Origin of the sequence: Micromonospora halophytica (assembly GCF_900090245.1) — a bacterium.
GTDB classification, from domain to species: Bacteria; Actinomycetota; Actinomycetes; order Mycobacteriales; family Micromonosporaceae; genus Micromonospora; species Micromonospora halophytica.
The window spans coordinates 262,767-319,851 of the sequence record NZ_FMDN01000001.1; the positions used below are offsets into that span (position 1 = coordinate 262,767).

General features: G+C 72.6%; 49 protein-coding genes and 1 pseudogene (2 of these 50 only partly in view). 21 read left to right on the forward strand and 29 right to left on the reverse strand.

Going from position 1 to position 57,085, the window contains the following annotated elements; genetic code table 11:
• Positions 1-1,527, reverse strand: partial view of a DNA helicase PcrA gene (gene pcrA / locus GA0070560_RS01190; RefSeq protein WP_091290156.1) — the 5' portion only. The gene continues 915 nt to the left of window position 1, outside the view; the window shows 1,527 of its 2,442 coding nt (coding positions 1-1,527); its start codon is at positions 1,525-1,527; its stop codon lies beyond the left edge, outside the window.
• 184 nt (positions 1,528-1,711) lie between these two features.
• On the opposite strand from pcrA, the gene GA0070560_RS01195 reads away from it, so the two are divergent.
• Both GA0070560_RS01195 and GA0070560_RS01200 read left to right on the forward strand, forming a co-directional pair.
• Positions 1,712-3,565, forward strand: coding sequence for a bifunctional metallophosphatase/5'-nucleotidase (locus GA0070560_RS01195; RefSeq protein ID WP_091290158.1), 1,854 nt, complete (start codon positions 1,712-1,714; stop codon positions 3,563-3,565).
• A gap of 259 nt (positions 3,566-3,824) precedes the next feature.
• Complete coding sequence (locus GA0070560_RS01200) at positions 3,825-4,169, forward strand: chorismate mutase (protein WP_091290161.1); 345 nt, start codon at positions 3,825-3,827, stop codon at positions 4,167-4,169.
• A 157-nt stretch (positions 4,170-4,326) separates the two neighbouring features.
• Here GA0070560_RS01200 and GA0070560_RS01205 read toward each other — a convergent pair whose 3' ends face one another.
• The 8 genes from GA0070560_RS01205 to GA0070560_RS01240 form a co-directional block, all read right to left on the reverse strand.
• A complete protein-coding gene (locus GA0070560_RS01205; RefSeq protein ID WP_091290164.1) occupies positions 4,327-5,340 on the reverse strand; it encodes an ABC transporter ATP-binding protein in 1,014 nt (337 codons plus the stop codon).
• Positions 5,333-6,361 (reverse strand): ABC transporter ATP-binding protein, encoded by a 1,029-nt coding sequence (locus GA0070560_RS01210; protein WP_091290166.1) that lies wholly within the window; start codon positions 6,359-6,361, stop codon positions 5,333-5,335. Before GA0070560_RS01210 ends, GA0070560_RS01205 begins: the two co-directional genes overlap by 8 nt.
• 26 nt (positions 6,362-6,387) lie before the next feature.
• Complete coding sequence (locus GA0070560_RS01215) at positions 6,388-7,359, reverse strand: ABC transporter permease (RefSeq protein ID WP_091290169.1); 972 nt, start codon at positions 7,357-7,359, stop codon at positions 6,388-6,390.
• A 72-nt stretch (positions 7,360-7,431) separates the two neighbouring features.
• A complete protein-coding gene (locus GA0070560_RS01220; protein WP_091290171.1) occupies positions 7,432-8,358 on the reverse strand; it encodes an ABC transporter permease in 927 nt (308 codons plus the stop codon).
• 146 nt (positions 8,359-8,504) lie between these two features.
• The gene (locus GA0070560_RS01225; protein ID WP_091290172.1) at positions 8,505-10,145 is read right to left on the reverse strand and encodes a peptide ABC transporter substrate-binding protein; all 1,641 of its coding nucleotides are present in this window, start codon (positions 10,143-10,145) and stop codon (positions 8,505-8,507) included.
• A 681-nt stretch (positions 10,146-10,826) separates the two neighbouring features.
• Positions 10,827-11,993 carry a thioester domain-containing protein gene (locus GA0070560_RS01230; RefSeq protein ID WP_091290173.1) on the reverse strand — a complete coding sequence of 389 codons (1,167 nt, stop codon included), beginning with the start codon at positions 11,991-11,993 and terminating at the stop codon, positions 10,827-10,829.
• Positions 11,994-12,178: 185 nt separating this feature from the next.
• A complete protein-coding gene (locus GA0070560_RS01235) occupies positions 12,179-12,865 on the reverse strand; it encodes a response regulator (RefSeq protein ID WP_091290174.1) in 687 nt (228 codons plus the stop codon).
• Positions 12,865-14,130 carry an ATP-binding protein gene (locus GA0070560_RS01240; protein ID WP_091290175.1) on the reverse strand — a complete coding sequence of 422 codons (1,266 nt, stop codon included), beginning with the start codon at positions 14,128-14,130 and terminating at the stop codon, positions 12,865-12,867. Before GA0070560_RS01240 ends, GA0070560_RS01235 begins: the two co-directional genes overlap by 1 nt.
• A gap of 169 nt (positions 14,131-14,299) precedes the next feature.
• Between GA0070560_RS01240 and GA0070560_RS01245 the strand changes: the two genes are divergently transcribed.
• The 3 genes and pseudogenes from GA0070560_RS01245 (at position 14,300) to GA0070560_RS01255 (ending at position 17,953) form a co-directional block, all read left to right on the forward strand.
• Positions 14,300-15,844 carry a PspC domain-containing protein gene (locus GA0070560_RS01245; RefSeq protein WP_091290176.1) on the forward strand — a complete coding sequence of 515 codons (1,545 nt, stop codon included), beginning with the start codon at positions 14,300-14,302 and terminating at the stop codon, positions 15,842-15,844.
• Positions 15,841-16,023, forward strand: a pseudogene (locus tag GA0070560_RS29995) (hypothetical protein); the annotation flags it as partial. The gene GA0070560_RS01245 and the pseudogene GA0070560_RS29995, both read left to right, overlap by 4 nt.
• 682 nt (positions 16,024-16,705) lie before the next feature.
• Positions 16,706-17,953, forward strand: coding sequence for a phosphatidylserine decarboxylase (locus tag GA0070560_RS01255; protein WP_091290178.1), 1,248 nt, complete (start codon positions 16,706-16,708; stop codon positions 17,951-17,953).
• A gap of 61 nt (positions 17,954-18,014) precedes the next feature.
• On the opposite strand, the gene GA0070560_RS01260 is transcribed toward GA0070560_RS01255, so the two are convergent.
• The 3 genes from GA0070560_RS01260 to GA0070560_RS01270 form a co-directional block, all read right to left on the reverse strand.
• Complete coding sequence (locus tag GA0070560_RS01260; protein WP_091290179.1) at positions 18,015-18,932, reverse strand: CDP-alcohol phosphatidyltransferase family protein; 918 nt, start codon at positions 18,930-18,932, stop codon at positions 18,015-18,017.
• A 344-nt stretch (positions 18,933-19,276) separates the two neighbouring features.
• Complete coding sequence (locus GA0070560_RS01265) at positions 19,277-20,191, reverse strand: NUDIX hydrolase (protein WP_091290180.1); 915 nt, start codon at positions 20,189-20,191, stop codon at positions 19,277-19,279.
• Between the two features lie 134 nt (positions 20,192-20,325).
• Complete coding sequence (locus GA0070560_RS01270) at positions 20,326-21,273, reverse strand: NUDIX hydrolase (RefSeq protein WP_091290181.1); 948 nt, start codon at positions 21,271-21,273, stop codon at positions 20,326-20,328.
• 145 nt (positions 21,274-21,418) lie between these two features.
• Between GA0070560_RS01270 and GA0070560_RS01275 the strand changes: the two genes are divergently transcribed.
• Positions 21,419-21,790, forward strand: coding sequence for a PspC domain-containing protein (locus tag GA0070560_RS01275; RefSeq protein ID WP_091290182.1), 372 nt, complete (start codon positions 21,419-21,421; stop codon positions 21,788-21,790).
• A 7-nt stretch (positions 21,791-21,797) separates the two neighbouring features.
• Here GA0070560_RS01275 and guaA read toward each other — a convergent pair whose 3' ends face one another.
• Positions 21,798-23,351 (reverse strand): glutamine-hydrolyzing GMP synthase, encoded by a 1,554-nt coding sequence (gene guaA / locus GA0070560_RS01280; protein ID WP_091290183.1) that lies wholly within the window; start codon positions 23,349-23,351, stop codon positions 21,798-21,800.
• Positions 23,352-23,362: 11 nt separating this feature from the next.
• Entirely contained in the window at positions 23,363-24,241 is an 879-nt protein-coding gene (locus GA0070560_RS01285; RefSeq protein WP_091290184.1) for a bacteriorhodopsin, read from the reverse strand.
• 177 nt (positions 24,242-24,418) lie between these two features.
• Here GA0070560_RS01285 and GA0070560_RS01290 point away from each other — a divergent pair, with 177 nt between their 5' ends.
• Entirely contained in the window at positions 24,419-25,117 is a 699-nt protein-coding gene (locus GA0070560_RS01290; protein ID WP_091290185.1) for a bacteriorhodopsin, read from the forward strand.
• Positions 25,118-25,227: 110 nt separating this feature from the next.
• A complete protein-coding gene (locus GA0070560_RS01295; protein ID WP_170839235.1) occupies positions 25,228-26,163 on the forward strand; it encodes a Brp/Blh family beta-carotene 15,15'-dioxygenase in 936 nt (311 codons plus the stop codon).
• A gap of 16 nt (positions 26,164-26,179) precedes the next feature.
• Here the strand turns inward: GA0070560_RS01295 and GA0070560_RS01300 are convergent, their stop codons facing one another.
• Complete coding sequence (locus GA0070560_RS01300) at positions 26,180-27,874, reverse strand: FAD-dependent oxidoreductase (RefSeq protein ID WP_091290187.1); 1,695 nt, start codon at positions 27,872-27,874, stop codon at positions 26,180-26,182.
• A 139-nt stretch (positions 27,875-28,013) separates the two neighbouring features.
• Between GA0070560_RS01300 and GA0070560_RS01305 the strand changes: the two genes are divergently transcribed.
• The gene (locus tag GA0070560_RS01305; RefSeq protein ID WP_091290188.1) at positions 28,014-29,129 is read left to right on the forward strand and encodes an LCP family protein; all 1,116 of its coding nucleotides are present in this window, start codon (positions 28,014-28,016) and stop codon (positions 29,127-29,129) included.
• A gap of 117 nt (positions 29,130-29,246) precedes the next feature.
• Here GA0070560_RS01305 and GA0070560_RS01310 read toward each other — a convergent pair whose 3' ends face one another.
• The 5 genes from GA0070560_RS01310 to guaB form a co-directional block, all read right to left on the reverse strand.
• Positions 29,247-30,182, reverse strand: coding sequence for a peptidoglycan-binding protein (locus tag GA0070560_RS01310; protein WP_091290189.1), 936 nt, complete (start codon positions 30,180-30,182; stop codon positions 29,247-29,249).
• A gap of 304 nt (positions 30,183-30,486) precedes the next feature.
• The gene (locus tag GA0070560_RS01315) at positions 30,487-31,938 is read right to left on the reverse strand and encodes a M1 family metallopeptidase (protein WP_425412588.1); all 1,452 of its coding nucleotides are present in this window, start codon (positions 31,936-31,938) and stop codon (positions 30,487-30,489) included.
• Between the two features lie 54 nt (positions 31,939-31,992).
• Entirely contained in the window at positions 31,993-33,405 is a 1,413-nt protein-coding gene (locus GA0070560_RS01320) for a M1 family metallopeptidase (RefSeq protein ID WP_091290190.1), read from the reverse strand.
• A gap of 50 nt (positions 33,406-33,455) precedes the next feature.
• Positions 33,456-34,574 (reverse strand): GuaB3 family IMP dehydrogenase-related protein, encoded by a 1,119-nt coding sequence (locus GA0070560_RS01325; protein WP_091290191.1) that lies wholly within the window; start codon positions 34,572-34,574, stop codon positions 33,456-33,458.
• 27 nt (positions 34,575-34,601) lie between these two features.
• Entirely contained in the window at positions 34,602-36,164 is a 1,563-nt protein-coding gene (gene guaB / locus GA0070560_RS01330) for an IMP dehydrogenase (protein WP_091290192.1), read from the reverse strand.
• Between the two features lie 196 nt (positions 36,165-36,360).
• On the opposite strand from guaB, the gene GA0070560_RS01335 reads away from it, so the two are divergent.
• Entirely contained in the window at positions 36,361-36,771 is a 411-nt protein-coding gene (locus GA0070560_RS01335) for a DUF5319 domain-containing protein (RefSeq protein WP_091290193.1), read from the forward strand.
• 27 nt (positions 36,772-36,798) lie between these two features.
• Here GA0070560_RS01335 and GA0070560_RS01340 read toward each other — a convergent pair whose 3' ends face one another.
• Positions 36,799-37,620: a helix-turn-helix transcriptional regulator gene (locus GA0070560_RS01340; protein ID WP_091290194.1), complete on the reverse strand. Its 822-nt coding sequence runs from the start codon at positions 37,618-37,620 to the stop codon at positions 36,799-36,801.
• Between the two features lie 255 nt (positions 37,621-37,875).
• On the opposite strand from GA0070560_RS01340, the gene GA0070560_RS01345 reads away from it, so the two are divergent.
• On the forward strand, positions 37,876-38,259 hold the full coding sequence (locus GA0070560_RS01345) for a WhiB family transcriptional regulator (RefSeq protein ID WP_091290851.1): 384 nt from the start codon (positions 37,876-37,878) through the stop codon (positions 38,257-38,259).
• Positions 38,260-38,406: 147 nt separating this feature from the next.
• Here the strand turns inward: GA0070560_RS01345 and GA0070560_RS01350 are convergent, their stop codons facing one another.
• From GA0070560_RS01350 to groES, 3 genes are all read right to left on the reverse strand, one after another.
• Positions 38,407-40,125 (reverse strand): molybdopterin-dependent oxidoreductase, encoded by a 1,719-nt coding sequence (locus GA0070560_RS01350; RefSeq protein WP_091290195.1) that lies wholly within the window; start codon positions 40,123-40,125, stop codon positions 38,407-38,409.
• A 405-nt stretch (positions 40,126-40,530) separates the two neighbouring features.
• Positions 40,531-42,171, reverse strand: a complete 1,641-nt coding sequence (groL, locus tag GA0070560_RS01355) for a chaperonin GroEL (protein WP_091290196.1) — start codon at positions 42,169-42,171, stop codon at positions 40,531-40,533.
• Positions 42,172-42,241: 70 nt separating this feature from the next.
• Complete coding sequence (gene groES, locus GA0070560_RS01360; protein WP_088998427.1) at positions 42,242-42,556, reverse strand: co-chaperone GroES; 315 nt, start codon at positions 42,554-42,556, stop codon at positions 42,242-42,244.
• A 380-nt stretch (positions 42,557-42,936) separates the two neighbouring features.
• Here groES and GA0070560_RS01365 point away from each other — a divergent pair, with 380 nt between their 5' ends.
• The 10 genes from GA0070560_RS01365 (at position 42,937) to GA0070560_RS01410 (ending at position 53,655) form a co-directional block, all read left to right on the forward strand.
• On the forward strand, positions 42,937-44,730 hold the full coding sequence (locus tag GA0070560_RS01365) for a sensor histidine kinase (protein ID WP_091290197.1): 1,794 nt from the start codon (positions 42,937-42,939) through the stop codon (positions 44,728-44,730).
• A complete protein-coding gene (locus GA0070560_RS01370; RefSeq protein WP_091290198.1) occupies positions 44,721-45,398 on the forward strand; it encodes a response regulator transcription factor in 678 nt (225 codons plus the stop codon). The genes GA0070560_RS01365 and GA0070560_RS01370 overlap by 10 nt, the downstream gene beginning before the upstream one ends.
• A gap of 130 nt (positions 45,399-45,528) precedes the next feature.
• Positions 45,529-46,035, forward strand: coding sequence for a hypothetical protein (locus GA0070560_RS01375; RefSeq protein ID WP_091290199.1), 507 nt, complete (start codon positions 45,529-45,531; stop codon positions 46,033-46,035).
• 105 nt (positions 46,036-46,140) lie between these two features.
• Complete coding sequence (locus GA0070560_RS01380; protein WP_091290200.1) at positions 46,141-47,331, forward strand: THUMP-like domain-containing protein; 1,191 nt, start codon at positions 46,141-46,143, stop codon at positions 47,329-47,331.
• A 126-nt stretch (positions 47,332-47,457) separates the two neighbouring features.
• Positions 47,458-47,940: a Cys-tRNA(Pro) deacylase gene (gene ybaK / locus GA0070560_RS01385; RefSeq protein ID WP_091290202.1), complete on the forward strand. Its 483-nt coding sequence runs from the start codon at positions 47,458-47,460 to the stop codon at positions 47,938-47,940.
• A gap of 307 nt (positions 47,941-48,247) precedes the next feature.
• Positions 48,248-49,345: a sugar ABC transporter substrate-binding protein gene (locus tag GA0070560_RS01390; RefSeq protein ID WP_091290203.1), complete on the forward strand. Its 1,098-nt coding sequence runs from the start codon at positions 48,248-48,250 to the stop codon at positions 49,343-49,345.
• Positions 49,346-49,459: 114 nt separating this feature from the next.
• Positions 49,460-50,281 carry an ATP-binding cassette domain-containing protein gene (locus tag GA0070560_RS01395; RefSeq protein ID WP_091290204.1) on the forward strand — a complete coding sequence of 274 codons (822 nt, stop codon included), beginning with the start codon at positions 49,460-49,462 and terminating at the stop codon, positions 50,279-50,281.
• Positions 50,278-51,537, forward strand: coding sequence for a sugar ABC transporter permease (locus GA0070560_RS01400; RefSeq protein WP_091290206.1), 1,260 nt, complete (start codon positions 50,278-50,280; stop codon positions 51,535-51,537). Before GA0070560_RS01395 ends, GA0070560_RS01400 begins: the two co-directional genes overlap by 4 nt.
• Positions 51,538-51,581: 44 nt before the next feature.
• Positions 51,582-52,757 (forward strand): ROK family protein, encoded by a 1,176-nt coding sequence (locus tag GA0070560_RS01405; RefSeq protein ID WP_091290209.1) that lies wholly within the window; start codon positions 51,582-51,584, stop codon positions 52,755-52,757.
• A 157-nt stretch (positions 52,758-52,914) separates the two neighbouring features.
• On the forward strand, positions 52,915-53,655 hold the full coding sequence (locus GA0070560_RS01410; RefSeq protein ID WP_091290211.1) for a DUF4142 domain-containing protein: 741 nt from the start codon (positions 52,915-52,917) through the stop codon (positions 53,653-53,655).
• A 61-nt stretch (positions 53,656-53,716) separates the two neighbouring features.
• Here GA0070560_RS01410 and GA0070560_RS01415 read toward each other — a convergent pair whose 3' ends face one another.
• The 5 genes from GA0070560_RS01415 to GA0070560_RS01435 all read right to left on the reverse strand — a co-directional run.
• Positions 53,717-53,971, reverse strand: coding sequence for a hypothetical protein (locus GA0070560_RS01415; RefSeq protein WP_091290854.1), 255 nt, complete (start codon positions 53,969-53,971; stop codon positions 53,717-53,719).
• Between the two features lie 16 nt (positions 53,972-53,987).
• Complete coding sequence (tsaD, locus tag GA0070560_RS01420) at positions 53,988-55,034, reverse strand: tRNA (adenosine(37)-N6)-threonylcarbamoyltransferase complex transferase subunit TsaD (RefSeq protein ID WP_091290213.1); 1,047 nt, start codon at positions 55,032-55,034, stop codon at positions 53,988-53,990.
• Positions 55,034-55,510 (reverse strand): ribosomal protein S18-alanine N-acetyltransferase, encoded by a 477-nt coding sequence (gene rimI / locus GA0070560_RS01425; protein ID WP_091290215.1) that lies wholly within the window; start codon positions 55,508-55,510, stop codon positions 55,034-55,036. Before rimI ends, tsaD begins: the two co-directional genes overlap by 1 nt.
• A gap of 55 nt (positions 55,511-55,565) precedes the next feature.
• A complete protein-coding gene (gene tsaB, locus GA0070560_RS01430) occupies positions 55,566-56,243 on the reverse strand; it encodes a tRNA (adenosine(37)-N6)-threonylcarbamoyltransferase complex dimerization subunit type 1 TsaB (RefSeq protein ID WP_091290217.1) in 678 nt (225 codons plus the stop codon).
• Between the two features lie 234 nt (positions 56,244-56,477).
• On the reverse strand, positions 56,478-57,085 hold the 3' portion of the coding sequence (locus GA0070560_RS01435) for a maleylpyruvate isomerase family mycothiol-dependent enzyme (protein ID WP_245675306.1). It continues 244 nt past the right edge of the window; only the last 608 of its 852 coding nucleotides appear in the window; its start codon lies off the right edge, out of view; it ends in the stop codon at positions 56,478-56,480.

Sequence of the window (57,085 nt, forward strand, 5' to 3'; positions counted from 1 at the left end):
GGCCAGCTCCCGGGCGCCGTCGAGCAGCGCGACGAACTCGGCGATGCCGTTGGCCGCCCGGGTGGAGATGCCCGGCGCGTCCTTCGCCCGGCGCAGCGCGGCGCCGAAGGAGATGCGGTCCCGGCTGGAGAGCGCCTCCACGCAGGCCTCGGCCCGCTCGCCGATGCCCCGGCGGGGCGTGTTCAGGATCCGGCGCAGGCTCACCGTGTCGTCGTCGTTGACCACCGCCCGCAGGTAGGCCAGCGCGTCGCGGACCTCCTTGCGCTCGTAGAAGCGCACCCCGCCGACCACCTTGTACGGCAGGCCGACCCGGATGAAGACCTCTTCGAAGACCCGGGACTGGGCGTTGGTGCGGTAGAAGACGGCGACGTCGCCGGGGCGAGTGTCGCCGGAGTCGACCAGCCGGTCGATCTCCCGGGCCACCCAGTCCGCCTCGGCGTGCTCGGTGTCGGCGACGTAGCCGACGATCAGCTCACCCGCGCCCGCGTCGCTCCACAGCCGCTTCGGCTTGCGGGAGGTGTTCCGGTCGATCACCGCGTTGGCCGCGTTGAGGATGGTCTGGGTGGACCGGTAGTTCTGCTCCAGCAGGATCGTCCGGGCGTCGGTGAAGTCCCGCTCGAACTCCAGGATGTTGCGGATCGTCGCGCCACGGAACGCGTAGATCGACTGGTCGGCGTCACCGACCACGCAGAGCTCCGCCGGCTCGATCCCCTCGGTGCCGGAGACCAGCTCCTTGATCAGCACGTACTGGGCGTGGTTGGTGTCCTGGTACTCGTCGACCAGCACGTGCCGGAACCGGCGGCGGTAGCTCTCCGCGACGTGCGGGTGCGACTGGAGCAGGTGGACCGTCGTCATGATCAGGTCGTCGAAGTCCAGCGCGTGCGCCTCGCGCAGCCGCCGCTGGTAGAGCGTGTACGCCTCGGCGAGAGCCCGCTCGTTGGGACCCTTGGCCCGGCCGGCGAACTCCTCCGGGTCGACCAGCTCGTTCTTCAGGTTGGAGACCTGGGCGGCCAGCCCCCGCGCCGGGTAGCGCTTCGGGTCGAGGTCCAGCTCCCGGGCGACCATCTGCATCAGCCGGCGGGAGTCGTCCGCGTCGTAGATGGAGAAGGTGGACTTGAGCCCGGCGTGCTCGTGCTCGGCGCGCAGGATGCGTACGCAGGCGGAGTGGAAGGTGGAGACCCACATCAGCCGGGCGCGCGGGCCGACCAGGTTGGCCACCCGCTCCTTCATCTCCCCCGCGGCCTTGTTGGTGAAGGTGATCGCGATGATCTCGCCCGGATGCACGTCCCGCGCCGCGAGCAGGTAGGCGATCCGGTGGGTGAGCACCCGGGTCTTGCCGGAGCCGGCGCCGGCCACGATCAGCAACGGTGAGCCGGCGTGGGTGACCGCGTCCCGCTGGGGGCCGTTCAACCCCTCGACGAGCTGCTGCGGATCGAGGTGCGCGACGGCGGAACCCGGCCGGCGCGGCGGGGTCCGGGCCGGCACGGGCGCGGGCGGGGACACGGGGATGTCGAAGAGAGGATGCATCGCACGGCGAGTCTATGCCGCCGGCCGGACACTTCCCGCCCGCGCACGCCCCGCCGCGGCACCGTCACGCGGCGGACTGAGACGAACCCGTCACGGTGTCGCCCCTGGCGCGTTCGTGCCCGACCCGGGACGATGACGCGGAAACCCCCGATTACTCCCCCGTACACGACCTGGGAGAACAACCATGAGTCAACCGCGCTCGCGCGGTCGGGCCCTGCTGCGTCACCTCGCCGCGCCGGCCCTCGCGCTGGCCGTCGTGGCCAGCCTGCCCGCCACCGGACGGCCCGGACCGCAACCGGCCGCCACCGACGACACCGCCGGTCTCGTCCCGGTCGCCGTCTCCTACGCCGCGCCCCGCGGCGGTGAGATCAAGGGCCAGTTCCTCAGCTACAACGACTTCCACGGCGCCATCGACCCGCCCGGTGGCAGCGGCGCCGCGGTCAACGGCACCCCGGCCGGCGGCGTGGAGTACCTCGCCACCTGGCTGAGGAAGCTGCGCGCCGAGGCGAAGGCCGAGGGACGGGGCACCACCACCGTCGGCGCCGGCGACCTGATCGGCGGCACCCCGCTGGTCAGCGCCGCCTTCCACGACGAGCCGACGATCGAGCTGATGGACGAGGTCGGGCTGGACATCAGCTCGGTCGGCAACCACGAGTTCGACGAGGGCGTCGACGAGCTGATCCGGATCAACAAGGGCGGCTGCCACCCGGTCGACGGCTGCGCCGACGGCGACGGGTTCGCCGGCGCCGGATTCACCTACCTGGCCGCCAACACCATCAGCAAGAAGACCAAGCTGCCGATCCTGCCGCCGGTCGACGTCCGCTTCGTCGGCGGCGTGCCGGTCGGCTTCGTCGGCGTCACCCTGGAGGGCACGCCGGGCATCGTCAACCCGGCCGGCATCTCCGACGTCACCTTCACCGACGAGGTCCAGACCGCCAACCGGTGGGGCGGGCTGCTGAAGCTCTTCGGCGTCAAGGCGATGGTGCTGCTGGTGCACGAGGGCGGGGCCCAGAGCCCGCCGCCGAGCGCCCCGGGCGTCTCCGACTGCGCCAACTTCTCCGGCCCCATCGTGGACATCGTGCGCGGCCTGCGGCCCGAGTTCGGCGTCGTGGTCTCCGGGCACACCCACCGCTTCTACTCCTGCTCGCTGCCGAACTCCTCCGGCGCGCAGAGCGTGGTCACCAGCGCCGGCAGCAACGGCCAGCTGATCACCGACATCGACTACTCGCTGGACCGACGCACCGGCCGGTTCACCAGCATCACCGCGAAGAACGTGATCGTGGAGAACGGCGTCCGCAACGCCGACGGCACCTGGCAGCAGAGCGCCCCCGGCGTCTACGCCCGCAACCCGGACCTGGTCGACCCGGGCGCGAAGGCGCTGGCCGACAAGTACCGGGCGGCGGTCGCCCCGATCGCCAACCGGGTGGTCGGCAGGATCAGCGCGGACATCGTCCGCGACGCCCGCCCGAACGGGGAGAGCCCACTCGGTGACGTGATCGCCGACGCGCAGCTCGCGTACACCAGGGGCGACGGGGCGCAGCTCGCGCTGATGAACCCGGGCGGGGTCCGGGCCTCCCTGTCGTACGCGGCGTCGGCCGGGGGCGAGGCCCCGGGCGAGGTGACGTACGGCGAGGCGTTCACCACCCAGCCGTTCAACAACCTCGTGGTCACCCAGACGCTGACCGGCGCGCAGCTCAGGAACGTGCTGGAGCAGCAGTTCGTCGGCTTCAACGGGCAGACCACCCAGCGGATCCTCCAGCCCTCCGCCGGGCTGACCTACTCCTACGACACCACCGCCCCGGTTGGCTCCCGGGTCAGCGCGCTGGCGCTGGACGGCGTCCCGGTCGACCCGGCGACCAGCTACCGGGTCACCACGAACGACTTCCTCGCCAACGGCGGGGACGGGTTCACCGAACTGAAGGCGGGCACCGGTCGCACCACCGCTCCCGGCTTCGACGTGGACGCGCTGATCGCGTACCTGGGCGCCGGCGTGCCGGTGGCGCCGGGTCCGGCCGACCGGATCACCCGGCTGGGCTGAGCGGACGTGGCACGGCCCGGGCACCAGGGCCGTGCCACGTCCCACGTGTTGGCGGTTTCCTTGCGCGGCCGCCCCGGCGGTCGGCATACTCGACCCGTGTTCGGTCAGCGCATCTTCTTTTACTACGGCACCGGGAGTCCGGCAGCCGTGGGTCGCGCCTGATCGACAGACCTACGAGAAAGCCCCGGGCTCCTGGAGCCCGGGGCTTTCTCCGTTCCGGGATCCCGACACCGGGCACGACGTCAGGAAGGTACGACCGATGATGACAGACGTGGCGGAACAGAGCGGCGAGACGACGGGCGCACGGGCGGGCGGGGCCGGCGGCGACACCACGGCCCGCTTCGGCACCGACGAGCCGGGGGCGGCAGCGCGGATCGCCGCCATCCGGGAGCGCATCGACGAGATCGACCGGACGATGATCGCGCTCTGGCAGGAACGCGCCGAGCTGTCCCGGGAGGTCGGCACCACCCGGATGGCCTCCGGCGGCACCCGCCTCGTGCTCTCCCGGGAGCGGGAGATCCTGGAACGCTTCCGGCACGCGCTCGGCGCGGACGGCACCCAGCTCGCCCTGCTGCTGCTGCGGGCCGGCCGCGGGCCGCTGTGACGACTGGTCGTGCCACCGGCAGCCGGGCGGGACGCCCGGCCCGCCGTGGCACGGCGTACCCCTGAAGGTCCTGACCGCCCCGCCGGGTCGGCGTGGCCCCGGAAACGACGAACCGCCTGCCGGCCTCACACGGAGGCCGGCAGGCGGTTCGGTCGGATCACACCTCGTGGGTGGCGACGATCTCCCGCTTCTCCGCGAAGTGGCAGGCGCTCGGGTGGTCCGAGCCCTGCCGGATCTCCAGCAGCGGCGGCTGCTCGGCGCAGATGTCCTGCGCCTTCCAGCACCGGGTCCGGAACCGGCAGCCCGAGGGCGGGCTGATCGGGGAGGGGACGTCACCGCTGAGCCGGATGATCGTCTTGTTCTCCCGCAGCGTCGGGTCCGGCACCGGCACCGCCGACAGCAGCGCCTGGGTGTACGGGTGGGTCGGCCGCTCGTAGATCTCGTCCTCGGTGCCGATCTCGACGATCTTGCCGAGGTACATCACCGCGACCCGGTCGGAGAGGTGCCGCACCACCGACAGGTCGTGGGCGATGAAGACGTACGACAGGCCGAACTCGCGCTGGAGCTTCTCCAGCAGGTTCATCACCTGCGCCTGGATCGACACGTCCAGGGCCGAGACCGGCTCGTCGCAGATGATGACCTCGGGCCGCAGGGCGAGCGCCCGGGCGATGCCGATGCGCTGCCGCTGGCCGCCGGAGAACTGGTGCGGGTACCGGTTGATGTGCTCCGGGTTGAGGCCGACCAGGTCGAGCAGTTCCTTGACCTTGTCCCGGCGGCTGCCCTTCGGCGCCACCTCCGAGTGGATCTCGAACGGCTCGCCGACCAGGTCACCGACCGTCATCCGCGGGTTGAGCGAGGTGTACGGGTCCTGCATGACCAGCTGGATCTGGCGACGCAGCCGGCGCAGCGCGCCGCCGGACAGCTTGGAGATGTCCTGGCCCTTGAAGGCCACGGAGCCGGCGGTCGGCTTCTCCAGGTTCATCAGAACCCGGCTCAACGTCGACTTGCCGCAACCCGACTCGCCCACCACGCCCAGCGTCTCGCCGGCCTTCAGGTCGAAGGAGACGCCGTCGACGGCCTTGACGTGACCGATGGTCTTCTTGAACACCACACCCCGGGTCACCGGGTAGTGCTTGACCAGGTCACGTACCTCGAGGATGTTCTCAGTCACGGTTCACCAGCTCCTCGGCGAAGTGGCAGGCGCTGGCCCGACCGGCGCCGATCTGCAGCAACGGGGGGAGCTTCTCGCGGCACACCGGCTGCGCCATGGCGCAGCGCGGGTTGAACGGGCAGCCCGGCGGGATGTTCATCAGGTTCGGCGGGAGGCCCTTGATGGTGCGGAGCTGCTGCCCCTTCTCGTCCAGTCGCGGGATCGAGTCGAGCAGGCCGAGGGTGTACGGGTGCGCCGGCTTGGCGTACAGGTCGTAGACATCGGCTTCCTCGACGATCCGGCCGGCGTACATGACCGCGATCCGGTCCGCGACGTCGGCGACCACGCCGAGGTCGTGGGTGATCAGGATCATGCCCATCCGCCGCTCCCGCTGGAGCTCGCCGAGCAGGTCCATGATCTGGGCCTGCACGGTCACGTCCAGCGCGGTGGTCGGCTCGTCCGCGATCAGCACCTCCGGGTCGAGGGCCAGCGACATCGCGATCATCGCGCGCTGCCGCATGCCACCGGAGAACTGGTGCGGGAAGTTGTTGAACCGACCCTTGGCGTTCGGGATCTTGACCTGGTCGAGCATCTCGATCGCGCGCTTCTTGGCGTCCGCGCGGCTCATGCCGCGACGGATCCGGAACTGCTCGGCGATCTGGAACCCGACGGTGAAGACCGGGTTCAGCGCGGAGAGCGAGTCCTGGAAGATCATCGCGATGCCCTCGCCACGGATGCGGCGGCGCTCCTCGGCGGACATCTTGAGCATGTCCTTGCCGTGGAAGCGGACCTGGCCGCCGGTGACGAAGCCGGGCGGCATGTCGAGGATGCCCATGATGGTCTGCGCGGTGACGCTCTTGCCGGAGCCGGATTCGCCGAGCACGGCGAGGGTCTCCCCCGCGTCGACGTGGTACGTGACCCCGTTGATGACCTTGGCGACGCCGTCCCGGGTGCGGAACTCCACCCGCAGGTCGTCGACCTCGAGCAGCCGGCCGGAGGGGCGGCCGGATCCGTCGGCGCCCGGCGCGGACTGCTCGGACACGAGAATGTCGGACAACTCAGTCTCCCCTATCGGAGCTTCGGGTCGAGGGCCTCGCGGACAGCCTCACCGAGCATGACGAAGCTCAGCACGGCGGTGACGAGGAACGCGGAGGGGAAGAAGAGCAGGAACGGCGACGGCCGCAGGTAGTTCTGCGCTTCGTTGATCATGATTCCCCACGAGACCACCGGGCTCTTCAGGCCGATGCCCAGGAAGGAGAGCGTGGCCTCCGCGCCGATGAACGAGCCGACCATGATCGTGCCGTACACCAGCAGCGGCGCCAGGCAGTTCGGCAGCAGGTGCTTGATGATGATCCGGCTGGTGCTGGCGCCCATGGCCCGCGCCGCGACGATGTAGTCGGCCTCCTTGTTGGCCAGCACCGAGGAGCGCATCAGCCGCATGACCACCGGCCAGCCCAGCAGGACCAGGGACGCGATGACCAGGCCCTTGATCTCCCATGCGCTGTTGTCGCTGCCGGCACCGTTGAAGGTGGTCAGGATGACGATGGCGCCGAGCACGAAGGGCAGGCCGAAGAAGATGTCGGCGATCCGGGAGAGCAGGGCGTCGACCCAGCCGCCCCGGTAGCCGGCGATGATGCCCATCGTCCCGCCGATCAGCATGACGCCGGTCACCGAGAGCAGCGACACCACGATCGACGCGTTGGCGCCGTGGATCACCCGGGCGAACACGTCACGACCCTGCACGTCGTAGCCGAACCAGGCGTCGCCCGAGGGCTCCACCCGGCTGCGGGACAGCGAGCCGTTGTACGGGTCACTGGAGGTGAAGAGCGACGGGAAGACCGCCATCACCACGAAGATCAGGATGAACGTGGCGGAGATCCAGAACAGCGGCTTGCGCCGCAGGTCCCGCCAGGCGTCGCCGAGCAGGCCGCGGGGCTTCTCCTTGCTCGCCTCCGGCTGGCCCGGGGTCGCCGGCGCCATCTCGGTCGGGTTCTCCGGTCGGGGGGTGCTGACGACGGAAGCGGCACTCGGGTCACTCATGCCTGCACCTCGCTACGGTCGGCACGGGCAGGGGTCCCCGCGCACGCGGAAATGATCATTCGTTCGCTTCGCTCACTCATAGCGAATCCTCGGGTCCAGAGCGGCGTAGAGCAGGTCGACCAGCAGGTTCATCAGCAGGTAGACGAGCACCAGGACCACGACGATCGAGACAACCGTAGCGCTCTCCTTGGTGACGATCGCCCGGAGGACCTGGCGGCCGATGCCGTTGACGCCGAAGATGCCCTCGGTGATGATCGCGCCGCCCATCAGGGCACCGAGGTCGGTGCCGAGCAGGGTCACCACCGGGATCAGGGAGTTGCGCAGCAGGTGGATGCCGACCACCCGGCGCATGGGCAGGCCCTTGGCGATCGCGGTGCGCACGTAGTCGGCGCGACGGTTCTCCGCGATGCTGGTGCGCGCCACCCGGGCGACGTACGCCATCGACGCGCTGCCGAGCACGAAGCCCGGGAGAATCAGTTCTGTGAAGCGCATCTCACTGGACACCGTCGGCTTGACGATCTCCCACTGCACGCCGAAGAGCCACTGGAGCACGAAGCCGACGACGAAGACCGGCAGCGCGATGAGGAACAGGGTGCTGATCAGGACCAGGTTGTCCAGGAAGCCGTTACGCCGCAGACCGGTGAGCACACCGGCGGTGAGGCCGATGACGGCCTCGATGAGCAGGGCGACCGCGGCCAGCTTCAACGTGTTGGGGTACGACGTCGCGATGATGTCGTTCACGGAGCGGCCGGACCAGGTCGAACCGAAGTCCCCCATGAAGAGGTTCTTCATGTAGATGGCGTACTGCACGAAGAACGGCTCGTCCAGGTGGTACTTCTCGGTCATCGCGGCTACGTAGTTCTCCGGGCAGGCACGGTCACCGCACTTGCCGGCGAACGGGTCTCCCGGAACCGCCCAGACGAGCGAGTAGATCATCAATGTCGTCCCGATGAAGACCGGCACGAGTTGGAGCAGCCGTCTCAACAGATAACGGCCCATGGGGTGGTCCTCCAGACAGGGGGCGCGTCGGACGGCCGACACGGATGGCGACAACGTGGCGAGGAAGTGTTGTGACACCCCTCGCGGAACGGCCCCGGGTCGGGCTCACCGGTAGGCGAGCCCGACCCGGGGTCAGACCGTTCGGATCAGAGCTCGACCGAGGTGATGTCGAGCTCGCCGACGTTGGACAGCTCCATCTTCTTGATCTTCTCCGAGTGGCCGGACTGCTGACCACCGAAGTAGACCGGGATCGACGGGACGTCGTTGTCGATCTTGGCCACGGCCTGCGCGAACAGGTCGTGCGAGGCCTCCAGGCTCGGGGCGGCGCCGGCCTGCTTGGCCAGGGCGTCAACCTCCGGGTTGCTGTACAGACCGTCGTTCGAGGAACCACCGGTCACGTAGAGCGGGTTGACCCAGTTCTCCACGTCCGGGTAGTCCTGCTGCCAGCCGGCGCGGTACATGCCGTCCATCTTGTGGGCGTTGATGTTCTGGCGGAAGACCGCGAAGGTCGGCACACCGGTGGCGACGGCGTCGATGCCCAGCGTGGTCTTGATCTGCTGCGCGACGGCCTCCATCCACTCCTTGTGGCTGGCGTCAGCGTTGTAGTACAGCTTCAGCTGGCCCTTGAAGCCACCGGACTTGGCGTACAGCGCCTTGGCCTGCTCCGGGTCGTACTTGCAGGAGGTGCAGTTGCCCGGCTTGGCGCCCGGGGTGAGCGGGTTGGCCCAGCTGTCGGCCGGCTTGCGGTTGCCGAAGAAGATCTTGTCGCTGATCTCCTGGCGGTTGATCGACAGCGAGATCGCCTTACGCAGGTCCGCGTTCTTGAAGCGGGCGTCGTAGATCGGGAAGGCGATGATGCCGGTCACCGGGGTGGTGGAGGGGATGGCCCGGTCGCCCAGGTCGTTCTTCCAGTTGTCACCCGCGAGCGAGGAGACCGGGACCTGCTGCATGAAGTCAAGGTTGCCGGAGACCAGGTCGCTGTAGGCGGCCGTGTCGTCCTGGTACATCTTGACGGTGACGTCCTTGATCTTCATCTTGTCGCGCAGGGAGTAGTCGTCGAACCGCGTCAGCTTGATCGCGACGTTGGGCTCCCAGGACACGAACTTGACCGGGCCGTTACCGATCGGGTTCTTGCCGAAGTCCTCCGCCTTGCCGGCGAAGAAGGCGTCCGGCAGCGGCATGAAGGTGCTGTAGCCGAGCTTGGTCGGGAACACGGCGGTCGGCGCGGCGAGCGTGACCTCGAAGGTCCAGTCGTCGACGACCTTGAGGCCGGACATCTCCTTGGCGGTCGGCTCCGGGGCCTTCTTCGGGCCGTCGCCGTCCGGGTCGGAGGTGTTGACGTCCGCGAAGCCCGCGATGTCGGCGAAGAAGCTGGCGTTCTGCGCGCCGTTCGGCGAGTACGCGCCCCAGTTCCAGGCGTCCACGAAGTTCTTGGCCTTGACGACGGTGCCGTCGTGGAACTTCGTGTTCTGCTTGATCTTGATCTTGTAGACCTTGGAGTCGGTCGTCTCGATCGACTCGGCCAGCGCGTTCTGCGGCGCGCCACCGTTGTTCGGGTACTCGACCAGGCCGGTGAAGATCCAGTCGATGACCTTGCCGCCACCGGTCTCGGTGGTGTTCGCCGGAACCAGGGGGTTCTCCGGCTCGTGGCCGTCGACGATGATGCTGCCGTCGGTGGTCTTGGTGGCGTCGCCGCCCTCGTCGCTGCTGCTGGAGCAGCCGGACGCGATGAGCGCGAATGCCGCGCCCGCGGCGATCGCGCCGCTCGCCCGCTTCGAGACTCTCATTCCGAGGGGCCTCCTCTTTCTAACCTGGTTCCGTCGTGGGTTTCACGCACGCATGGGGGGTGACACCGCCGGCGACCTCATGTTCAGGCCACCGGTTTACCGCAGAGGAAATCGGGACACCCCAGGGGGACCGATCCGCCGGGCCACCCCACCTCTCGCGTTCGACGCCACGCAGGCTCGACGGCCACGAGCCGCGTTGTGGGCGGCGCCGTGGCCGGCAAGACGTACGGGGTGCCTCGCGCCAGGGGTGAGGTGCTGCCACTGTGACACCTACCGGCCCGTTACGTGAAGGTGCCGTTATCAAGCCGTTAGTTGCCCGCCGCGTTGCCGATACCAGAGAAAAGATCATGAACTGCCTCGGTCGCACCGCTCTGAGCAGGCAGGACGCCGGGGCTTCCGAGCGCGCTCCCGCCCGTGGACGGAGGGCCGGTGAGCTTCCGCCACTGCCCCCGGGCACTCTCCGACACCCACCGACCACTGGCCGAATCTGACCATCCGGAGGATCCCGGCATCGGCCACGCGGGGACGATCGCCGACCGGGTGGCCGACGGTGTCGGGGTCCCGGGCCCGATCGGGCCCGGCAGCGGGGCCGCACGGCCCGGAAACGGCCCACGGACCGACGGGCCGACCGGCTCCGGCCCCGGCACCGCACGGTCGCGGTGCCGGGGCCGGAGGGGCAGGTCAGGCGGTGAAGCGGACCTTGCGGCGGCGGACCACCAGGACGGTGACCGCGCCCACCGCCAGCAGCAGCACACCGGCCGCGGCGGCAGCCGCGATCGGCGAGCCGGTCAGCGGCAGGTCGCCGCCGTTGCCGGCCGGCGAGGTGGACGGCGCCGGGCTCTCGGCCGGGGCCGACGGCGAGGGCGACTCGGCCGGGGTGGACGCCGACGGCGACGGGGTCGTCTCCGACGGCGACGGGCTGGTCGGGGCGGCCGCGAAGCTCGCGCCGGCCTCGGCGGAGACGGTGGTGCCGGCGCTGCCGCCGAGGATCAGCTTCTGCTTGGTGTCCTTGCCGCCGGAGAAGAGGAAGACCCGACCGAAGGAGACCGAGTCCTGGGCCGAAACGGTCACGGTGACCTTGCCGGCGTCGGCGGCGGTCAGCCAGAACTGGCCGCCGTTGGTCGTCGTGGTGACCGGCCTGCCCTCGGCGTCGACGGCGGTCCCGCCGGTGACCTTGAGCGTAATGTCGCCCGCCGGGCCCTTGACGGTGAACGGGCCGGCCTTGTCGCCGGCGTTCGCGGTGGCCGTCGCCGGGTCCACGGTCAGCTCGGCCTTCGGCTCCGGCTGGTCGGTCGCGTTCGTGATCAGGTAGTCGTGGATCTTCTTGATCACCTCGTACTCGGTGGCCTTGGTCAGCCCGCTCTGCCAGTCACCCAGCTCGATGCCGTCGCTGAAGTGCCAGACGGCGGTCTGGGTGCCGAAGTAGAGCAGGGTGTCGCGGCGCTTCTGCGACAGGCCGCCGGGCAGCGTCGCGCCGGCCTTGGCCAGCAGCTCGGCCCGCTCGGCGTTCGGATAGCCGTGGGTGAGCACCCACTGCACCTTGCCGAGGTTCTTCACCTTCGACTCGTCCCAGCTACCCTCGGTGTACTCGCCGTCGCGGGCGACCGGGGTGTGGAAGTCGATGCAGAAGACCGGCACGGTGCCGTCCTTCATCTGCAGCGCGAGCGCCGAGGTGGAGTGCTTGCGGTCGTCGAGCTTCAGCACGACGCCGGTGCCCTCGACCGCCCGCGCCACACCGGTGACCGGCGCCTCGGCGGCGGCCGGAGCGGCCGTCCCGAGCACCATCGCGCCGCCTGCGACGAACGCCGTGGCGATCCCGGCCCAGCGTCGTCCGCGTTGTCCGAACATCAAGATTCGTGCACCTCTCCCCAGGGGTGGCCTGGCCCGCACGCGGCGGGCCTGAGTGAGCCGCCGTTCCCGCGGGATTTCGCACCACCCGCACGCGAGAACGCGACGGGGCATTATGGAACACCAATTGATCTCTTGTCAGCTCCTGGCCTCGTGCCGCCCGGTACTTCCGGTTCCTCCCGGCCTCACACCAGGCGTCGGTCCGCCGCCCAGCGGGACAGCTCGTACCGGTTGGACATCTGCAGCTTGCGCAGCACATTGGAGACGTGCGTCTCGACCGTCTTGATCGAGATGAACAGCTCCTTGGCGATCTCCTTGTACGCGTACCCCCGGGCGAGCAGCCGCAGCACCTCACGCTCCCGGTTGGTGAGCTGGTCCAGCTCCGGATCGGCGACCGGCGCGTCCGGCCGGGCCGCGAAGGCGTCCAGCACGAACCCGGCCAGCCGAGGGCTGAACACCGCGTCCCCGTCGGCCACCCGGCGGATCGCCGCGGTCAACTCGTCCGGGGAGATCGTCTTCGTGACGTAGCCCCGCGCGCCGGCCCGGATCAGCCCGATCACGTCCTCGGCCGCGTCCGACACGCTCAGCGCCAGGAACCGCACCTGCGGGTGGGTACGCCGCATCGCGTCCAGCACCGCGCGCCCACCCCCGTCGGGCATGTGCACGTCGAGCAGGACCACGTCCGGTCCGGTGGCGGCGATCCGGGTGACCGCCTCGGCCACCGTGCTCGCCTCCCCCACCACCTCGACGTGCGTGCCCAACTCCGCCCGGACCCCGGCCCGGAACATGGCGTGGTCGTCGACGAGGAAGACCCGCAGCCGCTCGGTACGGGCGTCCGCCCCCTCGACCGGTTCCATCGACTGCTCCGCCATCATCTGTCCCTTTCCGCCGTGGAACCGTTGCCGGTGATCGGCAGGATCAACCGGACCTCGGTTCCTTCCCCGGGCCCGGACCGGATCTCCGCCCGCCCGCCGTGCCGCTTCATCCGGCCGACAATCGATCCTCGTACGCCGTGCCGGTGGTCCTCCACGGTATCCGGGTCGAATCCCTTGCCCCGGTCCCGGACGAAGACGCTCACCTGCTCCGGCTCGACCTCGGCGTAGAGCGACACCGTCGCCACCCCGGCGTGCCGGGCCGCGTTGACCAGCGCCTCCCGGGCCGCCGCCACCAGCGCCCCGACCCGCTCGTCGGTCTCCCGGTCCCCCACCACCACCGCCTCCACGGTGATCGCGAAGGTGTCCTCCACCTCGGCGGCGGCCTGCTCCAGCGCCGCCGCGAACCGCTCGCTCGGCGACCCGGTCGGCTTGTAGAGCCAGTTGCGCAGCGACCGCTCCTGGCCACGGGCCAGCCGCTGCACGGTCTTGACGTCGCTGGCGTTGCGCTGGATCAGCGCGAGGGTGTGCAGCACCTGGTCGTGCACCATGGCCGCCAGTTCGGCCCGCTCCTGCTCGCGGATTCGTCCCTCCCGCTCCGAGCGGAGCTGGCTCCACGTCCGCCAGAGCACCGGGGCCGCCACCACCCCGACCCCGGCCAGCCCGACCAGCGCGAAGATCACCCCGTTGACGACCGCGTCAACGTTCTGCACCGGCGAGTAGACCGCCGCCACGCCGATGATGCCGACCGCGACCAGCACCCCGCCGCCGACGAAGCGGAGCACGAACGCCCGCCGGTCGCTCTCCTCCACCACCGCGCCCAGCCAGGGCACCGGCATCGACTCGCCCCACTGCCGGCGACGCTCCGGCGCGGACTGGTGCCAGATCACCCCGGCGCCCACCGCGATGATCGCCACCAGCCAGCCGGCGGTGCCCGCCGCGCCGACCGAGTCGAAGACCATCACCTGCACCAGCAGCACGCCCAGCCCGATCAGCACGAACGGCAGCAACTGGGCCAGGTCCCGGCGGGGCGGCGCGGCGGTGTCCCCCGGGCGCAGCGGCACCACCGCCCAGAACGCCGCGTACAGCAGCAGCCCCAGGCCGCTGAGGCCGAGCAGGACCATGAACGCGACCCGGACCCGCAGCACCGGGATGCCGAGGTGGTCGGCGATACCGGCGGCCACGCCGGCGGCCAGCCGGTGCTCGGGCGCCCGGTAGAGGCGGGGCGGCTGCGTCACGGTGCTGATCGGAGGCTCCCTGGTCACGGAGGGTGCGGCGCGGACACCGGAGGGTCCGGTTCCGGTCCGATCGTCACACGACACGCGGGCCGCCGACCACGGGGACGCCCCGGACATCCGCACGGCCGGGATCTCAGGGTGGGGTCAGGGTCGGGTCCGGAGGACGCTCGGGCGACCGACGCAGCAGGATCGAGGTATGACCGAGCAACCTGCCCCGTCGCCCCGCCCCGGGGCGGGCGGGTGGGGCGGACCGCCGACCCCGCCGTACCCCGCCGCCGTCCCGGGCGCGTCCGTGCCACCGGGAGGCGGCGGCGACGCCGTCCCGCCGCCCGGCGGGTACGCCCCGCCCCCGTCCGGCGGTGCCGCCTTCACCTCACGGTACGGCCTGGTCCGCCCACGCGAGGGTCGCTACCTGGCCGGAGTCTGCGCCGCGGTCGGCCGGGCCACCAACACCGATCCGGTGCTGTGGCGGGTGATCCTCGCCGTGCTGGGCTTCTTCGGGGGCGTCGGCATCCTGGTCTACGTCGCCGCCTGGCTGATCATCCCCGGGGAGGGCGACAGCGCCTCCCCGGTCGAGTCGATGCTGGGCCGGGGCCACTCCAGCATGTCCCCGATCACCGTCATCCTGCTGACCGTCCTGGTCGCGGTGAGCTTCGGCTACATCGTCACCGACCCGTTCCGGGCCGTGCTGCTCGGCGCGGCGATCCTCATCGGGGGCGCGCTGCTGCTCAACCGGGACGGCCGCACCCCGTCGGCCGGTGCCGGCACACCGCCCGCCCCGGCCACCGCGCCGCCCGGCCCGGTGCCACCGGTCAGCTACCCGGCTCCCGGGCTCTTCGACCCGGCGCAGCCGGCCCCGGCGGCCCCGCCCGCACCCGCGCGTACGGCGGAACTCCCGGCCTGGTCGTCCGCGCCCCAGCCGGCTCACCCGCCGGCCGTGGCGCAGGCGGGGGCGGCCGGCGGGCCGGCGGTGCCGCCGCCCGTCAGCGCGCCGGCCGTCCCCCCGCCACCGGTGAGCGCGCCGCTGCCCCCCGGATACCGGCCGCCCTTCGCGCCGCACGGCCCCTACGCCGGTCCGCCCGCACCGCCCCCACCGCCGGTACGCCCCCCGAAGCCGCCGAAGCGGCCGCGCGAACGGTCCGCGCTCGGCGCGGTCACCTTCTCGCTGATCTTCCTGGTCCTCGGCGTGGTGGCGATCCTCGACCTGCTCGGCGTCTTCCCCATCGGCGCTGCCGCGTACTTCGCCGCCGCGCTGGCCACCATCGGCCTCGGGCTGCTGGTCGGCACCTGGTTCGGCCGGGCCCGCTGGCTGATCGCGCTGGGCCTGGTCACCGCCGCCGCGCTCGGCATGGCCACCGTCGCCGAGTCGTACGACCGGGTCCGGGGCGTGGACGGAAACGTCACCTGGGCCCCGACCGACCTGCACGACCTCGCCACCCGGTACGAGAGCAACTTCGGAGGCGCCATGCTCGACCTGCGGGCGGTGGACTTCAGGAACCAGGACACCGAGATCACGGTCGTGGTCAACTTCGGCGAGGCGGTGGTGGCAGTGCCGCCGGAGGTCGACGTGACCGTCACGGCCGATGTCAACGCCGGTGACACCAACATCCTCGGCTCGCGATCGAGCGCGGTGAACGGACGGCTCCGGGAGGTCACCGACCTGGGGCCGGACGGGGCGGGCGGGGGCACCCTGCGTCTGTCCATCCACGTCACCGGCGGAAACCTGGAGGTGACCCGGTGAGGGTCCACCGCACGGATCTCGTCTCCCTCCTCTTCGGGCTGCTCTTCGTCGGTCTGGCCCTCTGGTGGCTGCTCGCCCAGATCCTCGGGCTCGCCCTGCCACCGGTCGGCTGGTTCCTCGCCGGCGCGCTGCTGCTGATCGGACTGCTCGGCCTGATCGGGGCGCTGCGCTCCGGTCGGCACGACCGCCGGGACAAGCCGCCCGCGCCGACGGAACAGACCGGCGACGGCCGGCGGGTCCCGGCAAGCGACCGTGCCGTCCCTGGCGTCGACCCGAACGACGTCCCTGCCTCCCCGGTCGGCGGCAACCGGCCCGCACCGGAGCCGGCCCGGTTCGACGGGCCCGGCCCTGCCGACAGCCGGAAGGACCCGGACGCGACCTGGTCCGGGGAGCCGGCCACCGCGGAGATCCGGCTGGAGGGCCCCGCGGAGTCCACCGCCCCGATCTGGGCGCCGGACGACGCCCGGGACCGCGCCACCGGCCCGGGCACGGGATACCGGGCCGCCGACGCCGACGAGTGGCCCACCGCGGCGGTCAGCGACCAGCCTGTCGAGGCGGTCGAGGACCGCGACGCGGACGCCCGGGAGCAGGAGCCACGCCGGTCCCCCGTCGACCCGGTCACCGGTCCGCCGGCCGGTGAGCGCCGCCCGCCGACCTGACCCGCGCCGCTGCGGGCATCGTGCGCGGACTCGTATGCTGGCCGGTGGAGATCCCGCCCTCCACCGGCCGGCCCGCCACGCCGGGTCGACGGCCACGGCCGGGCCGTCAGGTCGCCGGGCCCACCCGTGGCCGTGCGGACCAGGTCGGCAGCGGCGGTCCCGCCGCGATGCCCGTCTCTACCCCGTCAGGAGCCCGCCCGACATGACCCAGTCCCCCGCCGTGCGCACCCCCGGCCGGTCCGGCCCGGTCCGCATCGGCGAGCGCGCCGCCCGTACCCTCGTCACCGAGCTCGCCCGGCGTAACGACCCCAAGGCCGCCCTGCTGGTCGGCGCGACCCCGGAGTCCGCGGTGCTGGCCGCGGCGATCGACGCGCTGCTCCCCGGCGACACGCTCACCGTCGTGCCGGCCGAGACCACCGACGCCGCGGCGCTGCGCGAGCACGTCACGGCCCAGGGCCGCTGGGTCGCCGACCGGGTACGCGTCGTCGACTCCCTCGCCGAGGCCGACGCAGCCGAGGTGGTCGTCGCCGCCGAGCCCCTGACCGGCACCGCCGAGCAGGCCCGGACGACCATCGAGGGCCTGGCCAAGTACCTCACCGACGGTTCGGTGCTGAGCGTGGCCGCGCCGGTGTTCCGGACCGAGGGGGCGGCCGCCGAGCTGGACCGGCAGGGCGTGCTGCACGGCGTCGGCGCCGACCTGGTGCTGCGCAACACCCCGCCGGTCCGGGTGCACCACCTCCGGTTCACCCCGGCCGACGCCGCGCTCGCCACCCGGCTGGCCCCGGCCCACCGGCCGTCCAGCGTGCCGCTGACCCGCGGCATGCACATCGACTCCAACGGCGTGGCGGCGGCCGGCATCGCCCTCGGGCTCGCCGCGGTGGCCCGGGTGGCCCGCCCCAAGTCGAAGCTCTGGCTGTTGCCGGCGCTGGCCGCCGCCCCGGTGGCCGCCTTCTTCCGGGACCCGGAGCGGGACGTCCCGGAAGACCCGTCGGCCGTGGTCGCGGCTGCCGACGGTCAGGTGCTGTCGGTGCAGCGGCTGCACGACGAGCGCTTCGGTGACGGTGAGTGGCTGCGCGTCGCGGTCTTCCTGTCGGTGCTCGACGTGCACGTCAACCGGGCCCCGGTGGCGGGCAAGGTGGTCGACTACTTCGTCGCCGACGGCGGGTTCGTCAACGCGATGAAGCCGGAGGCCGAGCACAACGTGGCGGCGTACACGGTGCTCGACACCGTGCACGGCACGGTGGTGGTGGCGCAGCGTACCGGGCTGATCGCCCGGCGGATCGTGCAGCGGGCGCCGATCGGGTCGCTGCTGGCCAGGGGCGAGCGCTTCGGGCTGATCCGGTTCGGCTCGCGGACCGACGTCTACCTGCCGGTCGACGCCGCCGAGCCGCTGGTCGGCCCGGGCGACAAGGTGGTCGGCGGCGCCACCGTCATCGCCCGCTGGCGCTGACGACGGACACGCAAAGGGGGCGCCGCGACCGCGGCGCCCCCTTTGCGTACGTGCGGATGGATCAGGCGGTGCGGCGCTGGTGCAGCCAGAGCAGCGGACCGCTGACCAGGTAGCCCACCACCACCAGGGCGAAGGTGAGCCGGATGTCGACCAGCGCGCCGATCACCGGGGCCAGCCAGACCCACGGCGGGAGCTTCAGCAGCCGGGCGAGCTTGGCGTACGGGAAGCTGGAGACCATCGCGAAGGCGAGCAGGGCCACCCCGGCGATCTGCACGACCGCCGGCAGCGGCAGCCCGATGGCGACCGTGAGAGCCAGCACCGCCGCCGCCATGGTCGTCGGCACGCCGCAGAAGAACCGGCCGTCCTTCGGCGAGACGTTGAACCGGGCGAGGCGGATCGCCGCGCAGGCCGCGACGAGAGCGGCGGCCACACCGGCGGCGGCGGTGGGGGCCGACCCGGCGAGCGAGGCGTAGACCACCACCGGCGCGGCGAGGCCGAAGGAGCACATGTCGGCCAGCGAGTCCATCTGGGCGCCGAACGGGCTGGCCACGCCGAGCTTGCGGGCGAGCGCGCCGTCGAGGCCGTCGAAGGCGACACAGGCGATCAGCAGCAGGGCGGCCACCCGGGCCTCGCCGGCCATGGCCACGAAGATGGCGGTGATGCCGAGCATCAGGCTGGCCAGGGTGCAGGCGTTGACCAGGGCGAACTTCATCCGGCGGGCCACGGTGCGCTCACCGGGCAGCAGCGGGATGGACATCGCCGGGGACTCGTCCACGGCCGTGGCGGGGGCGAGGGCGGGGCTCACCGGCATGACCGCCTCGATCTCGGCCCGACCGAAGCGGTCGAAGCCGTACCGGCGGCGGGGCCGGTCGACGAGGCGTTCCGGCAGCACCAGGTCGGTGCCGGAGCCGGGCTCGCCGTCACGGCGGCCCACCCGGACCAGCAGCACCTGGCGGGCGAACGTGCTGCTGCGGCGCAAGCCCGCCCAGCGACGCCCTGCGGGGCGCGGACTGTCAGTCGTACGACGCCGGCGCCATGGGGCTCTCGGCACGTTTCCTCCATCACCGGATCGGCTGGGCCGCCCAGGTGGGCGGGTGTCCGGCTGTCTCGTGCCGGACCATTGTCGGCCCGGCAGCCGTCGAAGCGGAGTACACCATTGCACAGGGGAGTGGTGGTTGGCGATAGCTGCCGGCGGTACTTATACTCCGATAACCGCGCGAACCGCTCCGTTGTTCCCATCTGGGGCTCCATCGCCCGTTTCCTACGCCAACCCGCATCTCCGACTGTACCGGAGGTACCCCGGAACGGCCCGGCGAGCGCGTGCTACCGCCCCGCCCGTCCGGTTGCCAGGGCCGCCACCTCGGTCATCTGCAGGCCGGCCACCTGCGCTTCCGTGAACCAGGCAGCCTCGGCGGTCGATCCGCCGGCGAGCTCGGTGACCACCGCCTCGGTCGGGGCTGGCACCAGCACCCGGTAGACCACCCGGACGGTGTGCCAGTCCATCGGACGCCCCTCCGGACCGAGCGCGGCGGGATCATGCAGATTACTGACGGTCAGCAAGCCGACCACGGTGCCGAGCTGCCCGGACTCCTCCACCAGCTCGCGCAACAGCCCGGCGGCCGGCTGCTCGCCGTGATCCGTGCCACCTCCCGGCAGGTGCCACTTCCCGGCGCCGGGATAGCCGGGGGCGATCCGGGTCAGCAGCACCCGGTCGTCCGGGTCGGTGACCAGTCCGTACGCGGCGAAGCGCTGCCGCCGGTCGGCGGTCGCCGCGGCGGCCGGTCCGGCCGGCAGCGCCCGGGGCAACCCGGCGGGCAGGGGCGTGACGGGCAGACCGAGCAGTTCGGCGGTGAACGGCATCAGCGGCACCCCGGCCGCCTCCGGCGGGGTGAACCAGTCCAGCGCGTCGGTGCCGCCCGCCGGTTCGGGGCGCAGGTCGCCGCCGCGGGCCTCGACGTCGAAGACCAGCCGGTCGGTGTGCACCGCGACGTCGGGGTCACGGAAGGTGGTCACGTCCGCGACGGCGGCCCGCACCCCGGTGACCTCGACGGTCAGCCCGGTCTCCTCGGCGAACTCCCGCACCACCGCGGCCACCGGATGCTCCCCGTGCCCGACGCCACCACCGGGCACCTGCCAGACCCCGGGGACCGGGCAGCCGGAGGATCCCCGGACCAGCAGCACCCGCCCGCCAGAGCCCCGCAGCACCCCGTACGCCCCGATCCGCCGCCGTTCCTCCACCCGCCCACACTCCCCCGCTGCCCACCCACACTGGGTTGATCATGAAGTTGTCGCCGCCACCGTCGGCGTGTCCCGACAATAACTTCATGATCACCGGGACGGGGGGCGGGAGGAGGGGGTCGGGCGGGGAGGAGTCAGGTGAGGTTGGCGGCTTGGACGGCTTCGGCGGTGACCTCGGTGAGGCGGTCGGTGGGGAGGGCGCCGAGCTCCTCCCGGGCGAACCACCTCGCCTCACAGGTGGAGCCGCCGACGTCGGCGACCGTGGGCGGGGCGGGCTTGTCGACGACCACCCGGTAGAAGGCACGGACGCCGTGCCAGTCGATCGGGTAGCCCTCCGGGCCGAGCGATGCGGCGTCCCGGTGGCTGGCCACGCCGAGCAGCTCGACCAGGCGACCGGACTGCCCGGTCTCCTCGACCAGCTCCCGGATCAGCGCCGCGCCGGGCTGCTCACCGTAGTCGGTGCCGCCGCCGGGCAGGTGCCAGCAGCCCGCGCCCGGGTACCCGTCGGAGACCCGGGTCAGCAGCACCCGGCCCTCGGGGTCGGTCACCACCGCGTACGCGGCGAAGCGCTGGGCGCGGTGCAGGCCGTCCGGCCCCGGCACGGCGTAGAAGGAGGGGAACTCGGGGGCCTCGTCGGGGACGACGTCGGCCGAGGAGGCGGGCAGACCGAGGGCGCGTGCGGTGAACGAGCGCAGCGGCAGCTCCCGAGCCTCGTCGAGGGTGTACCACCGGGCCAGGTCGGTGGGGCGGTCGACCCGGTCGGTCAGGGTGCCGCCGCGCACGGTGACCCGGTAGACGAGGCGGTCGGTGTGGATGGTGATGCCCCGGTCGGGCAACGCCCGCATGTCGGCGAGGACGTCGTCCAGGCCGGAGACGGCGACCGAGAGGCCCGTCTCGGCGGCGGTCTCCCGGACGACGGTGTGCCGGGGATCCTCACCGTGGTCGACCGCCCCTCCGGGCAGGGACCACACGCCGGGGGTGCCGGAGCGCTCCGAGGCGCGCACCAGCAACACCCGGCCGACTGAATCAGCACAAACTGCGTATGCCGCGATCCTGCGGAGCGGCTCCAGCAAGGTGGTCACGAGACGAAATTGTCCCCGCGTCCGGTTACCGACATCGAAAAGAGTCAGATTCCTGACTCTTTTGTGGCGCATCAGGGATCGATCAGGGTAGGGATCCGGGCGGTCACCGAGGTCGCCCGACCACCCACCGACGGACCGTGGGGACATGACCTCGACGACCCCACCCCAGGCCCCGTACAAGCAGCTGCGCCGCCCCACCACCGACCGGATGGTGGCCGGCGTCGCCAGCGGCCTCGGCCGCTACTTCGCCGTCGACCCCACCCTGGTCCGGCTGATCTTCGCCGTCACGACCCTGCTCACCGGCGGCCTCGCCGCGCTGGCGTACCCGATCATGTGGTTCCTGATGCCGGAGGAGCCGCCGGGCGCGCCCGCCTGGCCGCACCCGACGGGCGCCGCGCCCGCCGGCGGACCGGCCCCGACCTGGCCGCCGGCCCCGGCCCCCCGGCCGGAACCGGTCACCGAGCCGCTGCCGGCGCCGGAGCCCCGCCCCGCCCCTCAGCCGCCGCCGGCCGGGTGAGAAGGGATCACTCCCACTCGATGGTGCCCGGCGGCTTGCTCGTCACGTCCAGGACCACCCGGTTGACCTCGGCGACCTCGTTGGTGATCCGGGTGGAGATCCGGGCGACCACCTCGTAGGGCAGCCGGGACCAGTCGGCGGTCATCGCGTCCTCGCTGGAGACCGGGCGCAGCACCACGGGATGCCCGTAGCTGCGCCCGTCACCCTGCACCCCGACGCTGCGCACGTCGGCCAGGAGCACCACCGGGAACTGCCAGACGCCCCGGTCCAGGCCGGCGTTGCTCAGCTCCTCCCGGGCGATCAGGTCGGCCTGGCGGAGCAGGTCCAGCCGCTCCCGGTCGACCGCGCCGATGATCCGGATGGCCAGGCCCGGACCCGGGAACGGGTGCCGCCAGACCATCGCCTCGGGCAGGCCCAGCTCCAGGCCGAGCGCGCGGACCTCGTCCTTGAAGAGCGTGCGCAGCGGCTCGACCAGGGCGAACTTCAGGTCCTCCGGGAGGCCGCCGACGTTGTGGTGGCTCTTGATGTTGGCGGTGCCGGTGCCGCCGCCGGACTCGACCACGTCCGGGTAGAGGGTGCCCTGCACCAGGAACTCGACGTCGCCGTGCGAGGCGATCTCCCGGGCGGCGGCCTCGAAGACCCGGATGAACTCGCGGCCAATGATCTTGCGCTTCTGCTCCGGGTCGGTCACCCCGGCCAGCGCGCCGAGGAAACGCTCCTGGGCGTCGACCACCTTGAGCTTGATGCCGGTGGCGGCGACGTAGTCCTTCTCCACCTGCTCGGCCTCACCGGCGCGCAGCAGGCCGTGGTCGACGAAGACGCAGGTGAGCTGGTCACCGACCGCCTTGTGCACCAGCGCCGCAGCGACCGCGGAGTCCACCCCGCCGGAGAGGCCGCAGATGACCTCCTTGTCGCCGACCTGCTCCCGGATCCGGGCGACCTGCTCGTCGATGATGTTCTCGGGCGTCCAGGTCGGCTCGATGCCGGCGATGTCGTAGAGGAAGCGCTTGAGCATCTCCTGGCCGTGCGCGGTGTGCCCGACCTCGGGGTGGAACTGCACGCCGGCCCGCCGGCCGGCCAGGTCCTCGAAGGCGGCGACCGGCGCGCCCGCCGACTCGGCGGTGACCGTGAAGCCCTCGGGGGCCTCGGTCACGCAGTCGCCGTGGCTCATCCAGACCGGCAGGTCGTCGGGAAGCTCACGGAGCAGCACGCCGGCGTCGGCGCGGGCGCGCAGCGGCGTCCCGCCGTACTCGCGGTTGCCGGTCTTCGCGACCGTACCGCCGAGCGCCTGGGCCATCGCCTGGAACCCGTAGCAGATGCCGAAGACCGGCACGTCCGCGGTGAACAGGCCGGCGTCGATCCGGGGAGCGCCCGGGGCGTAGACGCTGGACGGGCCGCCGGACAGGATGATCGCGGCCGGCTTCCTCGCCAGCATCTCCTGCACCGGCATGGAGTGCGGGACGATCTCCGAGTAGACCTTCGCCTCGCGCACCCGGCGCGCGATGAGCTGGGCGTACTGGGCTCCGAAGTCCACCACGAGGACGGGGCGAGGCGTGCTCATGGTCGGGAATCCTACCGACCGTGACCGGGCCGCCCACGGCGGCCGCCCCGCCCGCCACCGTCGGTGACTCCACCGGCGTCCGTGATGCCGCCGCGGGGCAGCGCCACCTCGTCGGCGACCGCGGGGGCGTACCCCTCGGCGGAGCTGACCCGGCGGGCGATGATCCCGAGGAGCACCCCGTAGACCACCTTCGAGGTGATGTCCGCCACCGTGTAGGTGATCTGCCGGGCCACCACGCCGTCGGCCGAGTCCCACAGGGCCGGCATCAGGTACGCGCCCGGGTAGAGCAGCCAGGAGACGAGCACCAGCCACCACACCGCCCGGGCCGTTCCCCGCGCCGACTCGGGCAGCCGGGCCAGGTTGCCGAAGATGATCCGGGCCACCAGGGCGAGCAGCAGCACGAAGAAGCCGGTGCTGACCAGACCCCACACCCAGTACGGCGCGTCCCGCTCGACCTCGTGGAACTGGCCCACGTACCCGGTGTAGATCATGGCGAGCCCACCGAGGACGAAGACCACCCAGCTCTGGTGGAACCGGCGGCCGGTGACGCCCATGACGACCAGCAACTGGATCAGCAGCACCGGCACGTCGATCGACCAGTTGACGTACCGGTAGCCGTTGGAGAAGAGCAGGCCCGACTGGACGAAGGCGGTGCCGTCCCACCGGAAGGCCCCCACCCAGCGCTGGTAGAGCAGGAACAACTCGAAGAAGGCCGACACCATCACGACAGCGGAGAGCACCGACGAGAACTGGTACCGGGGCGCCAGGGAACTCCGGGTGACCAGGAAGTAGACCAGCCCGGCGGCCATCACGGCGAACCCCAGGCTGAGCACGTGGGAGATCAGGGTGAACTGGTCCGGGTTGTACGAGAAGGTGTTCTCGAAGTTCACGTCCCTCTCCCACCGCTAGCAATACGGCTTTTGGCCCATTCGAACCGGAACTACCTGATTACCGTAGGTGGTGACGAGAGCGGCGCGCGTCTGATCCGCCGAACCCGGGCGGACGCACGCAGCCGGTCGCCGAACGGTCGGACGCGCGTCCGACCGGACCGGGCGGGAGATGACGACGTGTGGTGGCTGTGGCTCTACGTGGCCGCGATGACGGCCGGCGCACTGCTCTTCCTCCGCTGGCACGCCGACCCGAAGGGGGTCCCCCGGATCGAGTACCGGGTGGCGATCGCCATCCCGGTCTGGTCCGGACTCTGGTACACGGTGATGGCCCTCGGCGGCGGCCGCTCCGACGGCGACCACCCGGTCTACTGGGCGCGGTACGTGGACTGGACGGTCACCGCCTCGCTGCTGCTGGTCGCGCTGACCCTGACCGCGACGCACGCCCTGCCCGGCCGGCATCCCACGCTGCTGGCCGCGCTCGTCGGCACGAACGTCGCCATGCTCCTCAGCGGCTTCCTCGCCGACCTCACCGCCGACCTGTGGGCCCGGTACCTGCTCTTCGGCCTCGGCAGCCTGTGCCTGCTCGTCGTCCTCGCCCTGATCTGGGGGCCGCTGCGGGCCATCGCCCGCCGTCAGCCGGACGGGCTGTACCACACGTACCGGGAAGCGGCCGCGCTGCTCAGCGTGCTCTGGATGGGGTACCCGCTGCTCTGGCTCCTCGGGCCCTCCGGCATCGAACTGCTCGGGGCCGCCGTCGTCAGCGGTCTGTACGTCCTGCTGTCGATCGTGTCGAAGGTGGGCTGGAGCATCGTCGACCTGGGCCGGCTCCGGGCGCTGAGCACCCGGGGTGAACTCCCGCTCGGGGACCGTCCGTGACGGCCCCGGCCGGTCCCCCGAGCATCGAAGGCCCCCGGCCGGCGGCAGCCGGCGCACCCGGGACTCCGGCCGGACGGCGGACCCGGCGGGCCCGGCACCCGGCGGATCGGGTGCTGGTCCGGATCGGCGTCACGTCGCCGCTGCCCGCCCTCGCCCTGCTGGTCCTGGCGCCGGTGCTGCACCGCCACGACGTCGGGGGCGCCCCGGGGTTCCTCCTCGCCGGGCTGCTCCTCGGGCTGCCGCACGGGGCGGTCGACCACCTGGTCCCCGCCTGGATGTCGGCCCGGGCCCGTCCGACGGCCGCCCGGCTGGCCGTGCCGCTCGGCTACGCGGCCCTCGCCGGGGCCGCCCTGGTGGCGTTCCGCGCCGCGCCGGCCCCCGCGCTGGTCGGCTTCCTCGCCCTGTCCGTCGCCCACTTCGGGACCGCCGACGAGGCGTTCCACGCCGAACGGGACGGGCGGCCGGTCCGCCAGCCGCTCTCCGGGGTGCTGGCCCGGGGCGGCCCGCCGGTGGTGGTGCCCCTGCTGCTCTGGCCCGACGCGGTGGACCCGGTGCTCGCCACCGTGGCGCCGCGCGTGCCGGAGCTGCTCACCGTCGAGGTGCGGGCACTGGCGACGGCGTGCCTGCTGGCCGCCGTCGCACGGACGGTGCTGCGGGACGTACGGGCGGGCCGGCGGGCCGATGCCGCCGAACCGGTCCTCCTGCTCTGCCTGTTCGCCGCCGTGCCGCCCGCGCTGGCGATCGGTGTCTACTTCGCCACCTGGCACTCGGCCCGGCACGTGGCCCGGCTGCTGCACGGCGACCCCGGCAACCGCGCCGACCTGGTCGCCGGCCGGCTCGGGCCGCCACTGCGTCGCTTCGCCCGGCGGGCGGCCCTACCCACCCTGGCCGCGGCCGCCGCCCTCGCGGTGCTGGCCGCCGGCCCGGTCGACCTGCTGCCCGCCACCGTCGCCGTGCTGGCGGCGCTCACCGTCCCGCACGCCGCGCTGGTGGCCTGGCTGGACCGGCGGGCCCGGCCCCGGCACCCGTCGGAACCGGAGGGGTGACCGACCGGGCCGGCAGTCAGCGCAGCGCCCCCGGTGCGTCCGCCGGCACCGCGGGCCCGCGCGGTGCGACCGGATCCACCCGGACGTACGCCTCGCCGAGCGGCGGGCGGGGATCGTCCTCGCCCTTGTTCGGCCAGTACGACATCGCCCGCTCCGCCTGCGCGGTGATCGTCAGCGACGGGTTCACGCCGAGGTTCGCCGAGACCGCCGCGCCGTCGACCACGTGCAGCCCCGGGTGGCCGTAGACGCGGTGCCAGGGGTCGATCACCCCGTCGGCCGGGGACGCGCCGATCACCGCCCCGCCGAGGATGTGTGCGGTCATCGGGATGTTGAACGGCTCGGTCAGCGCGCCGCCGGGCGTACCGCCGATCTCCTCGGCGAGCAGCCGGACCGCCTGGTTGCCGGCCGGGATCCAGGTCGGGTTGGGTGCGCCGTGCCCGGGGCCGGAGACCAGCCGACGGCCGAACGGGCCACGCCGGAACCGGGTGGTCAGCGAGTTGTCGACCGACTGCATGACCAGGGCGATCACCGTCCGCTCCGACCAGCGCCGGACGGAGAGCATCCGGGCGGCTGCCCCGGGCTGCCGGACGATGCTGCCCAGCCAGCGCCGGACCCGGCGCGGCCCGCCATCGACCAGCAGCGACTGGAGCAGCCCCATCGCGTTCGAGCCCCGGCCGTACCGGACCGGCTCGATGTGGGTCTGCGGATCGGGGTGGAACGAGCTGGTGATCGCCACCCCCTCGGTGAAGTCGAGGCCGCGGGCGCGGGCCTGGCGCGGCCCGACCGACGCGCCGAGGATCGCCTCGGAGTTCGTCCGGGTCAGCTCACCGAGGCGCGGCGAGAGCGCCGGCAGCGCCCCGGTCGCCTTCATCGCGTGCAGCAGTCGCTGGGTGCCGAGCGCCCCGGCCGCGAAGACCACCTGGTCGGCGTGGACGACCTGCCGGCGCTTGCGCAGCCAGGCGCCGGTCCGCTCGGTGTGCACCTCGTACCCGCCGCCGGGTGCCGGCCGGACGGCGGTCACCGTGGTCAGCGGGTGGACCTGGACGCCGAGCCGCTCGGCCAGCCAGAGGTAGTTCTTGACCAGGGTGTTCTTCGCCCCGTGCCGGCAGCCGGTCATGCAGGAGCCGCAGTGGTTGCAGCCGGTGCGCTCCGGGCCGACGCCGCCGAAGTACGGGTCGGCGACCCGCTGCCCGGGCCGGCCGATGTGCACGCCGACCGGGGTGGCGTGGAAGGTGTGCCCCACCCCCATCCGCTCGGCCACCGCCCGCATCGCCCGGTCCGCGCCGGTGCTGACCGGGTACGTGGTGACGCCGAGCATCCGCTTGGCCTGGTCGTAGTGGCGGGCCAGCTCGTCGCGCCAGTCGGTGATGCCCCGCCACTGCGGGTCGTCGTAGAACGCGGCGAGGGGCTCGTAGAGGGTGTTGGCGTAGACCAGCGAGCCGCCGCCCACGCCGGCCCCGGAGAGCACCAGCACGCCGCCGCCGGCCTTCCGGTCGGCCGAGCGGAGCAGGGTGATGCGTTGCAGGCCGAAGCAGCCGAGCTTCGGGGCCCAGAGGAAGCGCCGCAGCCGCCAGGAGGTCTCCGGGAACTCGTCGTCGGCGAAGCGGCGTCCCGACTCCAGCACGCCGACCCGGTAACCCTTCTCGGCCAGCCGGAGCGCGGTCACACTGCCGCCGAAGCCCGACCCGATGACGACCACGTCGTACTGCATGAACGCATCATTACCGGCGGGTAGCCGTCGCGCCAGTGCCGGTTTTCGCGCGATCATGCTGGACGGCCGGCCGATCCGGTGGCGGCGGGCCGCAACCCGGGGTCGGTGTCGGGGCGTTGTGCAGACGGGGGTGTCGAGGATGACTCAGCCGACAGGGGCGGCGCGACGCCGGTGGGTGCTGCTGGCCGCCCTCGCCGCAGCCGTCCTGCTGGTGGCCGGCGCCCTGGTGACGATCCGGCTGGTCGGCGGCGAGCAGGCGCAACGCCCGCCCGGCCCGGGCGGCCCCACCGGAACCCCGGGGGCCTCCGCCACACCCCGCCCGACCACCCCGCCCGGCACGGGTGTCACCGGCCCGCTCAACCTGCTCCTCGTCGGGGTCGACACCCGGGTCAGCGTCCCCGGGTGGGAGCCGCACGCCGACTCGGTCCTGGTGCTGCACGTCCCGGCCGGGCTGGACCGGGCGTACCTCTTCTCCCTCCCCCGCGATCTGCTGGTGGACATCCCGGCCTTCCCGCCGTCCGGCTACCGGGGCGGGAGGACGAAACTCACCCTCGCGATGAGCTACGGCAGCCGGGTGCCCGGCAGGCCGAAGGAGCCGAGCGCCGCCCAAGGGTACGAGCTGCTGCGCAGCGCGGTCACCGGCTACACCGGGCTGCGCATCGACGCCGGGGCGGTGATCACCTTCGCCGGCTTCGACCGGCTGGTCGACACCCTCGGCGGGGTGGACATCTACGTCGACCAGCGGGTGGTCTCGATCCACCGCAAGCCGGACGGCAAGCACCGCGACCCCGCCCCCTCCGGCGGCGGCTACGTCGGGCCGCAGATGGTCTACGAGAAGGGCGAGCGGCATCTCAACGGCTGGCAGGCGCTGGACTACGCCCGGCAGCGCTACATCACCGGCGGCGACTACGCCCGGCAACGTCACCAGCAGCAGCTGATCAGAGGGCTGGTCACCAGGATCCTCGACGAGGACCTGGCCCGTCAGCCGGACCGGGTCGAGCAGGTGGTCGCGGCGCTCGGCGACACCCTCAGCTACGCGGGCGGCCCCCGGATCGTCGATTTCGCGTACGCCCTCGGTGGGATGAGCGTCGACCGGATCAGCCTGGTCGCGCTCCCCGGCACCGGGGTGGGCACGGGCAGCGCGTACAAGGGTGAGCAGCTCAAGCCGGTCGGCCAGGAGTTCCTGACCGCGCTGAAGGCCGGCGACGTCGAGACGTTCCTCGCCGCCCACCCCGAGTTGCGGGTGCGGAACTGACCCTCCTCGGCCCCTGCCGCTGAACCGTCCGGGTGTGCCGCCTGCCGCTGAGCCCGTCCGGTGTGGCGTGCGACGGGGCCGGGTGCGGCACGTCCACCCGGCCCCGTCGCGGCTGCGTCAGTAGGTGCAGCCGGTGGTGGGCAGTGACGACGGGGCGGGGACGGAGCCGCCGTCGTAGAGGGCGAGCAGCATCCGCTGCGGGCAGCGGTTGCCGCCGTTGACCCGGATCTCCAGGTGCAGGTGCGGCCCGGTGCTGTTGCCGGTGTTGCCGGTGTAGCCGATGACCTGTCCGGCGCTGACCCGGGTCCCGGAGGCGACCGACCGGGACGACAGGTGGCAGTACTGGTAGTACGCGCCGTCGTCACCGGTGATGCCGATGCCGTAGCCGCAGCCCCCGCCGACGTGGATGACGGTGCCGGAGGTGATGGCGTACGTGGTCACGCCCGTCCAGGTGGGCAGGTCGATCGCCGGGTAGTCGTGGTGCGGGTCGTCGTACTCGCTGCGGGGCAGGACGGACCTACCGATGATGAGGCTGTAGTTGCCGCCGCCCCCGCCGCCGCCGATCAGCCACTGCCAGGTGGTCGGCCCTACGGTGGTGCCGCCGGTGAGGCCGCGGCTGGACTTGAAGCTGGTCACGGCGTTCGTGGTCGCAGTGCCCCACGCGCCGTCGACAGTGAGGCGGTAGCCGTACTTGTTGAGCGCGGTCTGCAGCGCGCGGACGGCGTTGTTGTTGGCGCCGACGTCCACGGTGACCACGAGCTTGCCCCAGGTCAGGGGGCCGACGACGCCGTCGGGAGTCAGCCCGTTCGCGGACTGGAAGGAACTCACCGCCGAGGCGGTGCCGGAGCTGTAGTAGCCGTCCACGCTCAGCGTCCGGCCGTGGTGGCGGAGCAGGAACTGGGCGGAGGTGACGTTGGCGCCGGAGGTGCCGGTGCCGAGGGTGGGCCAGGCGGGGGTGGCGGCCTGCGCGGCGGTCGGACCGACCAGGACGGCGACGGCGGCGAGCGCCGCCGCGCCGAGCCAGGTGAGCGCCCGGCGGACTCTTGTGGGCATGCGAACTCCTTGTGGGACGGGGGGTGCGAGCGGCGTCGGGGCACGCCGCATCGTCGGTGCGCGGGGGGCGGCGGGTGGGTCCGCCGACTGCCCGGGCACTCGCCGACCAGTATGGTGATGAAGATAAATATTTACAACAGCGCGAGTTTGTAAAGATGTTTTCGCCCGCCGGGGACCGCTCGTATCGACGCAAGGGAGGTCGAGGGCAATGAAACGGGCGAGCCGGCAGCCCGACGTCGACCCAGGAAACCAGGGCGTGTCTCCCGGATCTTCGCCGGCCTGCGACGGACCCGGGAGACACGCCCTAGAGGCGTCGCGGGGTCGGCGGGCGTTCGGTGCCGAAGAGCCAGGCGTCGAAGAGCTTGTCCAGCTGCCTGCCGGAGACCCGCTCGGCGTGCGCGACGAACTCCGCGGTCGTGACGTTGCCGTTGCGCTTCTCCGCCGCCCAGGTCTTCAGGATCTCGAAGAACGCCTTGTCGCCGACCGCCACCCGCAGCGCGTGCACGGTCATCCCGCCCCGCTGGTAGACCGACTCGCTGAACAGGTTCTCCTTGCCGGGTCTGCCCGGCGGGGTCCGCCAGACCCGGCTGGACGAGCCGGCGTACCGCCGGTCGAAGGCGGCCTGCGCGGTGCCGGCACCCTGGTGCTCGGCCCAGAGCCACTCGGCGTACGTGGCCAGCCCCTCGTTGAGCCAGATGTCCTCCCAGCGGGCCAGCGAGACGCTGTTGCCGAACCACTGGTGGGCCAGCTCATGGGTCACCACGCCGGTGTTCTCCCCGCCCCGGAAGAAGCCGGCGGAGTAGACCGGCCGGCTCTGCGTCTCCAACGCGTACCGGATCCGGTCGTCGGCGACGACCACCCCGCCGTACGCGGCGAACGGGTACGGCCCGAAGACGCTCTCCAGATAGTCGGCGACCTCGGTGGTGCGGGCCAGCGAGGCGTCCGCGGCGCCCTCGCCCAACCTGGTGCTGACCGCGGTGAACACCGGCCGTCCCTTGTGCTCGCCGGTTTCGACCCGGTACTCCCCGATCACCACGGTGCTGAGGTAACTGGCCATCGGAGCGGTCTCGGACCACTTCCAGGTGGTCCAGCCACCCTTGTCGCTCCTGCCTTTCGGCACCCCGTTGCTGATCGCCGCCAGTCCCTTCGGGACGGTGATCTCGACATCGTAGGCGGCCTTGTCGGAGGGGTGGTCGTTGACCGGGAACCAGGTACTCGCCGACTCCGGCTGGCCGAGCGCGATCGCGCCGTCGCCGGTGTGCAGCCAGCCGCCGTCCCCGAGCACGTCGTTGTCCAGCGGCTTCGGCTCGCCGTCGTAGACGATCTCGGCGGTGAACCCGTTGCCGGACATCAGGCCGGTGGCCGGGGTGACCACCAGTTCGTCGGCGGCACGCTCGTACCGGGCCGGCGCGCCGTCCACGGTCACCTTCCGCACGGTCAGCCCGGCCAGGTCGAGGTGGAACGCGGACAGGTCGGCCGTCGCCGTGGCCTGCACGGTGGTGGTGCCGGTGAGCCTGTCGGTCGCCGGGTCGTAGCGGACCTTCACCGTGTACCGGCCGACGTCGTAGCCGCCGTTGCCGTACGTCGGGAAGTAGGTGTCGCCGACACCGGCCGCGCCGGGCCGGAACTCCCGCGCCGTCGGCGTCGGGCTGGCCTCCACCCGCCGTTGCGGCTCCGCGTCGGTGCCGCACGCGCCGAGCCCGAGGGCCACGACCACCAGCAGACCGATGCCCCGCCGCGTCCACGCCTTGGTCACCGCCACCTCCCCGTGCCGTCCGCGGCAGCCTACCGACCGACGGTCACCGCCGGGTCACGGCAGGGCGGGCGCGGTGGCGCCGGCGAGCCAGGCGTCGAGCAGCGGGCGCAGCGGCCGGCCGGCGATCCGCTCGGCGTACGCGACGAAGTCGCCGGTGGTGGCGGTACGGTCCCGCCGCTCGGCGGTCCAGCCGCGCAGCAGGCGGAAGAAGGTCGCGTCGCCGACGGTGCGGCGCAGCGCGTGCACCGCGAGGGCGCCCCGCTGGTAGACGCCGTCGCCGAACATCTCCGCCCGGCCCGGGTCGACCGCCGGCTTCGACCAGTCGGTGACGGCGTACCGGGCCTCGAATGCCTGCTGCGCGCTCCGCCCGCCCTCGTGCTCCGCCCAGAGCCACTCGGCGTACGTGGCGAAGCCCTCGTTGAGCCAGATGTCCTGCCAGCGCGCCAGCGAGACGCTGTCACCGAACCACTGGTGGGCCAGTTCGTGCGCGACCACCGAAGGGTTCGGCCGGCCGGCACGGAAGAAACCCGGCCCGTAGACCGGCCGGGACTGCGTCTCCAACGCGTACCCGATCCGGTCGTCGGCGACCGCGATCCCCCCGTACGAGGCGAACGGGTACGGCCCGAAGCGCTCGGCGAGGAAGTCGGCGATCTCCCCGGTGCGGGCGATGGACCGGGCGGCAGGGCCGTCCGCCGGCAGGCTCGCCGCGACCGCGGTGACCATCGGCCGGCCGGCGTGGACGCCGGTCGTCACCCGGTAGTCGCCGATGACCAGGGTGCTCAGGTAGCTGGCCATCGGCACGTCCTCGCGCCAACGCCAGGTCGCCCACCCGTCCGCGCTCGTCCGCTCCCCCGGCACGCCGTTGCCCACCGCCTCGGTCCCGTCCGGGACGGTCACCTCGACGTCGTAGCGGGCCTTGTCGGAGGGGTGGTCGTTGACCGGGAACCAGGTGGCCGCCGACTCCGGCTGGCCCAGCGCGATCGCCCCGTCGGCAGTGTGCAGCCAGCCGCCGCTGCCCAGCTCGCCGTCGCGGACGGCGGTCGGCACCCCGGCGTAGGCGACCTCCACCGTGAAACCGGTGCCCCGGGGCAGCCCGCGCGCCGGGGTGACCACCAACTCGTCGCCGTCGCGGCGGTGCGTGGCCGCCGCCCCGGCGACGGTGACCTCGGAGACGTCCAGCCCGATCAGGTCCAGGTTGAACCGGGACAGCGGCGCGGTCGCGGTGGCGGTGACGCTCGCCCGCCCGGTCAGCCGGTCGGTGGCCGGGTCGTAACGCACCCGCAGCCGGTACTCCTGGACGTCGTACCCGCCGTTGCCCCGCCCCGGGACGTACGGGTCACCGGCGTCGGCCGCACCGGGCCGGAACGCGTCCCGGTCGTCTCCCGCGCCGGTGCAGCCGACCAGCACCGTCGCCGCCGCGACAGCCACGGCGAGAGCCGGCCGGATCCGGCGGGGAACACGACGCACCGGCCGAGCCTATCGGCGCGACCGGTGCGTCGGGGTGGGATCGTCGCAGGTCAGCGGTCCAGGACCAGGCCGACCTTCTGGAACTCCTTCAGGTCGCGGTAGCCGCACTTGGCCATCGCCCGGCGCAGCCCGCCGAAGAGGTTGAGCTGGCCGTCCGGCTCGTCGGCCGGGCCGAAGAGCAGCCGCTCCATCACCCCGAGCGGCTCACCGGCGGCCTCGAACGCACCACGCGGCAGCGACGGGTGGCTGGCGGCCGAGTGCCACCAGGCGCCGCCGGCCGGGGCCTCCTCGCAGAGCGACAGCGGCTCGCCGAGCATCACCGCGTCCGCGCCGCAGCCCAGCGCCTTGGCGATGTCGCCGGAGGTCTGGATGTCCCCGTCGGCGATCAGGTGCACGTACCGGCCACCGGTCTCGTCCAGGTAGTCGCGGCGGGCCGCGGCGGCGTCGGCGATCGCAGTGGCCATCGGCACCCGGATGCCGAGCACCGACTCGGTGGTGGACCAGTCGTCGCCGCCGATGCCGACGATCACGCCGGCCGCGCCGGTCCGCATCAGGTGCAGCGCCGTCTTGTAGTCGGTGCAGCCGCCGACGACCACCGGCAGGTCGAGGTCGGCGATGAACTCCTTGAGGTTCAGCGGCTCGTCCGTGGTGGAGACGTGCTCGGCCGAGACGATGGTGCCCTGGATGACGAGGATGTCCACCCCGGCGTCGAGGATCACCGGGGCCAGCGCCAGGGTGTGCTGCGGCGAGACCCGGACGGCCACCGTGCCGCCGCCGTCGCGCAGCTCGCGGACCCGCTCGGCGATGAGGTCCGGGCGGATCGGCTCGGAGTAGACCTCCTGGAGCCGCTTGGTGGCGCGGGCGTCCTCGTCCAGGCCGGCCAGTTCCTCCAGCACCTTGGTCGGGTTCTCGTACCGGGTCCAGAGGCCCTCGACGTTGAGCACCCCGAGCCCGCCGAGCTGGCCGAGCCGCACCGCCGAGGCCGGGCTCATGGTGGCGTCCGAGGGGTGCCCGACGCAGGGGATGCCGAACTGGTACGCGTCGAGCTGCCAGCCGGTGGAGACGTCGTCGACGTCCCGGGTCCGGCGGCTCGGCACGATGGCGATGTCGTCCAGGTGGTAGCCGCGCTGCGCGGTCTTGCCCAGCCCGATCTCGACCACGTCACGCATGAGGACTCCAGGTGTCTCGGGGGATGGTCAGCGGGAGTGGTAGTTGGGCGCCTCGACGGTCATCTGGACGTCGTGCGGGTGGCTCTCCTTGAGGCCGGCCGCGGTGATCCGGATGAGCTGACCCCGCTCGTGCAACTGGGCGATGGTGGCCGCGCCGCTGTAGAACATGCCCTGTCGGAGGCCGCCGGCGAGCTGGTGGACCACCTGCGCGAGCGAGCCGCGGTAGGGGACCTGCCCCTCGATCCCCTCCGGGATCAGCTTGTCGTCGGAGCTGACGTCGCCCTGGAAGTAGCGGTCCTTGGAGTACGACTTCTGCGCGCCGCGGGTCTGCATCGCGCCGAGGGAGCCCATGCCCCGGTACGACTTGTACTGCTTGCCGTTGATGAAGATCAGATCGCCGGGGCTCTCCTCGCAGCCGGCCAGCAGACTGCCGAGCATCACCGTGTCCGCGCCGGCGACCAGTGCCTTGGCGATGTCCCCGGAGTACTGCATGCCACCGTCGCCGATCACCGGCACGCCGAGCGGCCGGCAGGCCCGGGCTGCCTCCATGATGGCGGTGATCTGCGGTACGCCCACCCCGGCCACGACCCGGGTGGTGCAGATCGACCCGGGGCCGACACCCACCTTGACCGCGTCGGCTCCGGCCTCGGCGAGCGCCCTCGCCCCGGCGTACGTCGCCGAGTTGCCGCCGATGACCTGGACCTGGGTTTCCCGCTTGAGCTGGGCGATCATCTCGACGATGGCCCGGCTGTGGCCGTGGGCGACGTCGCAGACGATCACGTCGACCCCGGCGTCGATCAGGGTCCGGGCCCGCTTGTACGCCTCGTCGCCGAAACCGATGGCGGCGGCGACCCGCAGCCGGCCGGAGTCGTCCTTGGTGGCGAGCGGGAACTGCTCGCTCTTGGTGAAGTCCTTGACCGTGATCAGGCCCCGGAGCCGGCCGTCGGCGTCCACCAGCGGCAGCTTCTCGACCTTGTGCCGGCGCAGCAGCTCCAGCGCTTCGGGCTTGCTCACCCCGACCGGCGCGGTGATCAGCGGAGTCCGGGTCATGACGTCGCGGACCGGGGTGTCCAGGTCCGTGACGAACCGCATGTCGCGGTTGGTGATGATGCCGACCAGCTTTCCGGCCGCATCGGTGACCGGCAGACCGGAGATCCGGAATCGGCCGCAGAGCACGTCCACGTCCCGGACGGTGTCCTCCGGCGAACAGGTCACCGGATTGGTGATCATGCCGGACTCGGAGCGCTTCACCAGGTCGACCTGCTGGGCCTGATCCTCGATGGAGAGGTTGCGGTGCAGCACGCCGATGCCACCCTGCCGGGCCATCGCGATCGCCATCCGCGCCTCGGTCACGGTGTCCATCGCGCTGGAGACCAGCGGGAGGGCGATGTCGATCTCGCGGGTCAGCCGGGTCCGGGTGTCGATCTCGTGGGGCGCGATGTCCGACTCGGCGGGCTGGAGCAGCACGTCGTCGAAGGTGAGCCCGAGCGGGATGACCCGCGCCGAGCCGGCCGGCAGCTCCGGCAGGTGACCGCCGATCTCGCCGAGGTCGGCCCCGGTCAGCTGGTCGACGCTGGGCGAATTTTCCACGATTGCTCTCCTGAGCTGCTCGGACGGGCTTCAGCGAGGTGGCGCGCGGGCACCGGCGCACGCCGGCGTGACGGCGCGTCGTTTCATCGTACCCATGGAGCTGCGCAGCCCCCGGCGGTGCCGGCGCGCGTCGGCGACGCCACAGCAGCGGGACCGGGGGCAGGCGTCGCGGGTTCCTGAGGACTACGGTGAGGGGGTGCACGACGAGCCCATCGACCCGTTCAACGGCGACCCGGCCGATCCGGCTGCCGGCCTGCACGATCCCCGCGACGACGACGCGCTCGACCCGCTGACCGACGTCGAGCGTCAGGACGTGCTGGAGGATCTGGCCGACCTGGAGATCTACCAGGCCCTGCTGGCACCGATCGGGGTGCGCGGGCTGGTCATCGAGTGCGAGGACTGCCGGGAGCCCCACTACTTCGACTGGGACCTGCTCCGGGGCAACCTGCGCCATCTGCTCGACTCCGGCCGCCCCCGGGTGCACGAGCCGGCCTACGACCCGGATCCGGACCACTACGTCACCTGGGACTACGCGCGTGGCTACGCCGACGGCGTGCACGACACGCTGACCGAGGGGACCGAGGAGGACGACTCCGCCGACGGCTGACCGGTCGGCTCCGCGCGCCGGTGGGCTTCAGGCGACCAGGCCGGCGCGGAAGCCGGCGGCCACCGCGTGCGCCCGGTCCCGGGCGCCGAGCTTGCGGAACAGCCGGCGGGCGTGCGTCTTGACGGTGTCCTCCGAGACGAACAGCTCGCGCCCGATCTCGGCGTTGCTCTTCCCCTCTGCCATGCCGAGCAGCACCTGGAGCTCACGCTCGGTCAGCCCGACCGCGCCCCGACCACCGCGCGCGGCCGACGCGCCGCGCCGACCGGCCGGCACCGGGGTCTCCACCTCGGCGGTCTCCGCCTCCACCTCGTCGTCACCGCGCTGCACCGGCACCACCGTCGGGGCGCCGCCCGGCCCCTCACCCGGCCCGGACCAGGCCGGACCCGGCTTGTTCGGGGTACGGCCGCCGGCCGGGCGGGGCGGCGCACCGACCGCGGCGGTGTCCCGCGCCGGGTCGGTCACCCGGTTGCGGGCGGCCCGCCCGGGCCCGGAGAGCAGCAGCAGGGCCTTGGCCACCGCGCTGGTCAGGTCGTGGTCGGCGCCCTGGATCAGCCCACGGGCGCCGGCGCTGATGGTGGCCGCCGCCGCCTCGGACTCCTCCGCGCCGAGCAGCAGCACGTCGGCCTGCGGCGCGCGGGCCAGCACCCGGCGGACGAAGCCGGCGCTGTCGGGTCGGGTGAGCGCGGTGTCGGCGAGCACGACGTCGACCGGGCGCTCGGAGAGCCGCAGCATCACCTCCGGATCGGAGACGGCCGTCCGCACGACCGACGCCAGGCCGAGGCGGGCGGCCGCCGAGGTCAACTGCTGCGCGGCGAGCGGTGTTCGTACGCAGACGAGAACGGTACGCACTGTGGTCTCCTCTCCGCAGAGAGCAGACCATGGCCGGGTGCGCCGGGGAGGAGGTTCCAGGCAATCCTCCGAACTTTTCCGACATCTGGGGCATATGCCGCAAGTTGTCCGAGGTTTTCGATCACAGACGTGTGAGTCGGGGAAAGGTCGGGTACCGAGACGCCAGGCCGGAAACGGTGCGCCTGCGCGGACCGCCGCCCGGACGCCGGATGCGAACGAGAACCTCCGCGGTGCCGCGCGGGAGGAGGGGTGCTGATGTCGAACGTACGTAGACTGCCCGGACCCATCGTCGACCTCTGGGACTGGCAGCGTCTCGGTGCCTGCCGAGGTCGCGACAGCGCCCAGTTCTTCCACCCGGACGGCGAGCGCGGCTCCTCGCGGCTACGCCGCGAGTCCGGCGCCAAGGCCGTCTGCCGCGCCTGCCCGGTCCGGGCCGAGTGCGCCGCCCACGCGCTGTCCGTCCGCGAGCCGTACGGGGTGTGGGGCGGATTCAGCGAGTCGGAGCGGCTGCGGCTGCTCGCCCTCGGCTGGGAGGACCTGGCCGACCGCCGGCAGACCCGGGTCGACATCGCCCGGCTGGAGGCCCGCCTCGGCCGACCGCACAAGTCCGCCGTGCCGGACCAGCGCAAGATCGCCTGATCCCGACCGACCAGACCTCGGCGACGCCGCGTCCCGTACCCCGGGGCGCGGCGTCGCCGCGTGTCCGGAGTTCGCGCCGCCGCGTGCCGAGGCGAGGCGCCGCCGCATGCCCGGAAGCGAGGTGCCGCCGCGTGCCGGGCGGGCGGCTCAGCGGACCGTCACCTGCACGGTGTGCCAGCCGGTCGCGCCGTCCGGCTCGACCGGCCGTTCCCGCCCGGTCTGCGTCTCACCGGTGGCGTCGGTGGCCCGCACCTGGAGGGTGTGCTCGCCGGGGGTGGCGTCCCAGCGCCAGGACCACTGCACCCAGGTGTCCACCGACACGGTCGGGGCCAGCGTCGCGTCCCGCCACGGCCCGCCGTCGACGCGTACCTCGACGCGACTGACGCCACGATGCTGCGCCCAGGCCACCCCGGCCACCACGACCGGCCCGGCGGTGATCCGGTTGCGGGGGCGGGGCGTGTCGATCCGTGACTGCGTCTTCACCGGCCCCTGCGCCGACCAGCCCCGGGGCACCCAGTACGCGTCGAAGTCGGCGAAGCTTGTCAACTCCAACTCGGTCACCCACTTGCAGGCGGAGACGTAGCCGTACAGGCCCGGCACCACCATCCGGACCGGGAAGCCGTGCTCGACCGGCAGCGGCTCGCCGTTCATCCCCACCGCCAGCAGCGCGTCCCGCCCGTCGCGCAGCACCGCGGTCGGGGTGCCACAGGTCCAGCCGTCCACCGAGCGCCCCACCACCTGGTCCGCGCCCTCCTCCGGCTCCACCTCGTCGAGCAGTTCCCGGATCGGTACGCCCAGCCACCGGGCGTTGCCGATCAGGTCCCCGCCCACCTCGTTGGAGACGCAGGCCAGGGTGACGTACCGCTCGACCATCGGCCGGGCGAGCAGGTCGGCGAAGCTCAGCTCGATCGGGTTGCGTACCCGTCCGTGGATGCGCAGCCGCCAGGTCTGTGGATCCACCTGCGGCACCACCAGGGCGGTGTCGATCCGGTAGAAACCGCTGGTCGGGGTGGTGTAGGGGGCGAGCTGCGCCAGCGACAGGTCCGCACCGACCGGGACCGCCGGTGCGGCGGAGACCGGGGCGGGTAACGCGACCGCCTCGCGGGCCGCGGACACCCCCCGGCGGCCGGCCAGCCAGTGCCCGCCCAGCCCGGTCACCGCGGCCGCGCCGGCCAGCACGCCCACCCCGCGCAGGAACCGCCGCCGCGACTCGGGGGCGACCTGCTCCGGCGGCTCTCGTCCCGGCGACAGCCCGGGCCCGGCCGGGCCCGGCGCGGCCTCGTCGGCTGAGGACGGACCTGCGGTCGGGCCCGAACCGCGCGGGCCCACGACCAACGAGGACGAACCCGCGGGCGCATCCACGCCGAGCGTGGCCGACGACGGCGCGGCCGTCGGTGGCGCGGCCGTCGGTGGGCTCCACGGCCACGGGTCGACCTCCAGCGGCCCGGCGATGAACGCCCAGAGCACCAGTGCGCCCAGCCCGCCGCCGACCAGCGCCGGCAGCGCGTCGGCGGCGTCCGCGCCGGCCCGGGTCAGCGCGGCGGCCACCCCGAGGGCGGTGAAGGCCGCGATGCCGGCCAGCCCGATCCACAGCCGGCGGACGGCCAGCAGGCCGAGCAGCGCGGCGATCGCGGCCAGCAGCAGCGCCGTCCCGACCAGCAGGGCGATCTTGTCGTACGTCCCGAAGACGTCGATGGCGAACTGCTTCACCGGTTCGGGGACGACGTCCACGACGAGCCCGCCGACGGCGACCAGGGGTGCCGACCGGGGACCGGTGAGGACCGCCACCGGTTCGGCGGCGCCGATCGCGACGGCGGCGGCGGTGATACCGGCCAGCGCGGCGAGATTGCGGGGCGTGCTGCTCATCCGACCAGTCTCGTCGACCGACCGGACCCCCCACCAACTCCGTCAGCGTTCCGTAATCCCACCCCACCCCCACCTCCCCACCCCCCACCTCCGGCGCACCGCCTCCCGGCACACCGCCTCCCGGCGCACCGCCGAACTGCCGGACTGCCGGACTGCCGGACTGCCGGATTGATCAAGAGGTTTGCGTCTCACGCAAGCGCTCTCCTGGACGCAAACTTCTTGATCAACGAGCCGAGCCGGGTGGAGGGCCGACGCTGGACTGAGCCGGGCCGGGAACGCGGCCGAGACGGGTCGGGAGCGGGGCCGGGTGGGGCCCGGGGCGAAGCGGGGCCGGGAGCAGGGCCGGGTGGATACGAAACGGCGCGCCGTCCGGTGGGACGGCGCGCCGCTCGGTGCAGCGACGGGTCAGAAACCCGGGCCGTGCTGGTGGCCGTGACCGTGGCCGTGCCCACCGGCGGCGGCCGGCTCGGCCTTCTCCGGCTTCTCCACCACGAGGCTCTCGGTGGTGAGCAGCAGGCCGGCGATCGAGGCAGCGTTGGTGACCGCGTTGCGGGTCACCTTCACCGGGTCGATGATGCCGGACTTGACCAGGTCGACGTACTGGCCGGTGGCGGCGTCGAGGCCGTTGCCCCACTCCTTGCCGGCGACCTTCTGCACCACCACGTAACCGTCGTGGCCGGCGTTCTGGGCGATCCAGCGCAGCGGCTCGACCAGTGCCTTGCGCACGATCGAGACGCCGGTCTTCTCGTCACCGGTGAAACCCAGGTCGTCGGCGAGCACCGGGAGGATCTGGGCCAGGGCGGCACCGCCGCCGGGGACCGTACCCTCCTCGACCGCGGCCTTGGTCGCGGCGATGGCGTCCTCGATGCGGTGCTTGCGCTCCTTCATCTCGACCTCGGTCGCCGCGCCCACCTTGATGACCGCGATGCCGCCGGAGAGCTTCGCCAGCCGCTCGGCCAGCTTTTCCCGGTCCCACTCGGAGTCCGAGGCCTCGATCTCCTTGCGGATCTGCGCGACCCGGTCGGCGACCTCGGAGGCCTGGCCGCCACCGTCGACGACAGTGGTGTTCTCCTTGTCGACCACGACGCGCCGGGCGGTGCCGAGCACCTCCAGGCCGACCTGGTCGAGCTTGTAGCCCAGCTCCGGGGCGACCAGTTCGGCACCGGTCAGGATCGCCATGTCCTGCAGCATCGCCTTGCGACGGTCACCGAAGCCGGGGGCCTTCACCGCGCAGACCTTGAGGGTCTTACGGATCGAGTTGACCACCAGGGTCGACAGCGCCTGGCCGTCGACGTCCTCGGCGATGATCAGCAGCGGCTTGCTGTTCTGGAGGACCTTCTCCAGCAGCGGCAGCAGCTCCTCGATCGCCGAGATCTTCTGCGTGGTGATGAGGATGTACGGGTCCTCCAGGACCGACTCCTGCGACTCCACGTCGGTGACGAAGTTCGGTGAGATGAAGCCCTTGTCGAACTGGAGACCCTCGGTCACGTCCAGCTCGGTGGTGAGGGCGGAGCCCTCCTCGACGGTGATGACACCGTCGCGGCCGACCTTCTCCATCGCCTCGGCGATCAGCTCGCCGATGGCGGCGTCCTGCGCGGAGATCGTCGCGACATGCGCGATCGACTTCTTGTCGGCCACCTCGACGGCCCGGTCGAGCAGCGCCTCGGAGACCTTGGTGGCCGCCGCGTCGATGCCCCGCTTGAGACCGGACGGGTTCGCCCCGGCGGTCACGTTGCGCAGGCCCTCGCGGACCATGGCCTGGGCCAGCACGGTGGCGGTGGTGGTCCCGTCGCCGGCGACGTCGTTGGTCTTCGTCGCCACCTCCTTGACCAGCTGCGCGCCGAGGTTCTCGTACGGGTTGGTGAGCTCGATCTCCTTGGCGATGGTCACGCCGTCGTTGGTGATCGTGGGCGCACCGAATTTCTTGTCCAGGACGACGTTGCGCCCGCGCGGGCCGAGGGTGACCTTGACCGCGTCCGCGAGGGCGTTGACACCGTGCTCCAGCAGGTGCCGGGCGTCGTCCGAGAAGCTCAGGATCTTCGCCATCTGTATCCCTTCGAAGCGACGTTGCCCCGGCCCGGCGAGCCGGACCGGGGCAACGACACTGATCGGTTGCTTACTTCTCGATGACCGCGAGGACGTCGCGGGCGGAGAGCACCAGGTACTCCTCGCCGGCGTACTTGACCTCGGTGCCGCCGTACTTCGAGTACAGGACGGTGTCGCCGACCTTCACGTCGACCGGCACGCGGTTGCCCTTGTCGTCGATCCGGCCCGGGCCGACAGCGAGGACGGTGCCCTCCTGCGGCTTCTCCTTGGCGGTGTCAGGGATCACGATGCCCGAGGCGGTGGTGGTCTCGGCCTCGTTCGCCTGGACCACGATGCGGTCCTCGAGCGGCTTGATCGCAACCTTGGTCGCGGTAGTCACGGGCATACCCTCCTGGGGTACTTGGTGTCGTTACCGGTCGGCACGCCGACCAGCGTCAATCTGCCACATGCCACCGGGCGGGGCCGTCGTCGCGGGTGCCGGTCCGCCTGGCGTTCAGCCACCGGACCTGACGGCCCGGAAGCTGGCACCCTCAGGGTGAGAGTGCTAATCGCAGGTTATTCCTCGGCTAGCACTCCGTCAAGGAGAGTGCCAACGCGCCGGTGTCGTGTCACCCCGCCGGGCACGCTTGGCCAGCACCCGGCACTGTGGTCCGACGGCGCGCCTCGACGGCCCGGCACCGTGTCCACCATCCGACCGATCGAGACGGTTAACTGTGCTGGCACCGTGTGGTTACGCTCGGCACCCAGCCGATCCGGAGGTCCGCGGTGAGCATCATCGTCGAAGGTGCGGTCGGCCGACAGCCGGGACCGGACAACCCGACCCGGCGCGCTGCGGTGGCCCGCCGGACCGCCGTCGCCGCCGGCGCCGGCCTCAGCCTCGCCGCCGTCGGCACGGCGCTGTCGTCACCCGTGGCGCCGACCGGCTGGATCACCGGGGCGCTGCACAGCTTCGGTGTGCTGCTCATCGTCGCCGGCTTCGTCGTCTCCGCCCGCTCGGCGGCACCCCGGATCGGCTGGCTGATGGTCTGTTGCGGAGGCCTCTACCACCTGGGTGACCTGAGGGCCAGCGAGCAGCCGTGGCTCTTCATGGTCGGCTTCTGCCTGGCCTACCTCTGGACGGCGGTACTGGCGCACATCGCCCTGGCCCTGCCAACCGGTCGGGTCGACGACGCGGTCAGCCGCGCCCTGGTCGTCGCCTCCTACCTGGCGGCGGTCGGCACCCAGGTAGGCCGGTTCGTCGCCGAACGCCCGCAGCCGCCCTGGTGGTGGAACCTCACCCCGCCGCCGACCTCGCCCTGGGCCACCATCGGCAGCCTGACCTACGCGGCACTGACCCTCGCCGTGCTGGTGGTGGTCGCCCGTCGCTGGGTGACCTCCACCCGGCTGCGGCGGAGACCCGCCGGACCGATCTGGGCGGCCACCATGGTGCTCGGCGCGGCCGGTCTCACCGTGGCGGTGGCCGCGCGGGTCGGCGCGCCGCCGGCGGTCCATGTCGGCACGCTGGCCACCGCGCTCACCCTCGACCTGCTGGTCATCCCGCTGGTGGCGCTCACCCGACGGATCCGCTCCACCCGGGCCCAGAGCCACGCCGCCCGGGTCCTGCTGGGACTGGACGGCCGGCAGCTCCCCCACCCGGCGAGGCTGGGCCGGACGCTCGCCGAGGCGGTCGGCGATCCGGCGCTGCGCGTCACGTACCCGCAGGGCGGAGGAGCGCTCTGCGCCCATGGGGACCTGACGCCGCCGGCCCGGGAAGCCGGGCAGGCGGTCACCGCCATCCGGCGACACGGTGCCGTGATCGCCCGGATCATCCATGACGAGGCCCTGAACGAGCAGCTCGACGTGACCCGGACCGCCTTCGGAATCGCCGGCCTGGCGATCGAGAACGCCATCCTTTACCGGGCGCAACAGGCACGGATCGAGGAGCTGCGCCACTCCCGACTCCGGGTCTCGACGGCGGGCTTCGAGGAGCGGCGACGCATCCAACGGGACCTGCATGACGGGGCGCAGCAGCAGCTGTACGCGGTGCTGATGCTGCTCGACACGATCCGCGACGCGCCGGCCGCCGGCGTACCGGCCGAACTCCACCGGATCCGCGCGACCGCCGGGCGAGCCCACCTGCTGCTCCGGGACGCGATCAGCGGACTGCAGCAGCTGACCCAGGGCATCTATCCGGCGGCGCTGCTCGGGCACGGGCTCGCCGGCGCCGTAGGGCTGCTCGCCGAGGTCGCCCCCGTGCCGCTCGACGTCCGGGTGCCGTCGCGACGCTGGCCCCGGCACGTCGAGGTCACCGCGTACTTCTTCATCGCCGAAGGGGTCGCCAACGCGTACAAGCACGCACGGGCCGAACGGGTCACCGTGGTCGCCGAGGAGCGCGGCCCACGGCTCCACGTCGAGGTCACCGACGACGGGGACGGGGGCGCGACGGCGCGGCCGGGCTCCGGGCTGAGCGGACTACGGGACCGGATCGCCGCGGTGGGCGGCGACCTGACCATCGCCAGCCCCGCGGGCGGCGGCACCCGACTCGCCGCGACCCTGGCCTTGGAGGAACCGTGCGGATAGGGATCGTCGAGGACCAGCCACTGCTGCGTACCGCACTGGCGGAGGTGCTCTCCGCGCGCGGCATGGCCGTGGTCGGCGTCGCCGGTGACCCTGCCGAGGCGCTGCGGCTCGGCGACCGGGAACGGCCCGACGTGATGCTGCTGGACATCCGGCTGCCACCCACCTTCGTCGACGAGGGGCTCCAGATCGCGGAGGCGATGCGGCGCCGGCATCCGACGGTGGGTCTGCTCGTCCTCTCGTCGCACGCCGAGGTCGCCTTCGCCCAACGGCTGCTCAGCATGGAGGAGGACACTCGCGGCGTGGGCTACCTGCTCAAGGAGCGGGTCGGCGAGGTGGCCGAGCTGGCCGACGCCGTACGCCGGGTGGCCGGTGGGGAAGTGATCGTCGACCGTTGCCTGATCCAGCGGTTGATGGCCCGGCCCCGGCTCGGTGACCCGCTGGACCGGCTGAGCCCACACGAGCGTCGGGTCCTGGCGCTGGTCGCCGAAGGGCGGTCGAACCTGGGCATCGCCGAGCAGATGGGCTGTCAGGTCGGCACCGTGGAGAAGCATCTCTCGGCGATCACCGGCAAGCTCCGCCTGATCCCCGGCGACGCCCGCGCCCGCCGGGGGATCAACGTCCGGGTCCTGGCGACGCTCGCCTTCCTCGGCGGCACCGGAACCGGCTGACCGCCACCCGGTTTACCCACCTTCGGGCCTGCGGTTCCCCGACCCGCAAAGCCCGGCAATCCCGGTGTCCCGGACGACCTCCGGGGCGCAGCCTTGACCTGGGTACCCCCACCAGAGAAAGGACCCCGACATGGGCATCCGCTTTCCCCGCCTCAGGACCCTGGTGCTGTTCGTCGCCACCAGCATGCTGGCGACGCTCGGCGTCACCGTCCTGGCAACGCCGGCCAGCGCCGGGCGGATCGGTAGCTGCGCCAGCCTGAGGAGCTTCACCCTCGTCTTCCAGACCGGCGGGGACGACCTGCGCGGCAACTCGGAGGTCATCCCCTTCCTGCGGACCGCCTCCGGCGACGTCGAGCTGCAACACGTCTGGGGCGGCTTCGCCAACAACAGCTCCAACTCCCGGACGGTCACCTTCATCAACCCGAACTGGGCGGTCAACTCCTGCTCCGTGACCGGGGCGAAGCTGCGGATGATCTCCCACCCGGAGTGGTACGAGGGCACCGACGACTGGAACATGGACGGCTTCAGCCTCTACGGGTACTCCTCGACCGGCAGCTACCGGTACCACATGTCGGCCAGCGGCGCCCCGCTCAAGCGCTTCACCAACACCGACCAGTGGTGGTCGATGCTCGGCTGACGTTCCCGCGACACGGGTGGCGACCGGTGACGGTCGCCACCCCCGCGCGTCCGGGCCCGGACCGGTTCCGTACCGGGCCGCACCGGCCTGCCGCACAATGGCGCGGTGGAACTCGACCAACTGGCCGCGCTGCGTACCCCCGAGGGGTCGGCCGCGCTCGCCGCGGCGACCGAGGTGGCCGGCGGCGACCCGCTGACCGCGGCGGCCGCGCTGCGCGCCACCGGGGTCCCCGCCGGGCTGTCCGCCGCCGCGCTGACCCAGGCCGAGCTGCGCCGCCGGGCGGTCGGCAAGTTCGGCCCGGAGGCCGCCGGGATGTTCCTCACCCGGGCCGGGCTGGAGCAGGCCACCCGCCGCCCGGTGGCCGACCGGCGGGCCGCGCGGTTGCGCGCCGCCGGGGTGACCACCCTCGCCGACCTGGGTTGCGGCCTCGGGGCCGACGCGCTCGCCGCCGCCCGTGCCGGCATCCGGGTGTACGGCGTGGAGGCCGACCCGGTCACCGCCGCGATGGCCGCCGGGAACGCCGAGGCGGCGGGGCTGGCCGGACTGTTCACCGTCCAGGTCGGCGACGCGACCGCGTTCGACGTGACCCGGGTCGAGGGCGTGTTCTGCGATCCGGCGCGGCGGAGGGCCGGCACCGGGCGGCGGATCTTCGACCCGAACTCCTACTCCCCGCCCTGGGACTTCGTCACCGGTCTCGCCGCACGGGTGCCGCGCACGGTGGTGAAGGTGGCCCCCGGCATCGACCACGCGCTGATCCCGGCCGGCGCGGAGGCGGAGTGGGTCAGCGTGGACGGCGACCTGGTGGAGGCGGCGCTCTGGTGCGGCCGGCTGGCCGAGGTGCCCCGCCGGGCCACTCTGCTGCGCGGCGACGCCGTGCACACCCTCACCGGCGCGGGGGCGACGGAGGCGCCCGTCGGCCCCACCCGCCGCTTCCTGTACGACCCGGACCCGGCCGTGGTCCGTGCGCACCTGGTCGCCGAACTGGCCGACACCCTCGGCGCCACGCTGGCCGACCCGAGCATCGCCTACCTGTACGCGGACCGCCCGACGGCCACCCCGTTCGCCCGCTGCCTGGAGGTCACCGACGTGCTGCCGTTCTCGCTCAAGCGGCTGCGCGCCCTGCTGCGGGAGCGCCGGGTGGGCCGGTTGGAGATCCTCAAGCGGGGCTCGGCGCTGGAGCCGGAAAAGCTGCGCCGCGACCTCAAACTGGCCGGCGACACCGCCGCCAGCCTGGTGCTGACCCGGGTGGCCGGCGCGCCCACGGTGCTGGTCTGCCGACCCGTGCCGACGACCTGACGGGTCGGTGCCGGGCCGGGATACGCCGTCCGACGCCGGCGGGGCGGCCTGCGCGCAGATCGGCGTCGCCACGCGGGACGTGATTCCGGCTGGCCGGGTGGTGGCCACCGGGTTAGCTTGACGGGCATGGCGGGACAGGGCACTCCGGCGACGGCGCTGCTGGCGAAGCGGAAGATCGCATACCGCACCCATCCGTACGACGTCTCCCCGGACGCCCCGAACTACGGCGCCCTGGTCGCGGCGGCGATCGGGGCGCCGCCGGAGCGGGTCTTCAAGTCGCTGGTCACCGTGGTCGACGGCGCGCTCACCGTGGCGGCCGTCCCGGTCACCGGGGAACTGGACCTCAAGGCGCTCGCGGCGGCGGTCGGTGGCAAGCGCGCCGCCATGGCGGACCGCACGGTGGCAGAGCGGGCCACCGGCTACGTCCGGGGTGGGATCAGCCCGCTCGGCCAGCGCAGACGCCTGCCAACCGTGCTGGACTCCTCCGCCCTGGCCCACGACACCATCTACGTCTCCGCCGGCCGGCGCGGCCTCCAGCTCGAACTGGCCCCAACCGACCTGATCTCCCTCACCAACGCCACCCCCGCCCCCATAGCCACCCCCTCCTGACCCACCCCGCCCACCCTCCCACCTCCCCCCTCCCACCCACCTCGTTGATCATGAAGTTATTGCCACGACACACCGGGACGCAGGGCAACAACTTCATGATCAACGGGATCGTCGGGGTGGGGGCAGCGCTCTGGAGAGAGCGTTTGCTGGGTGGGTGTCGGGTGGATGACTTCCGCGTTGCTGAATTGTTACCGCCGCCAACAAACTTCTGACCTCGACAGTCTTGCGCGTGGCGTGTGACCGGGAATACGTTGCCGGACACAACAAACACCGACCACTACTCCCCACCCCGAAAGGACCCGTGCTCATGCGCAAGGGCTTCCTCACCTTCGCCACCGTGGGCCTGCTGGCCACCGGCAGCATGGCCGCCTGTGGCGACGACTCCGGCAGCAACGAGGCCGGCTCCGACGCCAAGAAGCCGAAGATCGGCGTGATCCTTCCGGACAGCAAGTCCTCCGCCCGTTGGGAAGGCGCGGACCGCAAGTTCCTGGAGGAGGCCTTCAAGGCCGCCGACGTCGACTACGACATCCAGAACGCGCAGGGCGACAAGAACGCCTTCCAGACCATCGCCGACCAGATGATCACCGGCGGCGTCACCGCCCTGATGATCGTCAACCTGGACGACGGCACCGGGAAGGCCGTGCTCGACAAGGCCAAGTCGCAGGGCGTCGGCACCATCGACTACGACCGGCTCACCCTGGGCGGCTCCGCGCAGTACTACGTCAGCTTCGACAACGAGGCCGTCGGCAAGCTGCAGGGTGAGGGTCTGGCCAAGTGCCTGACCGACAAGGGCGTCCAGAACCCGTCGATCGCCTACCTCAACGGCTCGCCGACCGACAACAACGCCACCCTGTTCAAGAACGGCTACGACTCGGTGCTCAAGCCGAAGTTCGACGCCAAGGAGTACACCCTGGTCGCCGACGACGCCGTGCCGGCCTGGGACAACGCCCAGGCCGCCACGATCTTCGAGCAGCAGCTCACCAAGACCGGCGGGAAGATCGACGGCGTGCTCGCCGCCAACGACGGCCTCGGCAACGCGGCCATCTCGGTGCTGAAGAAGAACAAGCTCAACGGCAAGGTCCCGGTCACCGGCCAGGACGCCACCCCGCAGGGCCTGCAGAACATCCTCGCCGGCGACCAGTGCATGACGGTCTACAAGGCGATCAAGGAGGAGGCGAAGGCCGCCTCCGAGCTGGCCATCGCGGTCGCCAAGGGCGAGAAGAAGGAGACCGGGCAGACGGTCAGGGACCCGAAGGGCAACCGCGACGTGCCCTCCGTCCTGCTCACCCCGAAGGCGATCTACAAGGAGAACGTCTCCGAGGTCATCGCCGACGGCTTCGTCACGAAGGACGAGGTCTGCACCGGGGCGTACGCCAAGCTCTGCGCCGACGCCGGCATCAGCTGACCCGTACCGTCCCACCCCGCTCCCGGCGGCGCCGCCCGGCACGGTGACAACCGTGCCGGGCGGCGCCCCGCCACCGGACGGGCTCCGACCTCCCTCCGTGCAAAGGAGACCCCCGTGTCCGCGACCCCCCTGCTGGAACTACGCGGGATCGACAAGAGCTTCGGTCCCGTCCAGGTGCTCCGCGACGTCGCCTTCACCGCCCACCCCGGTGAGGTGACCGCGCTGGTCGGCGACAACGGCGCCGGCAAGTCGACCCTGGTCAAGTGCATCAGCGGCATCCACCCCACCGACGACGGCGAGTTCCTCTTCGAGGGCCGGCCGGTGAGCATCAACAGCCCCCGCGACGCCGCCGCGCTCGGCATCGAGGTCGTCTACCAGGACCTCGCGCTCTGCGACAACCTCGACATCGTGCAGAACATGTTCCTCGGCCGGGAGAAGCGCAGCGGGCTGGTGCTCGACGAGCCGACCATGGAGCAGATGGCCGCCGAGACGCTCGCCGGGCTCAGCGTCCGGACGGTGAAGTCGCTGCGCCAGCACGTCTCCAGCCTCTCCGGGGGCCAGCGCCAGACCGTGGCCATCGCCAAGGCGGTGCTCTGGAACAGCAAGCTGGTCATCCTCGACGAGCCGACCGCCGCGCTCGGCGTCGCACAGACCGCCCAGGTGCTGGAGCTGGTCCGCCGGCTCGCCGACAAGGGCCTGGCCGTGGTGCTCATCTCGCACAACATGAACGACGTCTTCGCCGTCTCCGACCGGATCGCCGCGCTCTACCTGGGCCAGATGGTCGCGCAGGTGAGGACCACCGACATCACCCACTCGCAGGTGGTCGAGCTGATCACCGCCGGCCGCTCCGGCAACCTCGGCCTCGTCGAGGCGGGCGCGGGCAGCGCCGGAACCGCCACGGGGTCCACCGACACCACCTCGGGAGCCGTCCGATGACCACCACAGCCGTCAAGAAGGAGGGCCCGGCCCCCGTCGCGCCGGCGCCCACGGTGGGCAACCACATCCGCGACTACGTCAGCCGGGTACGCGGCGGCGACATCGGCGCGCTCCCGGCGGTACTCGGCCTGGTCGTGCTCTGCACGGTCTTCGCCGTCATGCGGCCGTCGTTCCTCACCGCCGGCAACTTCGCCAACCTGTTCACCCAGGGCGCGGCGGTCACCCTGATCGCGATGGGTCTGGTCTTCGTCCTGCTGCTCGGCGAGATCGACCTCTCGGCCGGCTTCGCCAGCGGCGTCTGCGCGGCCATCCTGGCCAACGTCGCCACCGTGCTCGGCTACCCCTGGTACGTGGCCGTGCTCGCCGCCATCGCCACCGGCGTGGTGATCGGCACGACGCTCGGCGTCCTGGTCGCGAAGATCGGCATCCCGTCCTTCGTGGTCACCCTCGCCGGCTTCCTCGCCTTCCAGGGCATCGTGCTGATGCTGATGGACGACGGCGCGAACATCTCCATCCGCGACCAGACCCTGGTCGCGATCGCCAATCGCAACCTGCCACCGGTCCTCGGCTGGTCCCTGGCCGCCGCCGCTGTGGCCGGGTACGCCGCCGTGCAGCTGCTGCGGTACCGCAACCGGGCCGCCCGCGGCCTGCTCACCGACCCGATCACGGTGGTGGCCGCCCGGATCGGCGCGCTGGCGCTGATCCTCGGCGTCGCGGTCTACATCCTCAACCTGGAGCGCAGCCGCAACGTCCTGTTCACCTCGCTCAAGGGCGTGCCGATCGTGGTGCCGATCATCGCGATCCTGCTGGTCCTCTGGACGTTCGTGCTCCAGCGCACCAGCTACGGCCGGCACGTCTACGCGGTCGGCGGCAACTCCGAGGCCGCCCGCCGGGCCGGCATCAACGTCGACCGGATCCGGATCTCGGTCTTCGTGATCTGCTCCTCGATGGCCGCCGTCGGTGGCATCGTGGCCGCCAGCCGGGCCAACTCCGTCGACCCGAACACCGGTGGCAGTAACGTACTGCTCTACGCCGTCGGCGCGGCGGTGATCGGCGGTACCAGCCTTTTCGGCGGCAAGGGCCGAGTCCTCGACGCGGTGCTCGGCGGTGCCGTGGTCGCGGTCATCGACAACGGCATGGGCCTGATGGGTTACAGCTCGGGAGTCAAGTACGTGGTGACGGGTGTGGTGCTGCTCCTCGCGGCCAGCGTCGACGCGCTGTCGCGGCGTCGCTCCGCCGCCGCAGGCACCCGTTGACGCCCGGCCGACGCTGAGCAGCGGGGACACGGAGTGCCAGAACGATGCGGGTAGGACCGAGCCAGGACGAGATCCGGCGGCAGAACCTCGGTGCGCTGCTGCGTCACGTCCACGTCCACGGCGCGACCTCCCGCGCCGAACTGACCACCACGCTCGGGCTCAACCGCAGCACCATCGGCGCGCTGACCGCCGACCTGGCCGGCGCCGGGCTGGTCAGTGAGGGGACGCCGAAGGAGACCGGCCGGGCCGGGCGACCGTCGCTGGTCGTCCGGCCCGAGTCGGCCCGGGTGTACGCGTACTCGATCGAGGTGGACCGGCTGCGGGCCGCGCGGGTCGGGCTCGGCGGTGAGATCCTCGACCGCCGGGACCTCGAGCGGCCGCGTGGCCTGGACGCCGGGGAGACCGCGCCGCTGCTGGCCGGCGCGCTCAAGGAGATGCACCAGAGCGTCCCGGCCGGGGCGCTCTGCGTCGGCGCGGGCGTGGCGGTCTGCGGCATGGTCCGCAGGGCCGACGGGCTGGTCCGGCTCGGCCCGACCACCGGTTGGGTGGACGAGCCGATCGGCGCAGCCCTCGCCGACGAGCTCGGCATCGACGTGCCGATCACGGTCGGCAACGTGGCGGACGTGGCCGCCTTCGCCGAGCACGCCCGGGGCGTCGCCGCCGGCTGCGACAACGTCATCTACCTCTACGGGGACGTCGGCGTGGGCGCCGGCATCATCGCCGGCGGACGGCGGGTGACCGGTCACGGCGGGTACGGCGGCGAGGTCGGGCACATGGTCGTGGTCCGCGACGGGGCGCGCTGCGAGTGCGGCTCGCGCGGCTGCTGGGAGACCGAGATCGGCGAGTACGGCCTGCTGCGGGCGGCCGGCCGCTCCGACGCCCGGGGCCGGGAGGCGCTGCTGGCCCTCTTCGACGCCGCCGACCGTGGCGACGCCCGCGCCCAGACGGCGGTCCGTCAGGCCGGCGACTGGCTCGGCTTCGGCGTCGGCAACCTGGTCAACATCTTCAACCCGGAGATGGTCATCTTCGGCGGCACCATGCGCGATCTCTACCTTGCCGCCGCCGCCCAGGTCCGCAGCCGGCTCAACCAGGTCGGGCTCCCCGCCTGCCTGGAGCACGTCCGGCTGCGCACGCCCAAACTCGGCGAGGACGCGGCGCTGGTCGGCGCGGCCGAACTGGCCTTCGAGCGGCTGCTGGCCGACCCGCTCGACGTGGGCTGACCCGCCACTCAGCAGATCCTGGCCGCCCGGTCGGCAGTTCCCGATTCCTGCCGGTGAACTGATCGGGCCGGTGATCCGTACCAGAGGGCGGACGGGCAGCCGGCGGATGCGCTGCCCGACGTCACGCGTACGGCCCGGACCGAGGAGGCACCGCAGCATGGCACCGCTGGAATCCGCACGTCGTCGGCGAGGGCACCGGACCCACCGGGTGGCGGTGCTGCTCGTCACGCTCCTGGCCGGGCTGGTGGCCCTGCCCGGCGTGGCCACGGCCGCTCCCGCCGCACAACTCAACGCCGCCGACATGACGCTGCTCAACGGCGTCCGGTTGGCCGGCCTGTGGGAGATGCCGGCCGGTCAGATGGCCGCCGAGAAGGGACAGTCGGCCCGGGTCCGCGAGATCGGCGCGGAGATCGCCCGGCAGCACGAGCAGCTCGACCTGCTCGTCGTCGAGGCCGCCAACAAGCTCGGCACCATCCTTCCCTCGGACGCCACCGCCGAGCAGAAGGGGTGGCTGGGCGAGATGCAGGAGGCCACCGGCGCGCAGTTCGACCAGATCTTCGTGACCCGGCTCCGGGTGGCGCACGGCAAGATCTTTCCGGTGATCGGCGCGGTCCGTGCCGCCACCCGCGACGCCACCGTCCGCAGGCTCGCCGACCAGGCCAACAAGTTCGTCACCGACCACATGGCCATGCTGGAGAGCACCGGGCTGGTCCGCTGGCAGCAGATGCCCCCGGCCGCGATGCCGCCCGCGCAGAGCGACTCGCTGGTCGCCGCCGCCCAGGCCGGCACGCCCGTCGGCCCGACCGCCAGCGTGGGCACCACCGTCGTCTGGGTGGTCTTCCTGCTCGCGCTCGGCGTCGGCGGGTACACCACCTGGCGCGTCCTGCGCCGCGACTGACCCCGCGACCCGCGTGCGAGAGGCCGGGAGCGTCGTGCTCCCGGCCTCTCGCGCGTACGCCTCAGCGGTCGACCTGGGTGAAGTCCCAGGAGTGCGGCGGACGGGCGACCAGCATCGCCGGCGGGTCCGGCAGCGCACGGGGACTGCTCCGCCACTTCGAGATCACCACCACCCGGTGGTCGGTGGAGGAGAAGACCTCGCTGGACAGGTGCAGCGGGTCGTGCTCCAGCTCCGGCAGCGCGGTGTCGCAGACCCAGGTGATCAGGTCGGTGAAGCCGTACGGCTCCGCGCGGGCCTCCCACATCCGGACGATCACGTCGGCCATCCCCTCGTCACACGCTGACCGTGGTCAACGGCAGGGCCGAGTCGGCGGGCAGGTCCAGCCGGCTCGGCGCCACCCCGGCGGCGACCAGGTGCGAACCGAGCGCCGCCACCATGGCGCCGTTGTCGGTGCAGAGCTTCGGCCGGGGTACGCGCACCCGGATGCCGTGCTTCGCGGCCCGGTGTTCGGCCATCGCCCGCAGCCGCGAGTTGGCCGCCACTCCCCCACCGATCACCAGCGTGCCGACCCCGTGGGCCCGGCAGGCGTCGATCGCCTTGGCGGTGAGCACATCGCAGACCGCCTCCTGGAACGAGGCCGCGACGTCGGCCACCGGCACCGCCTCACCGGCCCGCTGCCGGGCCTCCACCCAGCGGGCCACCGCCGTCTTCAGGCCGGAGAAGGAGAAGTCGTAGCGGTGCGCCGCGAGGTCCTTGGCCGCGGTCAGCCCGCGCGGGAAACCGATCGCCGCCGGGTCACCGGCCCGGGCCTCCCGATCGATGTACGGCCCACCGGGGAACGGCAACCCGAGCAGCCGGGCCACCTTGTCGAACGCCTCCCCGGCCGCGTCGTCGATGGTGGCGCCGAGCGGGGTGACCCCGCGCGCCAGGTCGTCGATGAGCAGCAGCGAGGAGTGCCCGCCGGAGACCAGCATGGCGATCGCCGGCTCCGGCAGCGGGCCGTGCTCCAGGGTGTCCACGGCGACGTGCGCGGCGAGGTGGTTCACCCCGTACACGGGCTTCTCGGCGGCGAGCGCGTAGCCCTTCGCGGCGGCCACGCCGACCAGCAGCGCACCGGCCAGCCCGGGGCCGGAGGTGACGGCGATCGCGTCGATGTCGGCGATCGTCACCCCCGCCTCGGCGAGCGCCCGGTCCATGGTCGGCACGATCGCCTCCAGGTGCGCCCGGCTGGCCACCTCGGGCACCACCCCGCCGAACCGGGCGTGCTGCTCGACGCTGGAGGCGAGCGCGTCGGCCAGCAAGGCGTGCCCGCGCACGATGCCGACGCCGGTCTCGTCGCAGGAGGTCTCGATGCCCAGGACCAGGGGTTCGTCAGCCATCAGTCGTCCGTCCCGTACGCGGTCGGCGGGGCGACGCGCCGCATCACCAGCGCGTCGGTGTTGCTCGGTTGGTAGTAGCCGCGACGCACGCCGATCGGCTCGAAACCGTACGTCGCGTAGAGCTTCTGGGCGGGGGCGTTGTCGGCCGCCACCTCCAGCAGGACGGTCCGTACGCCCTGGCGGGCCGCCTCGGCGAGCAGTTCCTCCAGCAGCGCGCGACCGACGCCGCGCCGCTGGGCGTCCCGCCGGACGGCGATGTTCTGCACCCACGCCTCGTCCGGCTGGACGGTCAACCCCGCGTAGCCGAGCACCGACCCGTCGTCGTCCGTGGCCACCCGGTAGAAGTGCCCGCTGGCCAGCTCGTTCCAGAACATCGCCGGGGACCACTGCTCGGCGCCGAAGAGGTCCGCCTCGATCGGCAGCACCTCGTCGATGTGCCACCAGCGGAAACGGCCCAGGCGCACCTGACCGGTCATCGTCCGGCCTCGGTTCGCGACTGCGGGGCTCGCAAACCCGGCTCACTCCTCGCGCTCACGGGAGGACCGGCTTGCGGGCGGTCGCCGCCACGGCGTCCGGCCGGCGCAGGTAGAGCGGGGTGAGCGCCTCGCCGGGGGCCCTGGCCCGGATCCGCTCGGCGGCCAGCGCGGCCAGCGCGGTCGCGTCCGGGTAGCGCGGCTCCGCCCGCAGCGGCAGGCCGAGCACGTCGGCGTACCGGTGCGCGCCGTCGCCCACCGCGACGGTGACGGCCAGCTCGCGGGCCCGGTCGGCGGCGACCACCGGAGCATCGACGTTCGGCCCGGCGATCCGCTGACCGGCGCCGTCGTAGACCGCCCAGTAGACCTCCCGGCGCCGGGCGTCGGTGGCCGCCAGGACCGGCTCGCCGGCGGCCACCGGGTGACCGAGGCCGTCCAGCGAGCAGACGCCGTACGTGGGGATGCCGAGCACCTGGCCCATGGTGGCGGCGGTGACCAGCCCGACCCGCAGCCCGGTGAACGGGCCGGGGCCCAGGCCCGCGACGATCGCGGTCAGGTCCCGGGGCCGGGCGTCGGCGTCGGCGAGCACGGCGTCCACCTGCGGGGCGAGCAGTTCGCCGTGGGCGCGGGCGTCGACCGTGCAGCGGTGCGCCCGCGACGCGACGCCCTCCGCCGAGACCTCCACCAGCGCGGCGGTCACCGCGGGCGTCGAGGAGTCCACCACCAGTACGAGCACGATTGACCAGCCTAGCCGCCCCGCCGTCACCCCCGGTGACACCCCACCCGCCCTCCCCGCCCCCGCCCCCGCCCCGCCCACCCCGCCTCCGCGATCTTGCAGTTGCGGCCTCGCCATAAGCGACGAAAGGCACATAACGCAGACCCAAACTGCAAGATCGCGAAGGCGAGGTGGGCTGAGGCGGGGTGGGGGGTGGGGGGTGGGGTGGGGTGGGGGGTGGGGTGGGGGGTGGGGTCAGCTCGGGGTGCGGAACTTGCGGCGGAAGGCGGGCAGCAGCCAGGGCCGCCGCCCGGAGATGCGCACCCGCCCGGTGAGCACCGCCCGCGCCTGGCTGACCCGGCCGAACATCATCAGGTTGAGGGTGCCCGGATCGTGGCGGATCCGGACATCGGGGCGGGCGTCCGGCGGGGCGAACGAGACCAGCCCTCGGTGCAGCATCAGCCGGACCGGGTCGACGTACGCGTTGCGGAACTCGACCACGATCGGCCGGTCGCTGGGCGGGGCGCCGCCGTCCTGGAGCCGGCCGTAGCCGTGACGCACGACGCCGGCCAGGAACAGTTCGAGGAACATGGCGGCGTCGCGGCCCGGCAGGGACCACCGCCGCCCGACGGCCCGGGCGAGGTCGTGACCGTGGATCAGCAACTCGTTGACCAGATGGGCGCAGAGCCCGGCAAGCGGCACCCGGGCCCCGCCGAGCCAGGGCACCGTCTCCTCGGGGTCACGGTCGGCGCAACTGGCCAGCAGGTGCCCGACGTCGGCCCGCAGCCGGGCGAGCAGCACGACCGGGTCACGCTCGGTGAAGTGCCGGAGGATCACGTCGTTGAAGTCGGCGACCCTGTCGA

Bases quoted from the DNA above. Each gene is read 5' to 3' on its own strand.
- GA0070560_RS01195 (WP_091290158.1), top strand. From the start codon at position 1,712: ATGAGTCAACCGCGCTCGCGCGGTCGGGCCCTGCTGCGTCACCTCGCC.
- GA0070560_RS01200 (WP_091290161.1), top strand. From the start codon at position 3,825: ATGATGACAGACGTGGCGGAACAGAGCGGCGAGACGACGGGCGCACGG.
- GA0070560_RS01215 (WP_091290169.1), bottom strand. From the start codon at position 7,359: ATGAGTGACCCGAGTGCCGCTTCCGTCGTCAGCACCCCCCGACCGGAG.
- GA0070560_RS01220 (WP_091290171.1), bottom strand. From the start codon at position 8,358: ATGGGCCGTTATCTGTTGAGACGGCTGCTCCAACTCGTGCCGGTCTTC.
- GA0070560_RS01225 (WP_091290172.1), bottom strand. From the start codon at position 10,145: ATGAGAGTCTCGAAGCGGGCGAGCGGCGCGATCGCCGCGGGCGCGGCA.
- GA0070560_RS01230 (WP_091290173.1), bottom strand. From the start codon at position 11,993: ATGTTCGGACAACGCGGACGACGCTGGGCCGGGATCGCCACGGCGTTC.
- GA0070560_RS01235 (WP_091290174.1), bottom strand. From the start codon at position 12,865: ATGGCGGAGCAGTCGATGGAACCGGTCGAGGGGGCGGACGCCCGTACC.
- GA0070560_RS01245 (WP_091290176.1), top strand. From the start codon at position 14,300: ATGACCGAGCAACCTGCCCCGTCGCCCCGCCCCGGGGCGGGCGGGTGG.
- GA0070560_RS01255 (WP_091290178.1), top strand. From the start codon at position 16,706: ATGACCCAGTCCCCCGCCGTGCGCACCCCCGGCCGGTCCGGCCCGGTC.
- GA0070560_RS01275 (WP_091290182.1), top strand. From the start codon at position 21,419: ATGACCTCGACGACCCCACCCCAGGCCCCGTACAAGCAGCTGCGCCGC.
- guaA (WP_091290183.1), bottom strand. From the start codon at position 23,351: ATGAGCACGCCTCGCCCCGTCCTCGTGGTGGACTTCGGAGCCCAGTAC.
- GA0070560_RS01300 (WP_091290187.1), bottom strand. From the start codon at position 27,874: ATGCAGTACGACGTGGTCGTCATCGGGTCGGGCTTCGGCGGCAGTGTG.
- GA0070560_RS01305 (WP_091290188.1), top strand. From the start codon at position 28,014: ATGACTCAGCCGACAGGGGCGGCGCGACGCCGGTGGGTGCTGCTGGCC.
- GA0070560_RS01310 (WP_091290189.1), bottom strand. From the start codon at position 30,182: ATGCCCACAAGAGTCCGCCGGGCGCTCACCTGGCTCGGCGCGGCGGCG.
- GA0070560_RS01325 (WP_091290191.1), bottom strand. From the start codon at position 34,574: ATGCGTGACGTGGTCGAGATCGGGCTGGGCAAGACCGCGCAGCGCGGC.
- GA0070560_RS01345 (WP_091290851.1), top strand. From the start codon at position 37,876: ATGTCGAACGTACGTAGACTGCCCGGACCCATCGTCGACCTCTGGGAC.
- GA0070560_RS01350 (WP_091290195.1), bottom strand. From the start codon at position 40,125: ATGAGCAGCACGCCCCGCAATCTCGCCGCGCTGGCCGGTATCACCGCC.
- groL (WP_091290196.1), bottom strand. From the start codon at position 42,171: ATGGCGAAGATCCTGAGCTTCTCGGACGACGCCCGGCACCTGCTGGAG.
- groES (WP_088998427.1), bottom strand. From the start codon at position 42,556: ATGCCCGTGACTACCGCGACCAAGGTTGCGATCAAGCCGCTCGAGGAC.
- GA0070560_RS01375 (WP_091290199.1), top strand. From the start codon at position 45,529: ATGGGCATCCGCTTTCCCCGCCTCAGGACCCTGGTGCTGTTCGTCGCC.
- ybaK (WP_091290202.1), top strand. From the start codon at position 47,458: ATGGCGGGACAGGGCACTCCGGCGACGGCGCTGCTGGCGAAGCGGAAG.
- GA0070560_RS01390 (WP_091290203.1), top strand. From the start codon at position 48,248: ATGCGCAAGGGCTTCCTCACCTTCGCCACCGTGGGCCTGCTGGCCACC.
- GA0070560_RS01400 (WP_091290206.1), top strand. From the start codon at position 50,278: ATGACCACCACAGCCGTCAAGAAGGAGGGCCCGGCCCCCGTCGCGCCG.
- GA0070560_RS01405 (WP_091290209.1), top strand. From the start codon at position 51,582: ATGCGGGTAGGACCGAGCCAGGACGAGATCCGGCGGCAGAACCTCGGT.
- GA0070560_RS01410 (WP_091290211.1), top strand. From the start codon at position 52,915: ATGGCACCGCTGGAATCCGCACGTCGTCGGCGAGGGCACCGGACCCAC.
- tsaD (WP_091290213.1), bottom strand. From the start codon at position 55,034: ATGGCTGACGAACCCCTGGTCCTGGGCATCGAGACCTCCTGCGACGAG.
- rimI (WP_091290215.1), bottom strand. From the start codon at position 55,510: ATGACCGGTCAGGTGCGCCTGGGCCGTTTCCGCTGGTGGCACATCGAC.